The following is a 57,671-nucleotide window of genomic DNA, read 5'->3' as shown; positions in this document are numbered from 1 at the left end:
GGGATCACCGAGTCCACGTCCGTTCCCCCGCGCGGCAGCCGATGGCGCAGCTCAGCGGTAGTCGGGGCCTGTCCCCGCAGATCGATCCGGCTAAAGTCCAGCTGGGCGCTAGTCATCGTGTACGCAGCTTCCTTACTGAATGATTATGTGCGGTTATGTACTCGGCTAAAGTTTACGCCATGGCCCAGACACTCCTTTCACTGCTCCGGGACAGCCGCGTCGCCGCCCAATCGGGGGCTTCGGCGGCGACGAGTTGGCGCCTGGCCAGCGACTTCGCTCGGCAGTACTGGCTTGCCACTCCCGACGAGGTGCCGGACGAGCTGGTGGGCGAGTTCTACAGCATGCGGGCCAGCGCCGCGGATCACCTGGGTTTTGCCGACGAGGCCATCGCCGCCTTGCGAGATCTGCGGGTTTGGGCGCGCAGTAATGACAACCATGCGCTGGCGTTGGAGGCCTTAGCGCTGTTGGCGCACCAGTCGCTGACTCTTCAGGAGCGCCCCGGCACCTTGGCCGAGCTGCATTCACCGCGCGAAATGTTGGCACAGCTGGCGCAGGGCTTCGCGGACTTTCGTCCGGACCCGGATTCCCCCACCCTCGCCGAGGCCCCGCACCTCACCCACCGCGACCTGCCCAGGTCAATCGCCGCGCGGTTGACCTCGGCTGCCACGACTGGCTTTGCTGTGGCCACGAATCTTTCTGGTTCTTCCGATGACGCCGATGGGGGCGCTGATAATGACGCCACAGCCTTCGACTTCGCCGACGCCTTCGCCCAACTCGTGCGGAGATTCGGCTCGAAACCCCCGAGCACGGCCGACCGCCAACTCTGGTTCGCCCAGGAGGCATGGTTCCGCGGGCGGCGCGAGGAGGCCTACGACCGGGTGACGGCACTGATCGGCCGGCTGGAGGAAGATTCCCTGCTGGACGGCAGCACGGACGCGCAGACCGTGTCGCTTTATGAGGCACACGACATGCTGGCGCACTTCGAGATGTTCCGCGCAACCGAAAGCACCGGCGAGGATTCCTCCCTGGCCGCCGTGGCGGATCATTGGAAGGAGTGCGTGCGCCTGGCCGGGAAGCTGAATGCGGAGGTGATCGCCCTGCAGTGCGCGGGCCTGGCGGCGATGGCGCTACTCGGCGAGGGGCGCGAGGGCGAGGCCTGGGAGCTCGCCAGCGCGGAGCTGGCCGCCACGGAGGGTTGTCCCCTATCCCCCGCTATTTTGAACCTGCGCTACACCCTGGCGGAGGCGGCCCTGAACTGCGGGCTTTTTGAGGAAGCGCTGGCGAACGCGCGTCTGGTAGCGGAGTGGTCGGAGTTCAGCGCCGACGACGAGCGCACCATCGGCGGCTATTCCATGGCACTGGTCGCCGCCGCGGAGCTGGGCTATGCGGAAATAGCCGCAGAACTCGACGAGCGCCGACGCGCGGCGCTGGAACGCTGGGAATCCTAGTCCAGGCCGATATCCAGCGCCCGCACGCTGTGGGTCAGCCCGCCCACGGCCACGGACTCCACGCCCGCGGCGGCGTAATCCCCGGCGATGTCCAGGGTGAGCCCGCCGGAGGATTCCAGCAGCACCTGCGGAGCCAGCTGGTCGCGCAGCTCCACGGCCTTGCGCGTGTCCTCCACCGTGAAGTTATCCAACAGCACCTGCGGCGGCTGAGCCTTGCCCTCCGCCAGCAGGTCGGATAGCTGGTCCAGGGTATCCACCTCTACCTCTACCCACGTGGTGGCGTCCTCTCCCAAGAAATCCCGCACCCGCGAGTACGCCTCGGCGGCGCTCGAAAGCTCCACGTGGTTGTCCTTGACCATCACCTGGTCGCCCAGGTTGTAGCGGTGCGGGTAGCCACCGCCGTGGACGATCGCGCGCTTTTCCAGCATGCGCATGCCGGGCAGGGTCTTGCGGGAATCGCGGACCTTGCAGCCGCGCAGGCTGGTGGCCGTGGCCGCGACCGCATCGACCCATGCGCGGGTCTGCGTGGCGATGCCGGAGGCGTGGCTCAGGATGTTCAGCAGAGTGCGCTCGAGCAAGAGGATGTGCTGGATTTTGCCCTCCACCCGGGCAACCTCGGCCCCGGCCTCCACGCGGTCACCGTCGGCGACCAGCGGGACGAGCTCCACGTGCCGCTCGTCGGCGACCTCCGCGACGATGGCCAGCGCATCCAGCCCGCTGATAACACCCGCCTGTCGGGCGCGCATGACCTTCGTGCCAGTCGCTTCGGCGGGCACGGTCGCCAGGGTGCTGACGTCCGCACCATCGCCGAAGTCCTCCTCCAGCGCGACCTTCGCCATGCGCAGATACGCAGCACGGATGCGAGACGGGTCGGTGAGCTGTGCCGGGTAGGGAAGCTCCACTTCTTGCTGCTCCAGGTCTTGCTGTTCCATGGCTACTCCCCGCTTCCCGGGTTGCCGATGGCGATCATGCGCTCCACGGATCGGCGGGCCGCGGCGCCGGTCTCCTCGTCCACCGTCACCTCGTCCTCGCCCAGCGCCAGGCAGCGCAACAGAGCCGCCGGGGTGATCATCTTCATGTACGTGCAGGCCGCGCGGTCGTTCACGGCGCGGAAGTCCACCTCGGGGTTGGCCTGACGCAGCTGGTGCAGCATGCCGACCTCGGTGGCCACCAGCACGGTGGATTGGTTGGTGGACTTGGCCTGCGAGATCATGTCGCCGGTGGAGAGCATCTTCACCCGCTCCGGTTCCACGATTCCCTCGCCCGCCAGGTACATAGCGGAGTTGGCGCAGCCGCACTCCGGGTGGATAAACAGATCCGCAGTCGGGTTGTTGTGCGCCTGCTGGCTCAGCTCCTGGCCGGAGATGCCTGCGTGTACGTGGCACTCGCCCGCCCAGACGTGGATGTTGTCCCGTCCGGTCTCGCGGCGCACGTGTGCTCCGAGGAACTGGTCGGGTCCGAACAGCACCTCCTGGTCCTCCGGCAGGCTGGCCACCACGTCCACCGCGTTGGAGCTGGTGCAGCAGATATCCGTCAGGGCCTTCACGTCGGCGGTGGTGTTCACGTAGCTGACCACCACGGCCCCCGGGTGCTCGGCCTTCCACTCGCGCAGCTCGTCGGCGCTCAGGGAATCTGCCAGGGAGCACCCCGCGTTGGCGTCAGGAATAAGAACAGTCTTCTCCGGCGACAGGATCTTCGCCGTCTCAGCCATAAAGTGCACGCCGCAGAAGACAATCACGTCGGCGTCCGTCTCCGCCGCGATGCGCGACAGTGCGAGGGAATCGCCAGTGTGATCGGCAATGTCCTGGATCTCCGGCAGCTGGTAGTTGTGCGCCAGGATCAGCGCATTCTTTTCTTCCTTCAGCCGGCGGACTTCCGCGGCCCACTCGTCGGTGGAGATGCTATCCGACATGGTCCAGAGGCCATCCACGCGAGTGATACTCTCTATGGTTTTGTTTAGCATTCCCCCACTTTAGTCCCTCACAGCACGTTTCTACCTAATCCTTAAAATCCTCCGGATCTGCGAAGGTCGCCGCCATCCAGTAGGCAATCAGCGCCAGCGCCGGAGCCACGACCAGCCCCACCGAAGGGTTCACGACCTCCAAGATGTGGAAGACATCGCCCGCTTGAGGATCCTCCGGGATTGGGTCAGTGTGCAGTTTATCGGCCACACTCACGCCCACCGTCCAGGCCGCCACGGCGCCCCACAGTACAGCTAGGGCTGTCCACAGCATCATCAGCAGCCCCCGCATGCGCGTGCGAAACGCCCACAGCGCCACCGCGATGCCTGCCACCGCCGTCAGCCCCAGGTAGTAGGCAAATCCACGGAACGAGGCATCCTCGGTTCCCGGCGCGATGTCTGCCCCGCCGTCGGCGGCAACCACTAGCTCGGAGGTCGGGTGGATCACGCCCCACAACACTCCCAGCAGCAGGAAGCTCACCAAAGTAATGAAGAGGACCTGCGCTGCCTCCCCGATCGGGCGGGGGATCTTAAAAGTTCTGTTCACCGCGCCGGACCTACTCGCCGTCCTGGGTTTCCGCGGTGTCCGGTGCACCTACGGCGTGGCAGAACTTCCACTTCTCATCCTCGCGCTTGAAGTACATGCGGTTGGAGTCCTCGCGCTCGGCCTCGGAAATGGTGACCGTGGCGTGTGCGTTGTCGTCCTCGGCCATCACTTCCTGAATGTCGGTGATGTTCGGGGTGCGGCCTGGCTGCTCGTCAAAGTTGCCCTGCCCCGCGGAAGCGTCGGCCTGTTCGCGCGCGGCTTCCTCGCCGCCTTGCTGTTCGATGTCAGCTTGGCAGGTGTTGTCAATGGTCCAGTGCAGGTACTCGTCCATGGGGCGGGCACCGTTGCTCAGCCCGTGCAGCAGGTCGATAATCTGCTGCTTGTCTCCGTCGCTGGCCGGGGTTGAGTAGACCGGCCCCTCAGGCATCGCTCCTTCAGGCTGGTCAGCTTGATGTGCTTCGTTCGCTTGACTTGACTCGCCGCTGTTATCTCCGTCGTCGGATCCGCACGCCGTCAATGCGAGGGGCAGGGCGCACAGGACGGCTAGGCATGTCTTCCGAATCTTCATGTCGCTCACCCTACGGCAATGTAGTCCACTACCCTTGGACACCGTGCAGTTAAACCGCAAGAAAATCGTGAGCACCGCAGTCGACATCCTGCAGCAGTACGGCCTTGCCGACCTCACGATGCGGCGGCTCGCCCGCGCCCTCGACGTCGCTCCTGGCGCCCTGTACTGGCATTTCCCCAACAAGCAGGCGCTTTTGGGAGGTATTGCCGAGTCAATCCTCACTGCGGTACCTGCCCGCCCCGGAAGTGCGACGGATTATTGTTCTTTTCTTTTTGACGCCCTCACCTCCCTGCGCGATGGTGCCGACATCACGCTGGCAGCGGTGGCCAGTGGAACGCTTGACCGGGACTTAGCCGAAGAGCTCAGTGCAGAGCTGGATGCAGAGCTTAGCCACGAGGGTGCCTGCAGCGGGTTGGACGGCGCGAAGCTCCTCCTGCGCTTTGTTTTCGGTTCTGTGCTGGAACTCCAGGCACGCCAAAGCGTCGCCATGAGTTTGGGGGCACCAGCGGGCAAACAAGAGCAGGAACAAGAACAGGCACAAGGCGCGCCTTCCGAAGCTCGCGCACGCCAGGAAGTAGTGCTGGGAGTAGAAACAATACTGAGCGGTTTTAGCCGTTAGAATGGTGCCCATGACTTTCGGACTGTCAGATAAAAGTGGATTGCGTGCGCCCGGCGAACCTTTGATCGGGTGGCCCGGAAAGCCCTACCCCCTCGGCGCCACTTTCGATGGCAACGGCACCAACTTTGCCCTATTCACAGAGGTCGCGGAGTCTGTCGAACTCTGCCTTTTCGACAGCCAGGGTGCGGAGACCCGGGTGAAGATGGAGGAGGTCGACGCTGACATCTGGCACTGCTACCTCCCCGGCATCGTTCCCGGCCAGCGCTATGGCTACCGAGTCGACGGCCCGTGGGACCCCGCGCGTGGCCTGCGCTGCGATCCCTCGAAGCTGCTGATGGATCCCTACGGCAAGTCCTTCGACGGCGCCTATGACGGCGATGCCTCCCTGTTTAGCTACGACATCAACGACCCGGATAACCCGGAGGGGCGCAACCAGGAGGATTCCGCCCCGCACGCGATGCGTTCGGTCGTGATCAACCCATATTTCGACTGGCACCACGACCGCCGTCCGAACATTGAGATGCACAAGACCGTCATCTACGAGACCCACGTCAAGGGTCTGACGATGACCCACCCGGATGTTCCGGAGCACCTGCGCGGCACCTACGCCGGTTTGGGTCACCACTCGATCGTGGAGTACTTCAAGGATCTGGGTGTCACCGCCGTGGAGCTGATGCCGGTGCACCAGTTCGTCCACGACGACCGCCTGCGTGAGCTGGGCCTGCGCAACTACTGGGGTTACAACACCCTGGGCTTCTTCGCCCCGCACCGGGACTACGCCGCATCCCCCAGCGCCGAGGGCGCAATTGCGGAGTTCAAGCAGATGGTCCGCAGCTACCACGAAGCGGGCATCGAGGTGATCTTGGACGTGGTCTACAACCACACCAGCGAGGGCAACCACATGGGCCCCACCCAGAACTTCCGCGGCATCGACAATGCCGCCTACTACCGCCTGGTCGACGGCGACGAGGCGCACTACATGGACTACACGGGCACGGGTAACTCCCTGAATGTTCGCCACCCGCACACCCTGCAGCTGATCATGGATTCTCTGCGCTACTGGGTGACGGAGATGCACATCGACGGCTTCCGCTTCGACCTGGCCTCCACCCTGGCCCGCGAGTTTCACGACGTGGATCGCCTCTCCGCATTCTTCGACCTGGTGCAGCAGGATCCGGTGGTCAGCCAGGTCAAGCTCATCGCCGAGCCGTGGGATGTCGGCGAGGGCGGCTACCAGGTGGGTAACTTCCCGGCCCTGTGGAACGAGTGGAACGGTAAGTACCGCGACACTGTGCGCGACTTCTGGCGTGGCGAGCCCTCGACTCTGGGCGAGTTCGCCTCCCGCCTCACCGGCTCCTCCGACCTGTACACCGGCCGGCGGCCCACGGCCTCCATCAACTTCATTACCGCCCACGACGGCTTCACCCTCAACGACCTGGTCAGCTACAACGAGAAGCAGAACGAGGCCAACGGCGAGGACAACCGCGATGGCGAGAGCCACAACCGCTCCTGGAACTGTGGCGTGGAAGGTCCGACGGATGACGAAGAGGTCTTGCAGCTGCGCGACAAGCAGCGCCGCAACTTCCTGACCACCCTCATGCTCTCCCAGGGCACGCCGATGCTCTCCCACGGCGACGAGATCGGCCGTACCCAGGGCGGAAACAACAACGTCTACTGCCAGGACAACGAAATCGCCTGGATGGACTGGGAAAACATGGATAAGGATCTGCACGCCTTCACGCGCTACCTCATCCACCTGCGCCAGGCGCACCCGGTGTTCCGCCGCCGTCGTTTCCTAGCGGGAGGCCCGCTGGGTCAAGACGTGGCCAAGCGCGACATCGCGTGGCTCACCCCGGACGGCGACTTGATGTCCGATTCCGATTGGAACGCGGACTTCGGTAAGTCCCTGATGATCCACCTCAACGGCATGGCCATCGAGGAGCCGGATCCACAAGGCCGCTCGGTGGAGGACGATTCCTTCATCTTCTGCTTCAACGCCCACCACGAGCCAATCACGTTCACGCTGCCGCGCCGCCACAAGGTGATGCACGTAGAGCCGAGCGAAGAGGAAAGCTGGACCGTCGTCGTGGATACCGCAGAGCCGACGGGCGTACCGGAAGAAACCCGCCGCTTCGCCGGTGGCGACACCCTGGAAATCGACGCGCGCAGCACCGTGGTTCTGCAGCGCCCGATCACCACGGAGGTCAAGCTCTAGGCATGGCTGCCACTGCGTCCCCCTCCCCCGCAACCTTTCCCGCCCGTGGCGCGGAAGTCACCCTCTCTACCGAAGAGATCCGGGTGACTCGCTCGCCGCTGGCTTCCTCACTGCACCCGGATGTCGCTCGACCCGCCGACGAGCTCATCGGCTGGTACAAGCAGGCGCCCGAAGGCTGTTCGCCGGGGTACATCCAATTGCTTTTTGACGCCGAACGCCCCCGCGTGAACTTCTCTCCCTCACAGACCGAGGAGTTCGCCGTGCTGGATCTTCAGCTCACCAACCTGCAGGCGGGCTACCCCCTGGAGGCCGGTGCTGCTGGCACTGGAGAAACTGCAGGCTCTGGGGGCACTGAGAACACGGAGATCTCTGCCGCGGAATGGATCAGCTCCGCTGAATCCGCCGGCGGTGGGGACGAGGGGGCGTCACCAAAAAAGACACAGAAGCGCTCGCCGGCGCCGTGGGCGAAGGTAGCCACCCCGGACGAAGTCCCCGAGACGAACGAGGAGGCGGACATCGACGGGCCCATTTACGGGCACACGGTGTGCGTGACCGGCGATGTGGAGCCCTACGACAAGGGCGAGGTGTGGGACATGATCGCTTCCCGTGGCGGAGTGGTGGCCAAGAACGTGACGAAGAAGACGACGATGCTGATCGTCGGCGAATGGCACTCCATGACCTCGAAGGAAAAGCGCGCCCGCGAGCTGCAAGATAAGGGTCAGGAGCTGCAGATCATTGGGTTCCAGGAGTTCCTGCAGCTAATCAAGTAGGCAAGTAGCCTAGAGGGCATGTCAGCGACCTATCGCCTTCAGCTCCGCGGACCTGGATCCGACCCCACCCAAGCCTTCACCTTCGCAGATGCCGAAGAGCACTTGCCCTACTTCTCCCGCCTCGGGGTTTCGCACCTCTACCTCTCCCCGGTAATGCAAGCGCCGAAGGAATCCACCCACGGCTACGACGTCACCGACCCGTCTGTCATTAACCCCGAGCTCGGGGGCATCGACGGTCTGCGATCGCTGGCCGAGAAGGCCCACGCGGCAGGCATCAAGTTGCTGCTGGACATCGTGCCGAACCACGTTGGCGTGGACAATCCACAGCTGAACCCCTGGTGGTGGGACCTGCTGAAGAACGGCAAGGAGTCCGAGTACGCGGAGTACTTCGACGTGGACTGGTCCGAGGACAACGGCGCGGGCGGGCGACTGGGCCTGCCGGTGCTGGGCAGCGAAGACGACGTCGCTGAGCTGCGGATCGAAGAGGGTGCAGAGGACACAGAGCCGATGCTGTGCTACTACGACAACCGCTTCCCCATCGCCGAGGGCACGCTCGGTGGTACGCCCCAGGAGGTGCACGACCGTCAGCACTACCGCCTGATGTTCTGGCGCGACGGAGTGATTAACTACCGCCGTTTCTTCAGCATCAACGGCCTGGCGGGTCTCCGGCAGGAAGACCCAGTGGTATTCGAGCACTCCCACCGCATCCTGAACCAGCTGATCGCGGCGAACATCATCGACGGCGTGCGCGTGGACCACCCGGATGGCCTGGCGGATCCCTTCAACTACTTAAAGCAGCTGCGCAAGCTGATTGGCGACGAGCGCTGGCTGCTGGTGGAGAAGATCCTGGGGGTCACCGAACCGCTGGATCCCCGCCTGACGGTCGACGGCACCACCGGCTACGACGCGCTGCGCGAACTGGACGGTGTGTTCGTCCACCGTCCGGCGGTGGGAACCATGGCCAACTTGGCGCTGGACATGACCGGCTCCGAGTGGGACGCAGAGGCCTTCGAAAAGGCCGAATACGAGCTGAAATCCGAGGTCGCCGGGCAGGAGCTCGCCGCTGAGGTCCGCCGCCTAGCCCGCGCCGTGCGCAGCGATAACTGGTCCACCTCCGGCGAGGCCGTGTCCGACGAGGAGCTGCGCGAGACTCTGATCGAGCTGATCGCCTCCATGCCGGTCTACCGCGCGGACTACGAGTCCCTGTCACGCGTGACCAGCACCGCAATCGCCCAGATGATCATCCGCTACCCGGAACGCGCCGACGCGCTGGACCTGATCGCCACCGCCTTGATCTCCCGCGGCGAGGCAAACGTGCGATTCGCCCAGGTCTGCGGCGCGGTGATGGCCAAGGGCGTGGAAGATACCGCCTTCTACCGCGGTTCCCGCCTGGTAAGCCTGCAGGAGGTCGGCGGCGCACCCGGCCGCTTCGGCGTTTCCCCCGCCGAATTCCACCTGCTGCAGGCCGAGCGCGCCCGCCTGTGGCCAAAGGCGATGACCACGCTCACGACCCACGACACGAAGCGCGGCGAGGACGTGCGCAGCCGCATCAGCTGCATCACCGAATCCGCCGAGCGTTTCGCCGAGCTCTGTGACAGCATCGAATACGTCGACGGCGGCACCTGCCACTTCCTTCTGCAGAACATGATCGGCGTGTGGCCGGTGGACGGCAACGTCACCGACGAACTGCGGGAGCGCCTGCACGCCTACGCGGAAAAGGCCATGCGCGAGGCGGGTGTGCACACCACCTGGTTCGACGTGAACGAGGAATTCGAAGCCTCCATCCACCAGTGGATCGATTCCACCATTGAGGCTCAGGGCGAAGAGATCACCGCGTTCGTCGCGGAGATCGCCCCGGCGGCGGAGGTAGTCTCCATCTCCAAGAAACTGCTGCAGATCATGGGGCCGGGCATTCCCGACATCTACCAGGGCACGGAGTTCTTCACCGACTCCCTGGTGGATCCGGATAACCGCCGGAAGGTGGATTTCGCCGAGCGCATGGAAGCCCTAGATCGCGTTTCCCGCGGCGACGTGCGCAGCACCGACGACGAGCGCCTGTACGTCATCGCCACCGCTCTGCAGATCCGCAACCAGTTCGAGCTGGACGAGGCCAGCTACCTGCCCGTCATGGCCACCGGCACCATGGAACGCCACGTGCTGGGCACGCTGCGCGGCGAGGACGTCATCACACTCGTCACCCGCCGCCCGCTGGACATCCTGCGCGATGGCTGGGCCGACACGACGGTCGCCCTGCCCGAGGGCGTGTGGGAGGATCGCCTCTCCGGCAGCATGTGGGAGGGCGAGGTCCCGTTGGACAGCTTGTTTAGCGAGCGCGGGCAGGCGATCCTCACGCGCATGGGGGCTTAAACCTTGGTCAAGAAAGCCCGCCGGGCGCTGCAGGACTACGACACCTGGATCCAGGCGCACCCCACCGTCGCTGCCGATCTGGAGGCGCACATTATTGATGTTCTTGATGACGCCGGCCTCACGTTTGACCGCGTGAGCGTCCGCATCAAGGACCGGACGAGTTTCGCCCGCAAACTCGCCAACGAGGCATACCCGGACTACGACTCGTTTACGGACGCCCACGATGTGATCGGCGTGCGCGTGATCACCTTCCACTCCTCGGAGATCCCGCAGCTCAAGGACGCGCTATCCGGCCTGTTCACAGTGGTGCGCGTGGTCGACAAGGCCGCCGAAACCGCCCGCGAGGGGCGCTTCGGGTACGCCAGCCAACACCTGATCGTCTCCGCTAAGGACGAGCCGTGGGCGGCCGAAGACGGGGCGTCACCAAAGTACATAGAGATACAACTGCGCACGGTGCTGCAGCACGCATGGGCCGAGTTCGAACACGACGTGCGCTACAAAAACCAACAGCATCCAGAGACCAGCTCCCCCGAAGTGCAGCGCGCATTCACCCTGGCCGCGGGGCTGATCGAGCTGGCGGATGAGCAATTCGACAAGATCGCGGGCATCATCGGCACCTCCGGCGAGGAGGTCGAGGGGGCGCTCGACGAGGAGTCGCTGCCGCTCGTGCTGAGCCGCATCGTGGGTTCGAAGTACCCGACCTCGCGCGTGGACTACTACCATTACGCCATCGAGATGCTGGCCGCCCACGACATCACGACGGTCGCGCAACTCCGCGAGCTGCTGGCGCCGAAGCGGCTGAAGGCGCTGCGCAAGGCCATGAACTACCCCTACTGCCCCGGCCAGGTTCGCCTGGTGGACGACATGCTGCTGTTCGCCTACGGGCGCGAGCACATACGCAAGACGGTGCACATCGGCGACAACGCGCAGTCGCGCCCCGGCAGGCTGGGCAACAGATGGCAGCAGCTGGGGCAGAAAACTGGCTAGAGCTGGCTAAAACCGGCTAGAGTTCACCGCGCTTGAAGCGCTCCAGCTGGCGGCGCTCCCGCTTCGTTGGGCGGCCCGCTCCCCGATCCCGGCGTGGCATGGCGGGGATCACCGGCGGGGGTGGCGAATGGTCAATATAGGCCTTGCGGGCCAACTCCGCTCCCACACGCTTGGAGAGCAGTTGCGTGACCTCCACGATGTGTTCGCGGTGGTGGATCCACACGCGCACCGTATCGCCCACCACGACCGGCTGGGCGGGCTTGACCGAGACGTCGTTGATCTTCACGTGCCCGGCGCGGCAGGCCGCGGCGGCCTGGGCACGAGTCTTGCACAGGCGAACGGCCCACACCCAGGCATCGATGCGAACCTTGCTGGGAGCGCTGGGGGTGTTGGAAGCGCTGGAAACGCTAGAAATTGCAGGCTTGGCCAACGGGGTGCGTCACCACTGATCTTTGTGCTCGACGATGCCCTTGATCTGAAAACCGCTGTAGGCGATGAACGCCACCGCCAGGATCGGCACGATGATGGCGAAGAAGGTGGTGGGCAGGATCGTCACGCCACCGATCAGGCTGACCACGCCGATGCCACCGGCGATCTGGATGTTCCGGGTGTGCTTGCGGACCTCCGCCTTGCGCTGGGCGATGGGATCGTTGCCCGGGCGGTTGGCGGGCAGGTTGCCATAGTTGCTCATGCTTAGCCAGTGTAGTTAATCAGCGTGTATTTAATCAGCTACAGCGCGTCCTCGATCCAGCGCTGCCCCTTCAGGTGAGCCTCCACTGCCCCGCTGGTGATGCTGGCCAGGAAATCCGGCAGCGGCGCGCCGGGTTCGCAGGCGATCGCCAGCTCCGCCGCGGCCTTGTATTCCACTCCCACCACGGTGTATCCGGCGGCGCGGACTTCAGCTTCCACGCGCCCGGCGTCTGCGTGGGGCACCTCGCAGGTATACAGGTCCAGCTGACGGCGTAGCGCCAGCGGCACCTGCTGCAGTGCCTCGCGGGTGGCCTCCTGGTAGGCGCGCACCAGCCCGCCGGTGCCCAGCTTCACCCCACCGAAGTAGCGCACGACCACGACCGCCACGTCCTGCAGCGGCTCCGGGTCGTTCCAGCCCTTCAGCACCTCCAGCATGGGTTGGCCCGCGGTGCCGGCGGGTTCTCCGTCGTCGCTGGAGCGTTCGATCGGTTGTGCGGCATCCACCTGCACCACGAACGCGCTGCAGTGGTGGCGCGCATCCGGGTATTCGCGGCGGATAGCGCCTATGAAGTCGCGCGCCTCGTCCTCGGTGGCGCAGCGTGTGGCCAGGGCGATAAAGCGGGAGCGTTTGATCTCCACCTCCGCGGTATACCTACCCGGTTGCGGGCGGACGTAGGAAGGCTCTGGGTGGGAGGCGGTCTGCGGCACTGCATCGTCAGGCATTCTCCCATTATCGCAGTTAGGGTTGGACACATGTATTCCGTGTGGGCTCCACTGGCCGAAAACGTAGAACTAGTCCTGCAACCTGCGCAAACAAGCACCGGTACCGACTCCGGCGCCACCACAGGCGCCGAACAACGCATCCCCATGACCCGCGAGGCGGATAACTGGTTCCTCGCCGACATGCCCGCCAACCCCGGCGACCGCTATGGCTTCTCCGTCGACGGCTCCCCCGTCTTCCCCGATCCACGCTCCAAGCGCCAGCCCGACGGCATCCACGGTCTGTCCGAGGTGTGGCAAATCGACAAGCCCCGCAAGCAGCTGGGCCGCCCGCTACGTGGCGAGGTTCTCTACGAGCTGCACATCGGCACATTCACCCCGGAAGGTACCTTCGACGCAGCGATTGAGAAGCTCGACGAGCTCAAAGCTGTGGGCGTCACCGCCATCGAGCTCATGCCCGTGCAACCCTTCGGCGGCGAGCGTAACTGGGGTTACGACGGCGTGATGTGGCACGCGGTCACGGACGTTTACGGTGGCCCGGACGGGCTGTTGAGGCTTATTGACGCCGCCCACGACCGCGACCTGGCCGTGGTGTTGGACGTGGTGTACAACCACTTCGGCCCCGACGGTAATTACACCGGGGTGTTTGGCCCCTACACCGCCGGCGGCTCCACCGGCTGGGGTGACGTGGTGAACCTCCAGGGCCGGGATTCCGACGAGGTGCGCACCTACATCTTGGAGGCAGTGCGCCAGTGGACCCAGGAGTTCGGGGTGGACGGCCTACGCCTGGACGCGGTGCACGCGCTGGACGACACGGGCGCGGTGAGCCTGATCGAGCAGATCCGCGACGCGGCCGAGCCCGCCTGGATCATGGCCGAATCGGACCAGAACGATCCTGTGTACACCGAGGGGTACAAGGTCGCGCAGTGGAACGACGACATCCACCACGCGATCCACACTGTGGTCTCCGGCGAGGATCACGCCTACTACTCCGACTTCGGCACGGTGGAGGTGCTGGCCACCGCGTTCCAGCGGGTGTTCTGGCACGACGGGCGCTATAGCTCCTTTCGCGGGCGCACACACGGCAGGCCGGTGACGGATCCGGAGCTGTGGCGCTTCGTGGCGTACACGACCACCCACGACCAGACCGGCAACCGCGCGGCGGGCGATCGGCCGAGCATGAACCTGTCAGTGGACCAGCAGCTGGCGAAGGCCACGCTGGTGCTGACCAGCCCTTTTACCCCGATGCTGTTCATGGGCGAGGAGTGGGGTGCATCCACCCCGTTTGCCTTCTTCGTCGACCACGAGAACGAGGAGCTCAACCAGGCCACCCGCGAGGGCCGCATGCGCGAGTTCGCGCGCGCCGGGTGGGACCCGAAGGAAGTGCCGAACCCGGCGGCGGAGGAAACCTTCCGGAACAGCGTGCTGCAGTGGGCGGAACGCACGGAAACCCCGCATGCAGAGGTGCTGCGCGGGTACACGGATCTGCTGGACTTCCGCCGCACCCACCGCCTGGCCGAGGCGGAGCTGCTGGACGTCCGCTGGTGGGCCGACGGCGAGGAGCCGGTCAGCGAGGCCCTGGCGGGAGTGAACCCGACGGTGCCGCCGGTCGACGCGGACGACGAGCTGGCGCACGGCCGCTGGATCGAGCTGACCTACCAGGCCCCGGAATCGCTGGTGAAGGTCACTGTGAACCTGGCCGACGCGCCCCACGACCGCCTGGGGCTCGGCCCGTGGGAGGCGCGCTACAGCGCCGAGTAGCCGGCCATAGCTGGCCACGCAGGCCGCGTGGTTACTGCCAGCTGCGCACGTGGTGCAGCAGCATGCGGTTCTTGCGCTGCGAGCGGTCCATCTTCACGCCGATCTCCCGCAGGATTGCGATAGCCTCCGGAATGTGCGGCCCCTTGTTCAGCATGATGCATTCGGCGCGCAGCGCCCAGGCCACGTCGGTGATCTCCGCGCGGGTCGGCAGCCCGGACTTCGCCATCGATTCCAACACCTGGGTGGCGATGATCAGCGGCACGTGCGCGGCCTCCACCATCGCCATCACCTGGCCGGGGACCTCCGCCATGCGGGCAAAGCCCATCTCCACAGCCAGGTCACCGCGCGCCAGCATCACGCCGAACTTCGCGTGCCGCATGCCCTCCAGCAGGATGGTGGTCAGGTTCTCGAACGCCGGAATCGTCTCGATCTTCAACACCAGACCCAGATCGTCGGCGCCCAGCTCGTGGAACTTCTCCAGCACATAGGCCACATCCTCACGGGAGCGGATGAAGCTGACCGCGGCCATATCCGCGTGCTCGGCTACGAACGCCAGCGCGGCCTCGTCCTCCTCGGTCAGGCTCGGCAGAGGCAGCTCCGTGTCGGGCAGGTTGATGCCCTTGTATTCCGTCAGCTTCGCCCCGCCGCGGGTAACCAGCAGTTCTGCCTCGACCGTATCTTCTGTGCCTGCTGTGCCCCCTATGCTTTCTGTGTCCAAGGTTTCCCGTTTCCCTACGACCTTCGCCGCGATTGCGCCGTCGTCGAACAGCACCTGCTGGCCCACCTCGAGCGCTCGCACCGCCTCCGGCAAGGTACAGCTGATCTTCGGGATGCCGCCGGCCTGCGGGTCGCACACCACATCAGCGCTGGTCAGCACAATCCTGTCCCCGGTCTGCGGCCGCAGCTTCTGCAGCACCTGCGGCACCGCACCCACCGCCGTCTTTGTCTTATCCGTCCGTAGCTCCGCGCCGAGCTGCAGGTAGATGTTCTGCTGCCCTTCCGCCAGGGCTCCCTCGCTGTCTTTCTTTATGACGCCCAGCTTCCGCTTCTTGCCGCGTGCGTCCTCCACACGGATCGTCTCTCCAACCTCCAGGGCATCGAAGAACTCCCGGGATACGTGCACGCTCACGATTGGGCGACCCAGCGTGTTCTCCGCCATGGGGGCTTCCGACAGCTCGCGATCCTCCGGGACCATCCACAGGCGGCAGGGCTGGATCACCGTGCCCGCGTCGTCCCGCTGCACGCGCACGCGCACCACCGCCGGGCCCGGTGCGATGCGGCCGGTGCGGATCTTCGGCCCGGCCAGATCCATGCTGATGGGGATGTAACGCCCCGCGGCCTTCCCCGCCGCGCGGACGTTGTCGATCATCCGCTTCCACACCTCCGGGCCGTCGTGGGCGCAGTTGATGCGTGCCAGCTCCATGCCGGAATCCACCAGCTGGGCAACCAGCTCCTGGTCATAGGCGGCCTCGATCGGCAGAGTGACCATGATGTACGAGGGGTCCCCTGGCAGAGCCTCCGTCCCGAAGAGAGCCTCCGTGTGCTGTTCAAGCAGCTCATCGGCCCCCACGATGGCGTCCGCAACGTCTTCCTCAGCGAACTGCGGCGAGCGACCATCCAGAGCAGAGACCACGTTGTGCGCGGCTTGCAGGCGCGCCTTGACCGCCGGCTCCGCAGTGGACAGGCGCGTGGCTCCCAGGCTCTCCAGATTCCCCTGCAAGCCGCGGCGGTCGCTGGTGCGCAGCGTGGTGTAGTGCACCAGGTTTCGCGCGCCGACGAAGTGGGTCGGCGCCGTAGCGCGGATCGCCGGATACCAGTGCAGGGTTTGGCTATCGAGTTCGTCGAGGAGTTCCTCGATCGCTTCTAGGACGGCTTGCTTGTTGACCTGCATGGTGAAGGGACGTCTCCTTGGGAAGTGCGCGGCTGCTGCTGCGCAAGCGTTGTGTCCCTTCTATCGTGTCAGGTCGGCGGGGGTTGCGCTCGGCAAGCTGAGAGGCGCAGCAACTCTAGGGGAACCTCTAGGAGAAGATGCCCTCCCACGTGGAAGCCTTCAGCGCCCCCATCAGGGACGGAGATTTGTTCACGCGCATCTCTGGGCCCAGCAGGAACTGGACTTGCTCCTCGCCGTCGATGAGGGTGAGGTACACGTCCGAATCGCCCTTGTTCTGGCTGAGCACGCGGCGCAGGTTGGCCATATTGCCGGGAGTTGCCTGGTCCACGCGGATGTTCAGGCGCAGCGGCACGCCGGAGCCCGCGCCGACGGTAAGCTCTGCGGACTTGATGTCCTGGCAGAACAGGCGCATATCGTCTTCGCGGTAGTTGATCTTCGCCTTGGCCAGCACGATGTTGTCCTCGACGATCTGCGGTGCCACCATTTGGTAGGTCTTCGGGAACACCAGAAGCTCCACCTGCGCGCCGTGTTGGTCCTCCAGCGTGGCGATCGCCCAGGGGTTACCGTTGCGGTCGATGCGGCGCTCGACGGCCGAGATAATGCCGCCGATCTTCAGATCCTTGTTGTTCGGCAATTCGCCGGATAGCACGGTAGTCAGTGGCGTGTCGACCTGTGCATCCAACGCGTCCTCGAAGCCGTCCAACGGGTGACCGGAAACGTACAAGCCCAGCATGTCGCGCTCGAGTGCCAGCTGGTGCTTGCGCTCCCACTCCTGGTCGGGCACCTCCACGCGGAAGACGTCACCCGCGTCATCGTCGCCGCCCAGGCCGGCAAACAGGTCGAACTGGCCCTTCGCGGCGGCCTTCTTGGTGGCGGTGACGGCATCCACCGCGTCCTCGTGAACCAGCACCATGCCCTTGCGCGGGTGGCCCAGCGAGTCGAAGGCGCCGGCCTTAATAAGGGACTCGGTGACGCGCTTATTCGCCGCTACCAGGTCGATCTTGTCCAGGTAGTCGGAGAAGTCGGTGAACGCACCCTTTTCCTCGCGGGAGGCGATGATGGAGTTCACCACGTCCTCGCCCACGTTGCGCACTGCGCCCAGGCCGAAGCGAATGTCCTTGCCGACGGATTGGAAGGTGTAACGTGAGTCGTTCACGTCCGGCGACAGCACGCGAATGCCCAGGTGGCGGCAGTCGGCCAGGTAGATCGCGGACTTATCCTTCTTATCCGCCACGGAGGTCAGCAATGCGGCCATGTATTCCGGCGCGTAGTTGGCCTTCAGGTACGCGGTCCAGAAGGAAACCAGGCCGTAGCCTGCAGCATGGGACTTGTTAAAGGCGTAGCCGGCGAACGGCAGGATCGTATCCCACAGCGTCTTAATGGCATCGGCGGAGTAGCCATTGGCCTTCATGCCGGATTCGAAGGTGACGAACTCCTTTTCCAGCACCTCCGGCTTCTTCTTACCCATCGCCTTGCGGAAGCCATCAGCTTGGCCGGCGGTGTAGTTCGCGACCTTCTGGGAGATCTTCATGATCTGCTCCTGGTACACGATCAGGCCGTAGGTCTCCTCGAGAATCTCGTGCAGCGCCTCTTCCAACTCCGGGTGGATCGGTACGATCGGCTTGCGGCCGTTCTTGCGGTCGGCGTACTCCCAGTGCGCGTCCACACCCATCGGGCCCGGACGGTACAGCGCCAGCGCGGCCACGATGTCATTGAAGCCCGTGGGCTTCATGCGCTTTAGCAGCTTCTGCATTCCCGCGGAGTCCAGCTGGAACACGCCCAGCGTCTCGCCGCGCGCCAGTAGCTCGTAGGTGGGGTCATCCACCGTGTCGAGGTTTTCCAGGTCCAGTTCGAAGTCGCGGTTGGTCTTGATGTTTTCTAGGGCGTCACCAATAACCGTAAGATTTCGCAGCCCCAGGAAGTCCATCTTCAGCAACCCGATAGCCTCGCAGGCGGGGTACGGCCAGCCGGTGATCAGCGCACCGTCCTGCTTGCGCTTCCACATGGGAATGCAGTCCAGCAGCGGCACGCTGGACATAATCACGGCACAGGCGTGCACACCGGCCTGACGGATCACGCCCTCCAGGCCGAGCGCGTCCTTGTAGATCTTCGCCACGTCCGGATCGGTTTCGATCAGCTGGCGAACCTCGGCGGCTTCGGGGTAGCGCTCGTGCTCCGGGTCGGTGATGCCGTGCAGCGGAATGTCCTTGGCCATAATCGCCGGCGGCAGGGCCTTGGTGATGCGGTCGGCCATCTGGAAGCCCGCCTGGCCGTAGTGGGCGCGCGCGGAGTCCTTAATGGCCTGCTTCGTTTTCACCGTGCCGAAGGTGATCACCTGGGCAATCTTATCCTCGCCCCAGCGGTCGGCGGCGTAGCGGATCATCTCGCCGCGGCGGCGATCGTCGAAGTCGATATCGATATCGGGTGCGGATGGGCGCTCGGGGTTCAGGAAGCGCTCAAACAGCAGGCCGTGTTCCATCGGGTCGATGTTCGTGATCGTCAGGGCGTAGGCGACCAGCGCACCGGCAGCCGAACCACGGCCGGGGCCGACACGGATGCCCACGGAACGGGCGTACTTAATTAGCTCGGCGACGATAAGGAAGTAGGACGGGTAGCCCTTCATGTCGATCACGCTGATCTCGTATTTCGCGCGGTCGATGTACTCGGCGGGCACCTCCTTGCCCGGGAAGCGCTCCTCCAGACCCTTCATCACCTCATGGGTCAGCCAGGTCGTCGGCGTGTGGCCTTCCGGCACGTCGGCAATGGGCATGCGGTCGTGCGGGTGCTCCTCCCAGACCTCAGAGTAGTCCTGCACACGCTCGGCCACCCACAGGGTGTTGTCGCAGCCCTTCGGCACTTCCTTATCCCACTGCGCACGGATGTCCTCTGCGCTGCGCACGTAGTAACCGGAGCCGGAGAACGCAAAGCGCTTACCGCCCTGGTCCAGGGTCGGCTCGTCCAGCGTGGAACCGGTCTGCACGCACAGCATCACCTCGTGCGCCGGAGCCTGCTGCTCCAGCACGTAGTGGCAGTCATTGGTCACCAGCGGCGGCAGCTCCAGCCGGCGGCCGATCTCCAGCAGGTCGTCGCGGACCCGCTTTTCGATCTCCAGGCCGTGGTCCATCAGCTCCAGGAAGAAATTGTCCTTGCCGTAGATGTCCTGCCACATTCCAGCGGCCTCCAGGGCCTTGTCGAACTGCCCCAGGCGCAGGCGGGTCTGCACGTCGCCGGAGGGGCAGCCGGTGGTGGCGATGATGCCCTCGGAGTGCTGGGCGATCAGTTCGGCATCCATGCGGGGCCACTTTCCCAACTGGCCTTCGTAGCTGGCCATAGAGGACAGATAAAACAGGTTGCGCAGGCCCGTCGCGTTCTCCGCGATCATCGTCTGGTGCAGGTAGGCACCGGAGGCCGACACGTCGTCGGACTTCTGCTCCGGCTTGCCCCAGCGCACGCGCTGCTGGTTAAAGCGGGATTCCGGGGCGATGTAGGCCTCGATGCCGATGATGGGCTTCACGCCGGCGGCTGTCATCGCCCGGTAGAAGGCGTCCGCACCGTACATGTTTCCGTGGTCGGTCATTCCGACGGCGGGCATCCCCTGCCGCACCACCTCCTTAGCCAAGAGGTCGACCTTGGCCATGCCGTCGAGCATGGAGTACTCGGTGTGGTTATGCAGGTGGACAAAGGAGGAACCGCTCATGGTTGGCCATCTTAGCGCGTCGTAAAAATCGCATTTTCCGGCACATGCGGTTCCTTATCGCTATACAGTTATTTTTCATGAAGAAAGATACTCGCCTCGCAGTGGCGCACCTGGACGCACCCTTCGCGGTGTTGGATCTGGATGCCGCCAGAGCCAACGCTCAGGACATGGCTCACCGTTCACGCGGTACCCCGATCCGGGTGGCCAGCAAGTCGCTCCGCATCCGTTCGCTGATCTCGGAGGTCCTCACCCTCCCCGGCTATCGCGGAATCTTGGCCTATAACCTCAACGAAGCCCTGTGGCTGTGTGAAGAGCAGGTCAGCGATGACATCCTCGTCGCCTACCCTTCCGCTCACCGCGAGGGCCTACACCGCCTGATCCACGACGCGCGCGCGATGGAGTGTGTGACCCTCATGGTGGATTCGGTCGCTCACCTGGATTTTATTGACGCCGTGGTGCCGCCCCATGAGCGTGGAGAGATTCGGGTTTGTATTGATATTGACGCCGCACTGCGCGCCGGCCCCATTCACATCGGCGCTTTGCGCTCCCCTTTGCACACGGCTGACGAGGTGCGCGATATCGCCCGGCAGGTCCGTCAGCGCGAGGGCTTCCGCCTAGTCGGCCTGATGGCATATGAGGGCCAGGTGGCGGGCACTACCGATACCTCCCCGGCGATCGCGGCGATGAAGGCGTTGTCCGTCCGTGAGTTGGCCGGCCGCCGCGCGAAGATCGTCGCCGCTGTCGCCGAAGAACTGCGGGTGGCGGGCCTGCCTCCGCTGGAGTTCGTCAACGGCGGCGGCACCGGGTCCATCGAAACCACCAGTGCGGAGGCTGCGATCACCGAGATCGGCGCGGGCTCCGGCATCATCGGCCCAGCCCTATTCGATCACTATCGGCAGTTCCAGCCCACCCCAGCGGAGTGGTTTGTGGTGCCAGTCGTGCGCCGTCCTGCGGAGGACACGGTGACCGTGGCCGGTGGCGGCCGTATCGCCTCCGGTCCGGCCGGCAAGGACCGACTGCCCGTCGTCGACTGGCCACGCGACCTGAAGATGGCGCCCTTGGAAGGCCCCGGCGAGGTGCAGACTCCCCTGACTGGCCCCGCCGCCCGCAACCTCCGGCTCGGCGACCACGTCTGGATGCGCCACGCGAAGGCCGGCGAAGCAACTGAATACATCGATACCGTGCTGGTCGTCTCGGCCGGCGAAATCATCGCGGAGTGGCCCACCTACCGCGGCGAAGGAAAGAGTTTTGTCTGATGAGCACCCCCACTACAACCCGCAAGCCCGCTTATAACTCTCGTTGGGTCAACTGGTCCGGAGTTTCCGCCGCTCAGCCGCGCAAGCAGGTCGCCCCGCGCGACGAGGCCGAGCTGATCCAGATCATTCAGCGGGCAGCTGCCTCCGGCGAGAAGGTCAAGCCCATCGGCGCTGGCCACTCGTTCACCTCCGTGGCCGCCACGGAGGGCATCCAGGTGAGTCTGGACAATCTCGCCGGGTTGATCCGCTTCGACCCGGAGAAGATGACCGCCCGCCTGCGCGCCGGCACTCGACTGCGGGATGTGCCGGGCATCCTGGCTCCCCTGGGCGTAGCGCTGGCCAACCAGGGCGACGTAGACCCGCAGTCGCTAGCAGGCGCGATCGGCACCAGCACCCACGGCACGGGGCTGGGCTTTACCGGCTTCGCCGGCATGCTGCGCGCCTTCCGCATCATCACGCCGGACGGCCAGGCGCACGAGTGCTACCCGGACGCAGACGGCATCGCCGGCGAGCTGTACGACATCGCGCGCGTTTCCCTGGGTGCCTACGGCATCATCACCGAGGTGGAGTTGGACGTGGTGGATACCTTCGTCCTCCACGCGGTCGAGCGCGCAGAACCGAACGACGAAGTGGTGGAGAACTTCGCCGAGCGGGTGCGCGGCAAGGATCACCTGGAATTCTACTGGTTCCCGGGCACCGACGTGGCCCACGTGAAGACGAACACCCGCCTGCCGGGCACCACTCCCACCAAGCCCATCCCGCGGTGGAAGGAGGTGCTGGACGACGAGCTGCTGAACAACGGCGCCTACCGGGTGATGAACGACCTGGCGCACCACTTCCCCTCCTTAAGCCGGCCTTTCGCTAAGTTGAGCGCGAAGACGCTGGCGCAGCGGGAGTACTCCAACGTCGCCCACGACGTGTTCGTCAGCGCCCGCCGGGTGCGTTTCAACGAGATGGAGTATTCGGTGCCTTTGTCCGATGCCCGCGAGATCCTGCGAGACGTCCAGCACACCATGAACACCTGTGGCGAGCAGGTGCTTTTCCCCATCGAGGTCCGCGCCACCGCGGCGGACGAAGTGCCGCTATCCACGGCTAAAGGTCGCGAGTCTTGCTACATCGCCATCCACCGCTACAACAAGGACAGCCACCAGGCGCTATTCCGTCACATCGAGCCGATCTTTAAGGCCGCCTCCGGTGGCCGCCCGCACTGGGGCAAGCTGCACACCCTCACCCACGAGGATCTGCTGGAGCGGCACGAGGATCTGGCACGGGCCTGCGAGATCCGCGCGAAGGTGGATCCGCAGGGCATGATGCGCAATGCGATGATCGATCGCGTTTTCGGGCTGGCCTAACTCAGCTTCTTCACCCGCCGCACGCGCGGCGGGCGGTTGCGTACCAGGTCGACGATGAAGACGATCACCGCGATCCAGATCAGCACGAACCCGACCCAGCGGGCGGGCTCGATGTGCTCGTTGTTCACGAACACCGCCCACAGCATCTGGATCACGGGCGTGATGTACTGCACCATGCCCAGACTGGTCAGCGACATTTCCTGCGCGGCGCGGGCGAAGCACAGCAACGGCAGCGCGGTCACCACACCGGCCAGCATCAACAGTGCTGCGTGGCCCGCGCCCAGCTGCACAAAAGTGTTGGTGCCCTGGGCTTGCAGGAATCCCAGGTAGATCAGCCCTACCGGCGCCAGTACAAGAGTCTCGGCGGTGAGGGACTGAATGGGCGTCAAACGAACCTGCTTTTTCACCAGGCCGTAGAACCCGAAGCTAAAGGCCAGCCCCAAAGAGATGATCGGCGGCGAACCGAGTGCGACAGTCAGAACCACGACGGCGATGGTGGCGATGCCAACGGAGACCAGCTGTAGGCGACGCAGCTTCTCCCCCAGCACGATCACACCCAATAAAACGCTGACCAGCGGGTTTACAAAGTAACCGAGGGCGGCGTCCGCGACGTGGTTGTTGTTCACCGCGTAAATGTACAGCCCCCAGTTCACGCTGATCAGAAGCGCGGCTGCCGAGACGATCCACCATTGACGCGCCGTGATCGCCCGCAGCTGCTTGTAACCGCGCAGCGCCGCAAGCAGCAACAGCATAAACACCAGCGTCCACACGAAGCGGTGCGCCAGGATCTCCATCGGCGTTGCCGGCTGCAGGAGGGGAAAGAAGGCGGGGAAAAGCCCCCACATCAGGTAGGACAGCAGGCCCCAGATCACTTATCTAGCTCCCATCGGTCGAATTCCAATACGCCCGTAGACCGCTTCGGGATCCGCGGGCTCCACGGCGTATGCGCGCTGCGCGAGCTCGCGGAGTTGCTCGGGCGTGGCATGGACCAGCACACCGTCGATACGCAGTTTGTCCGGTTCGGTTTGTGCGCTGCGAGCCATCCGGTCTATTACCTGATTGATCACATCGGCACGGGTGCGGCCCACCGCCGGCTCGGGCAGTACAGCCTGCGCGGTCGCTCCGAAGTAAAGGGTACTCACGCGCGCATCCAAGCCCTGCACCAGCTCGATCACCGCCTTAGAGTCCCACGGGTGTTCCGGGGCGGGGGAAACTAGTGCCCAGCGGGGTTCGTCTCCGGTCATCTGGTCTAGCTGCTCGCGTGCGTGTTCCCGGTACTGCGCCGGGGTGCCGTCGAAGGGGCCGAGCTGGTCGCCGTTGATGTTCGGCGGCTTCGATGTGAGGTCCGAGGTGCTCATGGCGATGACGCCCAGTCCCATCGCAATGAGGCATAGTCCGGAAAGCCAGGCCACCCAGGCGGGACGGCGCGTATCCTCCCAGTCCAGTTGGCGCTGCCGCTTCTTGTTCGCCTTCAACTGCTGGGGATTACGCCCCCGATAGTGCTGCTCATGGCTCACGGGCGTGGCCTTTCACCGGAACCCGGCGCGGCAATGCCGTTGGCATCCCGCAGCCTGTCGAGGGCCAACTGCAGATCCTCCGGGTACGGCGAGCGGACGGTCTTCCAGGAGCCATCCGGGTGCGGAAAGCCCAATTCCACGGCGTGCAGCCACTGGCGGGTCAGTTCCAGCTTCTCCGCCAGCTTCGGATCGCTGCCGTACATCGGGTCGCCGCACAGCGGGTGGTGCAGTGCAGAGAAGTGCACACGGATCTGGTGGGTGCGTCCCGTCTCCAACTTCACCTCTAGCAGGCTGGCCTGGCGGTGCGCCTCCAGAGTGTCGTAGTGGGTGATGGCGTGCTTGCCGTCTTCGCGCACGCTGAAGCGCCAGCCTGCGGACGGGTGGCGGCCGATCGGCGCGTCGATCGTGCCGGAAGTCGGATCCGGGTGGCCCTGAACCAGTGCGTGATAGGTCTTGGAAACCTCCCGGTCGCGGAAGGCATTCTTCAGCACGGTGTAGGCGCGCTCGCTGGCGGCGACGATCATCACCCCGGAGGTGCCGACGTCCAGGCGCTGCACGATCCCCTTGCGCTCCGGTGGGCCGGAGGTGGAGATGCGGAAGCCTGCGGCGGCCAGGCCGGAAGTTACGGTGGGCCCCTCCCAGCCGACGGTGGGGTGTGCGGCCACGCCGACGGGCTTGTCCACCACAATCACATCCTCGTCGGAGTAAAGGATGTCCATGCCTTCCACGTGGCGGGCCGGCTCGGCGGCCAGGTCCCGCGGTGGAGCGGGCAGGGTCACGTCCAGCCATGCGCCCGCGACCAGCCGGTCGGACTTCCCCACCGGCGCCTGGTCCTGCAGAATGTCACCGTCGGCCGCCAGCTCTGCCACGGCGGTGCGGCTGAGCCCCAGCAGCTTGGATAAGCCCGAATCCACCCGCATGCCGGCCAGACCGTCCGGCACGGGCATCACTCGGTTCTCGCGGGTCATCGGCTCACCTCCTCGCTGGTGTCCTCCTGTTCCTCACCGGCTTCCTCCTGCTCCTTCCGCTCTTCCCGCACGTGATTCGCCGGCTCAATGAAGAACGCATAGATCAGGTAGCAGACAACACCGACGGTGATGGCGGCGTCCGCAACATTAAAGATCGCGAAGCTACCGAAAGAAAGAAAGTCCACAACATGCCCGTGCATACCCCCCGGCTCGCGAAAGATACGATCCACCAGGTTGCCTGCCGCACCGCCGCCGATCAGGCCGATCGGTAGCGCCCCGGCCATGTAGCGCGTGCGCAGGGCCAGCACAATGCAGGCCAGGAAGGCGACTAGCTGGAATATGGAGAAGATGATGGTGGCGTTCGTCCCCATGGAAAAAGCCGCGCCGGGGTTGCGCACCAGATAGAGCCGGAAGAACTCACCGATGACGGGGTAGGCCCGTTGCTCCTCTAGTTTTTCGACGACCGCCCATTTAGTGATCTGGTCGACGGCGATGATCCCGAACATCAGGGTCAAGGCGGCGAAAGATGCACGTTTTGAAGTCACGCTTATTCAGTCTAATGTCCGCCTGTTACGCTGTGAACTTGTGGGTATTTCTAGCAAGTCCGCGCTGGCTGTTTGCAGCGCCATAGGCCTGGCCTTCACGGCCGTCGCATGCTCTGATTCCGAGCAGCCACAAGCCAAGCCGGCAGACGTTGCCGTGCCGGGCGTCAAGGTGGAGCTTCTAAGCCGCGGAGCTTCTCCCCAGGAGCCGATCGCTTGGTTCTCGCAGGAGGGTAGCCAGGAGGTCACCTACCACGCCACCCAAGGGTTCGCGCAGCACACTGTTGGCGCTGCTGGTGATTCAAAGGCTGACTCAAAGACTAAGGATGACGCCACCACGTCGGCCACCGACGCCTCAGAGACGGCGAAGGAAGATGAGCAGCCGGATGTTGACGAGCTGGACTATGACGAGGTCACCATGAACCTGCCCTTGTCCGCCGAGGTCACTACCGACGGTAAGGGGCGCCAGACCAATGTGACCGTGGGCGAGCCAACCGGCACCAACGACGAGCGGAACGAGGATATCGCCACGGCCAAGGGCTTCAAAATGTCCACCGAGCAGGAGGTGGACGGGCGCGCGACCTCCCGCAGCTACACAGCCCCCGACGAAGCCAGCGCCACCGCCCGCGCCAGCGTGGAATCCGCGCTGAACCAGATGAACGACTTCCCCCTGATCTTCCCCACCGAGCCCGTGGGAGTGGGCGCGAAGTGGACCGTTTCCAACCGTGTGGATGGCGACATTTCGATGACCCAGAAGATCACCTATTCGCTTCTGGAACGCGAGGGGCAGACGGTCTCGCTCAAGGTGGAGGTTTCCCGTAGTCCTGCAGTGGCTACGTTGGCGCAAACTGATCTGAAAGTGATGGACGTCAAAACCGAATCCAGCGGACAGATCGCGCTGGATCTAAACAAGGTGCTACCCACCCGGGGGCATATTAACGTGGAGACGAAGGTTACCTACGGGCAGGATGATTCCCCAGTCCGCGTGGTGCAAACCTCCACCTCGAAGTCGAAGTGGATCCCTGAAAAGTAATTCCCCCCCCAAAGAACAGTGACCTAAGCGACCTAGAGGTCCTTGCACATCGGCGGTACCTGATCCGGCAGGACGTTTTCCACCAGGGTGCAGGCCCAGCCCTGATCCAGCTTCCACTTGCCGTCCTCGCTGACGAACTCCACGTCGCTGACCACGTGCGGCTCCTGGTCGGGCACGGCCAGGTTCACGGTTGCGTTGACGTTGCCGGGGGTCAGGCTGGGCAGTACGGGGTCGACAACTTCGAGGGTTGCTCCGGACTCGGTGCGGGACTTCGTCAGCGCGTCAAAAAGCTCCGGGGCCTGGTCGCCGTTCACGACCGTGTCCACCTTTTCTTCGGTCGGAACTTCCGGGTCTACGGCGCGGTTCAGCACACCCGAAAGCTCCTCCGCCGTCGGAGTCTGGTCTTCGGCTGCCTCGGAAGATTCAGCGGCGGTGGTAGCAGAGGAAGAGGAGGAATTGTCGGAAGAATCGTCGTCGTTGCCGCAGGCGGAAAGGGTCAGCCCGGCAGCCAGGACGGCGGAGACAGCCGTTGCGCGAGTAAAGATCTTGGTGCTGCGAGAGTGGCGCTGGGTAGAACGCACGAGAATGCTCCTTCGATGGTTGGACAATGTAATGCTAATGATCGTGTGCAATTAGCCGAGTAAGAAAACAGTGCTCGGTGGCACACTGCCGTAGACAGCTGTGCGCAGGGAGTACACATCCCAAAATTTTTGGGAAACCAGTTTCCGACTATACAAGCCATGCTGTTGCAGATGTTATTCGTGAGACTTGCGCCCTTGCGCACATGGTCCCGTCCGGGCCGTCACGTACATTGGTCACATGACTTCCAGCCCCTCGCAGAACTACCTGCAGATCCCCGTGCTCGGCACCGGCGGCACCATCAGTTGCACCCACTCCCCCGAAGGAGACCTTGTACCAACCCTGAACTGCGCGGACATCGTCGATCACGCTCGTTTCCCCCAGGGGCTAGAGCCCCTTCCGCACGACATCATGAGCATCGATTCCAGCTCCATCACCCTGCCCCAAATCGACGAGCTGGTCGCCCACATCGCTAACTTCTGCTCCCCTGTCCCGGCCGGCGTCGTGGTGCTGCACGGAACGGACACAATGGAAGAGTCCGCCCTGGCCGCCGCGTGCGCCCTGGAGCTGCCGTGCCCTGTTGTGTTTACGGGCGCCCAGCGCCCGGGTGATGACGCCGCACCGGACGGTCCGACCAACCTTTCCCGCGCGTTCGCCGCGCTTGCATCGGGGGAGCTTTCTGCGGGAGTTCACCTAGTCTTCGGCGATGCCATCCTGCCCGCCCGCGGGGCTTACAAGGCCCACACCACTGCCGAAACGGCCTTCCGCAATGCACTGATTGACTCCGGGAAACACGATGACGAATCCCCAAAAACGGATGGCACTGCCCTTCCTCCACTACAGGTAGCGGGGCTGTACGTGCCCATCGTCAGCACCTTTGCGGGGGATGACGGTCAGCTCATTCAGGCGCTGCGAGAGCAGGACAAGCGGGGGCAGGACACAAACGTGGGTGCCAAGGTAGGCGCCGTAGACGGCCTGGTGCTGGCTGCCATGGGCTCCGGCAACATTCCCACGGCTGTCGCCGAGGAACTGGAGGCCTGGCGCGCGGAGCGTACTGCCGAGCTGCCGGTCGTAGTGTGCAGCCGGGTACCAACCGGCGGGGTTTCCTTCGTCTACGGAGGTACGGGCGGCGGCGCCCAGCTGGCTCGCGCCGGTTTCCGTAGCGGCGGGGCACTGCGCCCCAGCCAGGCGCGCATCGAGTTGCTCTACGAACTCGCCCGCGCTCGCTAGTCCCCTCTCAGTTTCTAGTCCTCCGCCAGCCCGTCTAGATTCCACCCCAAGCTGTCCAGCGGGTCAGCAGGGCTAAGATCCGCATCATCAATGCGGAAGGTGCGGGTCTTCCCCGGGCCGGTCGCGGCGGTCTCGAAGCGCACGCTGACCACCCCGTTGCCGGCCCCTTGCACCCACCCGTGCCCGAACTCCACGTGCGATACATCCTGGGTGGCATGCCACGCGGGGCGGGTCTTAGTGGCGTCATCAACGAAAGAGCTAAACCCCGCATCGGTTTCGGGGGCGGCGATGGGCACCGGCGGGCCGTCGAGCTCGGGGAACAGCAGCTCCTGGCGGTCGGCCACTAGGCCGGAGACGCTCACCCCGACCAGGCGAAAGGCACCGGCCTGTTCGGGGCGTGGCATCAGTCGCTGGGCGAGGGCGAAGATCTTGTCGAAGTCCTCCGTCGGCGCGGGCAGCCCGGCGGACTTCGTGTGCAGCTGAAAGTCGGTGGTGCGCGTCTTGACGGTCACAGTGCGGGCGGCGCGGCCGTCCTTCAGCAGGCGACGGTGCATGGCCAGCGCGGTCTCGTGCAGCACGCGCATGGCCTCGACGGTGGTGCGCACATCCACCTGCAAAGTCCTTTCCGCGCTGACCTGCTTGGCGGGCGCACGAGGAGCGACGGGTCGCGGGTCGTCGCCGGCGGCCATGCGCTGCACCTCCACCCCAACCGAGCCCAGCGCGCCGCGCACATCCGTGGTGTCGGCGGCGACGAACTGACCGATCGTATCGATCCCCATGGTGTGCAGCTTGCCCTGAGCGACCTTGCCGATCCCCCACACGTCGCCTACGGGCCGGTCGGCGAAGACCTCCATGCGCACCTCGGGCTGCACGACGAACACCCCGTGGGGCTTTGCCAGGTCGCTGGCCATCTTCGCGTCCAGCTTCGTGGCGGCCATCCCCACGGAGGCGGGAAGCCCCGTCTCCTCTTCTACCCTGGCCTGCAGGTTCTCTGCCCAGTCGCGGGCTTCCTCGGCGCTGTCCAACCCCTGCGGTTCGGCGAAGCCCTCGTCCACGGATAGTTGCTCCACCACGCCAGCGTGAGCACGGATGACCTGGAAGATGCGACGGGAGGCGGCCGCGTAAACCTCCTTGCGCGGCCGGATCACCACGGCGCGGTTGTTGCACAGGCGCACGGCCTGCCCCATCGGCATCGCCGAACGGGCGCCGAAGGCCCGAGCCTCGTAGGAGGCGCCGGCGACCACCCCACGGCCGCCCAGGCCGCCAACCAGCACCGGCCGATCGCGTAGGGTCGGTCGGGTGAGCTGTTCGACGGAGGCGAAGAACGCATCCATGTCGATGTGAGCCACCCAGCGCATGTGCGTACCCTGCGGGTCTTTTTCTTTAGGACGCCACCGCGATGTCAGCCGAGCAGCCGTCGGCGACGTCGTGGCTGAGCTGCTCGCCGACGACAACCTTCACGTCCGTGGCCAGCACTTCCTTGGCGATCGCATCCGCGTGGGTACGTGCCCACTCTTCCTTGTCCGCAGGCACGGAAAGGGTCAGGTGGATCCGGTCGGTGATTTGCAGGTCGGCGGCCTTGCGGGCCTCCTGCAGGCCGCGCACGCGGTCGGCGGCCCAGCCCTCGGCCTCCAGCTCCGGGGTGGTCTGGGTATCCAGCACCACCAGGCCGTCCTGGCCCGAAACCTCAGCCGTGTGCTCCGGCTCCGCGGCCACGAGCTTGCGGGTAAACTCGCCGTCCTGCAGCTCGATACCGTCGGCGGTGACTACGCCCGCGTCGTCGACGGTGTAGTTTCCGGACTTCACTGCCTTGATGACGCGCTGGACGTCCTTGCCCAGGCGCGGGCCAGCCACACGAGCGTTCACCACAACCTCGAAGCCGCCGACCTGGGCGACGTCCGCGGTCAGCTCGACCTGCTTGACGTTCACCTCGTCGGCGATGATCTTCGTGAAGTCCTCCAGCGCGCTGGCGTTCGGCAGCGCGACGGTTAACTTCGGCAGCGGCAGGCGGTTGCGCAGCTTATGAGCCTTACGCAGGGAGCTCGTGGCGGAGCTTACGGCGCGCACGGCATCCATGGCGGCGACCAGCTCCGCGTCGGCGGGCAGGTTCTCGGCCTTCGGGAAGTCCGCCAGGTGCACGGAGCGCTCGCTGGTCAGGCCGCGCCAGATCACCTCGGTGGTCATCGGCAGCAACGGCGCTGCCGCACGGCACAGGGTCTCCAGCACGGTGTACAGGGTGTTGAAAGCCTCGGGGTGGACGGCGTCGCCCGCCCAGAAGCGGTCGCGGGAGCGGCGGACGTACCAGTTGGTCAGTGCGTCGCAGAACCAGCGGATCTCGTCGCAGGCGGTGGCGATGTCCGTGTTGTTCAGCGCATCGGTCACGCCCTGCACCGTGTCGCGCAGCTTAGCCAGGATGTAGCGGTCCAGCACGTTGGTGGAGGACGTATCGTACTGCGCCGGCTGGGAGGCGTAGAGGCGCAGGAAGGAGTACGCATTCCACATGGGCAGCATCGCCTGGCGCACACCCTCGCGGATGCCCTGCTCGGTGACGATCAGGTTGCCGCCGCGTAGGATCGGTGAGCTCATCAGGAACCACCGCATGGCGTCGGAACCGTCGCGGTCGAAGACCTCGTTGACGTTCGGGTAGTTGCCCTTGGACTTACTCATCTTCAGCCCGTCATCACCCAGCACGATGCCGTGAGCGACGACCTTCTTGAAGGCCGGGCGGTCGAACAGCGCGGTGGACAGAACGTGCATGGTGTAGAACCAGCCACGGGTCTGGCCGGAGTACTCCACGATGAAGTCCGCCGGGGAGTGGGTATCGAACCACTCCTTGTTCTCGAACGGGTAGTGCTTCTGCGCAAACGGCATGGAGCCGGATTCGAACCAGCAGTCCAGCACCTCCGGCACGCGGCGCATGGAGGACTTGCCCGTCGGATCATCCGGGTTCGGGCGGGTCAGCTCGTCAATGTCCGGGCGGTGCAGAGAGGCCGGCTTGCGGCCGAAGTCGCGCTCCAGCTCCTCCAGGGAGCCGTACACATCCATGCGCGGATACTCCTCAGAATCGGAGACCCACACCGGGATCGGCGCGCCCCAGTAGCGGTTGCGCGAGATATTCCAGTCGCGTGCGCCCTCCAGCCACTTGCCGAACTGCCCGTCGCGGATGTGGGAGGGCATCCACTCGATCTGCTCGTGGTTTAGCTCCACCATGCGATCACGGAACTTCGTTACAGCCACGAACCAGGACGGCAGAGCCATGTAGATCAGCGGCTCGCCGGAGCGCCAGGAGTGCGGGTAGGAGTGCTCGATCGTCTGGTGGCGCAGCACGCGGCCCGCGGCCTTCAGGTCCTTGATGATTGCCTTGTTCGCGTCGAAGACCAGCTGACCTTGGTAGTCGGGTGCCAGGGAGGTGAACTTGCCGTCCATGTCCACCGGGATCTCCAGGTCGATTCCCGCAGCCTCACAGGTGAACATATCGTCCTCACCGAAAGCCGGCGCCTGGTGAACCACGCCCGTACCGTCGGCGGTGGTGACGTAGTCGGCGCACAGCACGCGGAAGGCACCCGCCTTGAACTGGCTGCCTTCGCCGCCCTCGCTACCCTCGCCGGTCGCAGACTTCTCGCCCGCACGTTCGGCGAAGTAGCCGAACAGCGGCTCGTAGGTCATGCCCTCCAGCTCAGCACCTGTGAAGGTGCCCAGAACCTCGGCCTTCTCCCCCAGCTCCTTGGCGTATGCACCGCGCAGGTCGTCGGCCAGCACCACGGTATTTCCATGCATGCCCTCTGCGCCGTCGGCACCGATGGCGTCATCACCAATCCGCACCGCGGCGTAGGTCACCTCGGGGTGGACCGCCAGGGCGAGGTTCGCCGGCGTGGTCCACGGGGTGGTCGTCCAGCCGATAAACGCGGCATCGGCGAGCTCCGGGTGCTCAGCCAGGATCTTCACAGAGGCAGTGCCCTCGGTCGCGCCGGTGATCGGGAAGGTCACCGTGATGGTCGGATCCTGGCGCATCTTGTAGGAATCATCCAGGCGGGTTTCCTGGTTGGACAGCGGCGTGTGCTCCGCCCAGGAGTACGGCAGAACGCGGAAGCCCTGGTAGATCAGGCCCTTGTCGTAGAGGGTCTTGAAGGCCCACATGACGGACTCCATGAAGCCCGGATCCATCGTCTTGTAGCCGTTGTCGAAATCCACCCAGCGCGCTTGGCGGGTGACGTATTCCTTCCACTCGTCCGTGTAGCGCAGCACCGAGGTCGCGCAGTACTCGTTGAAGGAGCGCATGCCCATCTCTTCGATGCCAGCGCGGTCCTTGATGCCCAGCTGCTTCTCCGCCTCCAGTTCGGCGGGCAGGCCGTGGCAGTCCCAGCCGAAGACGCGAGCGACCTTCTTGCCCTGCATGGTCTGGTAGCGCGGGACGATGTCCTTGACGTAGCCCGTCAGCAGGTGACCGTAGTGCGGCAGGCCGTTGGCGAAGGGAGGGCCGTCATAAAAGACATATTCCTCGTTGCCCTCGCGGGAGTTAACGGATTCGTTGAAGGTGCCGTCCTTCTCCCAGTACTTCAGCACGTTCTCTTCGAGTACGGGGAAGGCGGTCGAACCGCCATTGGACATATCGACGCGCGGGTAGGCGCCGCCTGCTGGGGTTGCTTCGCTCATGGTGTGGTACCTGTTTCTTCGCTTTATTAGTGACGCCCACAGTTTCGCTGTCGGCGGTGTTCTCGCTAAAAAAACAGGGACGCATTGGCTAGGGAGCCTCGCGCGGTACCACCCTGATTGGCGTAATTCGTGATACGCCCTCTTCGTCTCTTACGGCGATAACGTGCCGCGACTCCGCCTGGGTCTAATAAGCGCCCGCCCCAGCTCTCGCTTGTGGGTGCGGACACCGTTCTTCCAGGAACGCTCCCCGGTGATGGCCGGATCGATACGTGTTTTTGAAGGATATTCAGTTACGGCTCCTACCCTACACTGCCGTGCGCAGGATTAGAGCCTTAGCCCTTCGCCAGCCCCCTAGCGTTTGCGGTGGCGGATCAGGTCGTAGACAAACAATGCCACGCCGATCAATGCCACGGTCACACAGATCCAGGCCCAGGTGGTGGACCCGACTGTGAGGCTAACGACAAGGGCTGCAAAACCGAGAACCGCCAGGAGGATCGCTGCAACGAGCATCGTTACTTCTTCCTCCTGACGGTCGGTAGTGGCCGGCCATAACCGGCCGTAGCCAATTTCTAAGGCGCTGAGGGGCTACTAGTTGTCTTCGCCCTCGACCTCGATGGAGCCGGCCGGTGCGGCGGTGCCGCGGCTGTTCAGCTCCTCCAGCTGAGACTCCAGGAAGGTCTTCAGGCGGGTGCGGTACTCGCGCTCGTAGGTGCGCAGCTCCTCGATGCGTGCCTCGAGGGTGGTCTGCTGCTTCTTCACCGTGTTCATGATCTCGGTGTGCTTGCGCTCTGCATCTTCCTGCAGGGCGTTTGCCTTCTCCTGTGCGGAGCGGATCTGTGCCTGGGACTGAGCAGTAGCGTCGGAGATCATGACCTCGGACTTCTGCTTTGCGTCTGCCAGCTGTGCGTTGGACTTCTCCTCCGCGTCTGCCAGCATCTTCTCGGAGCGGGTCTTCGCATCCGCCAGGGTGTTCTTGGAGCTGCTGTCGGCGTCGTCGATGGTCTTCTTCGCGGTGGCGCGAGCCTCTTCCAGCATGGTGTTGGACTCTGCCTTCGCGTCACCGGTCAGGCGGTCTGCCATCTCCTGCGCCAGAGACAGCACGCGGGCTGCCTGCATGTGGGTCTCGGCGGTGGCGACGCCGGACTTGCCGTCGCCGGACGCAGCCGGAGCGGCAGCGGCGGCGGAAGCCTGGGCCGGAGCCTGCTTCTTGGCATCCTCAGCAGCCTTCTCTGCCTTAGCGGCGCGATCCTCAGCGGCCTTCAGCTTGGCCTCGTAGTCAGCCTTGACCTTCTTCTCGATCTCGGCGACGTTTGCCTGGGAAGCGGCCTGCGGCTGCGCCTTGCCCTGCTCTGCCTGAACCTCGGCGCGAACGTCCTTGCGAGCCTGCTCCAGCTTCGCGGAGTACTCGGACTCGAACTGGCCACGCAGGTCGGACTCGATCTCGCGACGCAGTGCAGCCTCGTCAACCTGGGAAGCACCAGCAGCGCCAGCAGCGCCAGCGCCATTAGCGGAACCGGACTCCAGCTGCTCGACCTTCAGCTTGAGGTCGGAGTTTTCGTCCTGCAGTTCCGCAAGAGTGTCCTCCACGAGATCCAGGAACTGGTCGACCTCGTCCTCGTTGTAACCACGCTTGCCGATCGGCGGCTTGCTAAAAGCTACGTTGTGCACATCAGCCGGAGTGAGTGGCATAGGTTGTCCCTTTCCCTTTCGGATTGCCTCAAAGTGCTAGAAGGCGTTCGCAACAGTATTGAACTATTGATGGTTTATGAAACAGCTACAAAGCATACCAGCATAAGCTGGTTCAGTCTCAACTTTAGATCGAGATTAACCGCGTAGCGTAGCATAACACCGTATAGCTCAGCCTCAACAGTAATTTACTACAGCCACATACTCATCACAGACTGATTCTCACCCCCTGGTTTCACCCCCCATAAAATTTTTTCCGCTTATTCGGCCGGAACACGTAACGCTAGAAACGCGCCGACGATGTAACAGGTGAAGGAAATGAGAAAACCGCCACCGGCCAAGACCCACATTCTCGACCGGCAGCGGCTTCCGTCACTACACACGACATCTCCGCAGCCTCACTCACTTACCGCGAAGATGTCTCCAATTCTAGCCCCGTGAACGGATATTCACAACAGTTTGCTGAATATCCGTTTCATTCTTCTCCCCCCCCCGACATCCACCCCCCTTAGTTTTATGGACTTAAGGATGCGCTGATATCGGCCTCGCTAGTGAACTACTAGCGAGTTTTGCCCGCAGATTCCCCCAAAGTTTGTCGCTCAGTTAGCGAACAAATGCCCCCAAGAGCATGCTCAACAACTGCAGCCCGAAGAACAAAACCAGCACGGAGACATCCAGCCCCACGCCCCCGAGCTGAACCGGCGGAATCAACTTTCGCAGCGCCTTTACCGGTGGATCTGTAACCACAAACAGCGGCTCGGCCACAATGCTGAACCAGCGCTGCGGGCGCCAGTTACGGGAAAAGGACTGAATCATTTCGATAATGATGCGCAGGATCAGAATCAGAATGTAGAAGCGAATCAGCCACATCAACAGAAGCAGGATTTCGTTCACTTAAGAGCTCTCCTGGTTAATGACCTTATGTGTTAAAGACTTCTAAATCGGCTGGCGCGCAGACTAGATAGTCTCCGCGATAGCATCCAGCTGATCCTGCGCCAGAGTTACGCCCTTCGGTAGCAAGATGAAGTTACGTACGCCCTTAAGCTTCTTCAGCTGCGCATCCAAACCGCGGCTCAGACCAGCAGCGAAGTCCAGTACTCGCTTAGCCTCGCCCTTTTCCATCCCGCTTAAGGAGAAGACGACGATCTCGCGAGCCTTGAGGTTATCCACCAGCTCGCCGGCCTGAGTGTAGGAGCTTAGAGTGAAGGACACGAAGGCCGAGGGATCCTTCTCCTCCGCCGGAGCATCCGCGTAGGAGGAGGAATAGAGGCTTCCGCCGCGGGAAGAGTAACGATCCTCTCGGTCGCCCCGCTCTACCCGGTCAGCGAAATCGGAACGGCCATAACGGTCGCCACGATCGCGCTCAGAACGGGAACGGTAAGAAGGCTCGTGTGCATCACGCTCAACACGGTCTGTGCGATCCGCACGGTCGCGCTCGCGGGAGCCGTAGCCGTCGCTGTAGTAATCCGTGTTGTAGGATTCCACGGGATCAAAACCGAAGAAGCGCTTGGTCTTGTCCATGAAGTTTTCTGACATTGGTCTGTAGGAACCTTCCGTTGCTTGAATCTCTTAGCTTGTTAAGGGCGATATATAACTATGTGGTTTAAAGTACTGGTCGCGCGCCCATGATGTCCGTACCGACACGCACCAGCGTGGAGCCTTCCGCGATGGCTATCTCCAGGTCACCGCTCATTCCCGCGGAGTACACGGGAGCGCCCGTCACGCGGTCAGTAATGCGCTCGACGAGCTGCCGACCGCGGGCGAACACGGCCACGGGATCGGCGTCGAGCGGCGGTACCGTCATCAGCCCGCGCAGCTCCAGGTTTTCGGCAGCGGCCACGGCATCGGCCAGTTCGTCGATGTCCGCCTCCACTGCCCCACCACGCTGCGGGTCACCGTCGGAGCTGAATTGCAGAAGCACCGGCAGGCGCCCACTTCGGTCGCCGCGTTCCAAGGCCAGCCCCGCGCCCCGGTCCAGCGCATTCAGCAACTTCAGCGAGTCCACCGTGTGCACGGCAGCTGCCCACCGTGCAACGGAGTTCGCCTTCTTCGTCTGCACCTGCCCCACCATGTGAAACTGCAGACCTGTTTCTGCCAACTGCGCGTGTTTATCACGCGCTTCCTGTTCGCGGTTCTCGCCGACGGCGGTGACGCCCAGTTGCGTCAGCAGCTTCACGTCCTCAGCAGGGTGGAACTTGGTAATGGGCAGAAGATCTGCTCCCCCGGCCACCGCAATCCGGCGCCTGATGCGCGCCAGGTTCTCAGCAATCTCCTGCGCCCGTGGGCTAAGTTCCGCCGAGCCGCCGGGAAGGTCGTCCGGCACCTGGCCTTCGCTGTTCATGCTCTTCTGCTCAGTCATGGCATCCACACTACGCCCGCCTGGCGGCCTGTCGTCCCCTCTCGGCGGTAGGAGAAGAAACGGTCGGCGTGCTCCGGATCGATTGTGCAGCGCGGGTCCGCATCAATGCTGCGCACTCCGAGGGAGAGTAGCTGGCGGGTTAGACCAGCACGAATGTCCAACCCATGGGTGCCCTTCGTGGTGGTCGTCGCCGAGCCGGGCAGCTTGGACTCAACATCCGCGGCCATAGACTGCGGCACCTCGTAGTTCTCTCCACTGGCGGCCGCGCCGAGCAGAGCGTGAATGTTGCTGGGTACAGCGCCCAGGTCTTCCATGCGGGCAATGGTGCGACGGAGGATTCCGTTGCGGGCTCCTATTCGCCCAGCGTGAACCGCGGCAATCACGCCGGCATCCTCATCGGACAGCAAAACCGGAACGCAGTCAGCGGTGAGGACGATCAGCGCTGTACCTCGCAGGGTGGTAATGAGGGCGTCAGTAGCCTCAATCACGGGCGACGCAGGGGACGCGGGGGACGCGGGGGACGCAGAGTGCACAGTGGAAGCAGCATTCCCAGCGGGCGCAGCGGATACAAGGTGGTCGGTGGTGACCTCCGTGACGTTCGGCGAATGGATCTGCTCCATAAACACCAAACGCCCCACGTCCAGCCCCAGCACATCAGCCAGGCGCTGGCGGTTTTGAGCCACAGCCGACGGGTCATCACCCACGTGATCGCCCAGGTTAAACGAGGCGTAGGCACCCGTGGAAACCCCACCGTTGCGGTCGGTAAAGACCTTCCGCACCTTCGGGCTCTGATCGTGACTCAAAGCAAGCTCCTTAGTCTGGCATCTGGCTGCATCTGGCGAGGTGGTATCTGGCGGACTAGTTGAAGTCCGGCAGATCCAGGTCGTCCTCTTCCTCAGTCAGATCCACACTGGAGTTGGTGGTGTTCTGCGGCTGCTGCGGAGCGGAGGTGAACAGACCGCCGCCCTGGTTAGTCTGCGGCTGCTCCTGCGGCGCTTGCTGCGGCACGGTGCCCCGACGCTGCGCGAAGCTGGACTGGGTGCCAGCCTGCTGTGCGGTCGGATCGGCCTGCGCGGAGCCTGCCTGCGGGATCTCCTGGCCCTGCACTGCGTACTGGGAGTTCTGGCCAGCCTGCGGGGCCTCCTGGCCACCGAACAGGTTGGTGGGCTGTGCAGCGCCGGCGCCTGCGGCCGCGTCCGCGCTCTCCTGCGAATGGTGCGCACCGGAGCGCTGGTTGTTGGACGTTGCGGACGGGGAATCGTCGAAGCCGGTGGCGATGACGGTCACGCGGACCTCATCGCCCAGCTGGTCGTCGATGATGGTACCGAAGATCAGGTTGACGTCTTCGTCAGCCTTTTCCTCCACCAGGTCCGCGGCCTGGGAAACCTCCAGCAGCCCCAGGTCGGAGCCGCCGGCGAAGGACAGCAGCACGCCCTTGGCGCCTTCCATGGTGCTCTCCAGCAGCGGGGAGTTGATGGCTGCCTGGGTGGCCTTGACGGCACGCTGATCGCCGCGGGCGGTGCCGATGCCCATGAGGGCAGAGCCCGCGTCGGTCATGACGGAGCGCACGTCGGCGAAGTCCACGTTGATCACACCCGGGGTGGTGATCAGCTTGGTGATGCCCTCGACACCGCTGAGCAGCACCTCATCAGCCTTGCGGAAGGCTTCCATCATGGACAGCTGCTCCTCGGACATCTTCAGCAGCGAGTCGTTGGGGATAACGATCAGCGTGTCGCAGACCTCGCGCAGAGCCTCGATGCCCTCCATGGCCTGCTTGCTGCGGCGACGGCCCTCAAAGCCGAAGGGGCGGGTAACCACGCCGACGGTCAGAGCGTTCTGCTTCTTCGCGATGTTCGCCACAACCGGGGCTGCACCAGTACCGGTGCCGCCACCCTCACCTGCGGTGACGAACACCATGTCGGCACCGGCCAGGATCTCTTCGATCTGGTCCTTGTGGTCCTCGGCGGACTTGCGGCCGACGTCCGGGTTAGCGCCGGCGCCCAGGCCGCGGGTCTCCTCGCGGCCGATATCCAGCTTGATGTCCGCATCGGTCAGCATCAGAGCCTGTGCATCGGTGTTGATGGCGATGAACTCCACGCCCTGCAGCTGCTCGTCGATCATGCGGTTGACGGCGTTTACTCCGCCGCCGCCGACACCGACCACCTTGATCTCGGCGAGGTGGTTTCCTGGATTCGTCATGTGCGCTTTTCCGCCTTCCTAGAGAATTTTTCGTGCTTTGCGGTTTGCCGGTTTGCTGTTGCGTCCATCTTCCTAGCCGTCAAGCATTTAGCGGTGCACATTCTTGGTGGCGTGTCGTATCCTTAAAGTTCAACTTAAAGCTTAAGCTGGGGATTCACCCCTACTTCAGCCCTGCCTGACGGTGGGCATAGCGGGGTTCGAGACGTTCCAATTTCCCTCGCGCCCCAGCACAATTCGGGTCGCCTCGGCCTTCTCGTCCGCCCTATCGGCGGAACCCCAATACACAGCCTGATTAGGGAAAAAGAGGCGAATACTATCCGCCGACTCGGCCTCAATCCCCTCCAGCTTCCCGCGAAGGTCATCCGAGAGCGCAGTCAGCGCCTTCGTCGCCGCGTCGATAGCCCGAGCATCGTCCGCCTTGGTCTTCTTAAACTCGAAAGACCCTTCAGGCTTCACACCCGTCAAAAACACCTGCCCATTTTCGTCCACTACCTGTGGTGTGTCGCCGTCCATGACGTAGCCAATGGCCTTGTGCTCGGTCACATCGACCGTCACCGTTGTGGGCCAGGAGCGCTTTACGGTCACCTTCTCCACCCACGGCACGGAGGATACTCCCTGGGCAGCTTCTGCCATGTTCAGGCGCAGCATGTTGTCGCCCGCGTTAATGGCGCTGGCCTCCCGGATCGCCTGCGGATCCGCATTCGTCGTGCCCTGCACATCGATCTGCGACACCTTCACGATGGGCGCCGCATACACAAGCACACCCAGCAGCACAGCCAGCGCTACGAGCCCCGCGACCAGCCACTGCAGGCGCTTTCGCGGCGTGCTCTGGTGCTTCTGCCCCTTCTGGCTCTGTTGGTTCTTCTTGTTTCTTGTTCTTGACGCCTTACTCACCCGCGATCACCATGGTCCAGCTCCAGGAGAATCTCGTCCGCCAGCATCGTCACGGTACCCGCGCCGATCGTCAGCACCATGTCGCCACGCTGCACCAGCCCGGCGACCACGCCGGCTACACGCGAGAAGTCGGGCTCGAACACGCACTCCGTGGAGGCATCGATCTTGTCTCCAATGATGCGCGAATCCATACCCTCGACGGGCTCCTCGCGGGCGCCGAAGATATCCAGCAGCACCACCAGATCGGCCAGGGACAAAGCCTCGGCGAACTCGTCGGCAAAGTTGATCGTGCGGGAGTACAGGTGCGGCTGGAAGACGGCCACGATGCGCCCACCGCGAGCTTCCACCCGCTGCCGTGCGGCCGAGAGGACGGCCGCGACCTCGGTCGGGTGATGCGCGTAGTCGTCGTAGACTTCCACGTCCTGGCGGGTGCCGTGATACTCGAAGCGGCGGCGTACGCCGTCGAAACCACCGATGCCCGCGATGACCTTCTCCACATCCGCGCCCAGCAGCGCGCTGCCCAGCACGGCCGCGGTGGCGTTCAGCACCATGTGAATGCCCGGGATGGCCACGCGCAGCGAATAGGTGCCTGCGCCCTTTCCACCGCCCTGCTGCACGGCTCCGTTCACGGCCTCAGTCAGCCGCAAGGCGGAAACGGTTCCCTCGGCGGTAACCTCCGTGCTTTCGATGATCGCTGCTGGGGGCACGGAAAAGTGGGCGTCACAAGCCTCGGCAGTGCCATAACCAACAACGCTAAACGGCAAGGACTCGCCGGCCTCGGCACCGGCGATGAGCTTCTCGGCGAGTGCGGCCGAACCCGGATCATCCAGGCACGCGACCAGGAAGCCACCCGGCACAATGCGGTGGGCGAACTTCTCGAAGACCTCCCGGTAGGCCGCTTCGGTCTTGAAGTAATCCAGGTGGTCGGGCTCGATGTTTGTGATCACCGCGATTTCGGGCGAGTAGGACAGGAAGGAACCATCGGACTCGTCAGCCTCGGCCACGAAGATCTCGCCGGTTCCGTTGTGGGCATTCGTGCCCGCGCGGTTCAACTGTCCACCGATGGCAAAGGAAGGATCCTGCCCCGCCGCCTGCAGCGCCGACACAGCCATCGACGTCGTAGAGGTCTTACCGTGCGTACCCGCCAGCAAGAAAGCCCGGCGATCCTGCAGCAACAGCGCCAGAATGTCCGAGCGGCGGAGCACCGGAATCCCTGCCTCGCGGGCGCCGACGAGCTCCGGGTTATCCTGCGGAATCGCGGCGAAGGAGGTGACGACCACTGTCGGCAACTCCCCCAACAGGCGCAAGTTTTCCTCCGCGTGTCCGACCTGAATCTGTGCGCCGGCCGCGCGCAGCGCCATGATGCTGCGCGACTCCTTCATGTCCGACCCGCTGACCTGGTAGCCGCGGTCCAGCAGGATGCGGGCGATACCGGACATGCCGGCGCCGCCGATGCCCACCATGTGCACGCGGGAGAGGTCCGTGGTCTGAGGCTGCTCGCTCATCGTGGAAGAAGTTGCCTTTCTAAGAGGAGGGAGGACAAAAGGATTTGGTATGGGGGCTATGCCTCGGCTGCTGCGATGATCTTGTCGGCGATCTTCTCGGCAGCGTCCCTGTGGCCTGCGGCCAGCGTTGCCAGGCTAGCGGCGTGCCAGCGGGTTTCGTCGCGCAGCAACGGGATGACTTCCTGGGAAACGCGGTGACCAGTGAGCTCGGCATCCTTGATGATCACCCCGCCACCGGCGTGGGTGATCGGGCGGGCATTGAGCTCCTGCTCGCCGTTGCCGTGCGGCAGCGGCACGTAGATACCTGGCAGGCCGACGGCGGAGATCTCGGCAACGGTCATTGCGCCCGAGCGGCACAGGATCGCATCCGCGGCGGCGAGAGCCAGGTCCATGCGCTCGATGTACGGCACTGCTACGTACGGGGGCTTGCCTTCCTGTACTTCTGCGGGTAGCTCAATTTCGTTCTTCTTGCCGTATGCGTGTAACACCCCGATGCCGGCGTCCTGCAGTGTCTTCGCTGCATCCACCACGGCGTTGTTGATGCTGCGTGCGCCCTGGGAACCACCGGTCACCAGCAGCAGCGGGGCCTCCGGATCCACGCCGAAGAACTCGCGGGCCTCCGCGCGCAGGGCCTTGCGATCCATTTTCAGCACGGATTCGCGCACGGGGATGCCCACAATCTCGGCGTCCAGGCCGGAATCCTCGACTGCGGCCAGGCCGGTACCGCCCAGCTTCACGCCCAGCTTGTTGGCCACGCCCGCGCGGGCATTGGCCTCGTGGACGAAGAAGGGAATCTTGAGGGAGCGTGCGGCCAGGTAGGCCGGGGCGGAAACGTAGCCGCCGAAGCCGATAACCACGTCGGCTTCCACCTCGCGCAGTACCCGCTTCGTCTCCTTCAGAGCCTTGCGCAGGCGCAGCGGCAGCGTAGCTAGGTCCTTGTTCACTTTGCGCGGCACCGGCACCGGCGGGATCAACTCCAGGTCGAAACCGCGCGCCGGCACCAGGGTGGTCTCCAGGCCACGGGTAGTACCCAGCGCGGTGATGCGCGCGTCTGGGCGCTGCGCGCGAACTGCCTCTGCCACGGCCATGGCGGGTTCAATGTGCCCGGCCGTTCCGCCGCCGGCAACGACGACTGATAGCTTCCGGTCGGCTTCTGGCTTCGGGTTCACTTTGGCTAGCGCCTCCTGTGTCGGTTATCGATAGTTCTGCGAGTCTTGCGGGCCCGTGGCCGCTCCGCCTCGTCCGCCCGGTGGCGGCTACGCGGGATCGGCTTTGGTGTCGCGGTGGGCGGCAGGTCTTGTCTTCGCACTCCATCGTAGCCACGCAGGCGCGACTCGCCGCCGACGCGACGGATAGACTGCTCCACCCGGTCGCGTTCGCGGCGCACGTCCTGGCTCCCCCGGCCAGCGCTCGCCCGCTGCCGGGTAACCGGCTCGCCGTAGCTATAGGCCGTCTCGCGGCGCTCGTTCCGGCGCTGCTCACCCGCCTTGTAGCCCTGCGGTTCCGGCAGCAAGAGGATGCGGTCGATGAGCGGGCGCCCTTCGTGCTGCATGGAGGAAACCGTCTCCGGCTCGTTGCGGGCACAGTTGCACAGCAGCCCCATGGAAATGAGGGTGATGATCGCCGACGAACCACCAGCGGAGATCAGCGGCAGCTGGATACCCGTCACCGGCAGCAGGCCCACAACATAGCCCATGTTGAAGAACGCCTGCACGGTGATACCGATGGTCAGCGTTGCAGCCAGCAGCCTGAGGAAAGGATCCTTCTGCGCCAGGGCCGTGCGGATGCCAAACCAGGCGAGCACTCCAAACAGAATCACGACGATAGACGCGCCGAGCAGACCCAGCTCCTCGCCCACGATGGCAAAGATGAAGTCGTTCTTCGCTTCCGGCAAATAGAACCACTTCGCACGAGACTGCCCCAGCCCGGCACCGAAAACCCCACCATCGGATAGGGACAAGATGCCCTGGTGGGACTGGTAGGCCGCACCCCGAGTCGTCGACTCTCCGAAATTCAGCGTCAGGGCGTCCTTCCACGTCGTAATACGCGCACCGCGGAAGCTCTGACGGGTAATCGCGAACACGCCCAGCACCGCGACTATGCCCAGCACCGTGGCGATGACCTGGCGACCAACGCCGGCAAAGAAGAATAGGCCGGCGACCACGATGCCCACAGAGAACATCATGCCGAGGTCCTTTTGCAGAAGCACCAACAGCAAGATCGCAAAACTCACGGCCATGAAGGCGCCGAGGGTGGTGTTGAGGCGCTGTGTGGCACGCGCCCTGTAGGAGACAGTGGCTGCTCCCCACACCGCCAGCGCCAGCTTCGCCACCTCGGAGGGCTGCACGCCGATGGGGCCAATGCGGATCCACGAGTTCGAACCGACCTCTTCGCCACCGGTACCAACACCAGGGATCAAAACTGCTATCAGCATCGCAATCGCAATTACCAGCAGCCACGGGGAATACTTGCGGATCGTCTCCGGGCGCATCCGCAGCGCCACCCACATCGTCACCAGACCGATGAACACAACCACGGCCTGCTTGATGAACTCGCCGAACACATTCGCGCCGCTGGCGTAGGAGGTCACCATCGACGACGACAGCACCATGACTAGCCCCAATACAGTCAGGCACGCCGTGACGACCAGCAACACCTTGTAGTTCAGCTGCGGGGTAGCCAGCTGTGCGGTGAACTTGCTGTGTAGGGATGCTAGGCCGCGCTCGGCGCCAGACTCCTGGTTCGCGGGCTTGCGCTCCGGCTCGAGCCGCTCACTGTGCGGGCGGCTCTCCCCTGTGCCGGGGATGCGCCGACGCTTCGAATTGGACGTCGGAGTGGACATCGCGCGCCTATCCCCTTTCCTGTGTTTCTTGAGTTTCTTGGGTCCCTTGGTTCCCTTGACCCGTTTGTTCGACCGTATCGGCCCCAGCATATGCCACCGCATACTGGGCGAACAGGTCGCCACGCTGGCTCATGCCGGTGTACATATCCAGCGATGCTGCCGCCGGGGCCAGCACCACGCTGTCGCCGGGTTGCGCCAACCCGTGGGCGGCGCGGGCGACGGCACGCATCGCTTCTTCTGGATCGGTGGCGTCAACAACGGTGACCGGCAGGTCGGGCAGCTGCCGCGACACCTCCGCGACGAGCTCCGCGCGATCCACGCCAAGGGCCACCACTGCCTTGAGGGCACCGCCGATCGCCCGGATTAGCCCGTCGACCGCCGCCCCCTTCAGCTGTCCGCCGGCGACCCAGATCACGTTGCGCTGGCCACGCAGCGCGGCTTCGGCGGCGTGTGGGTTGGTGGCCTTCGAGTTATCGATCCAGGTAACGCCTCCGTGTTCCAGCACAACCTGCCCACGGTGCGCCTGCACCTTGAATCCGGACAGCGCGGTTTCGATAGCCGCCGGTGCCACGCCCACCGCACGCGCCATTGCAGCACTCGCCGCGGCATCGGCAAGGCCTGCGGGCCCGGGAGGGCTAATCCCCTGCGCCGTGGCGAGGTCCGTGGTTTGGCTCGGGTCGCCAATGACGACCTCGATCAGCCGCCCGTCGCGCACCCCGACTACTCGTTGCGTGTTTCGTGACGCCACCTTCTCAGGGTCGTAAATCGTGTACCCACGGCGCGCCATAACCTGGCGGGCGCGTGCAGTGGCGACAACGTCTGAGTCATCCAGAGCCAGGACGGACTCCTCAGCGGTCAAGACTTGCGCCTTGTCTGCACAATAGTTTTCGTAGTTGCCGTGCCAATCCAGGTGGTCTTCGGCGAGGTTCAGAATGCAGCCGACGGCGGGCTCGAACATGGGCGCCCAGTGCAGCTGAAAGCTGGACACCTCGGCGACGAAGACATCAGAGCGGGGTTCGCCACGGTGCTGGGCGGCCAGAGCGGCGGATGGGGCGATGCCAATGTTGCCCACGGCCAAGGCAGCGCGCCCGTCGGCGATCAGCATGGAGGTCAGCATCGCCGTGGTGGTGGTCTTACCGTTCGTTCCCGTCACCGCCAGCCACGTGCGGGGCTCACCAAAGGCCCCGGCCTGGTCGGCCAGCCAGGCAGCGGCAATATCCCCGATCACGGGTATGCCCAGCTCGGCAGCGCGGGCCAGCAATGGGGACTCGGGCTTCCAGCCCGGCGAGGTCACGACGAGTCGCGGAGCCAGGTCGTCGAGGGTCTCGATCGCCTCGGACACGCTGAGTAGCCGCAGCTCTGTATCCCCATCATCAGCAATGTCGCCAAATGCCTGCGCATTGTCGTCTGCGACCAGAACCGACCGGGCGCCGAGGGCGCAGAGCATGGAGATCACGCCCCGCCCGGCCACGCCCGCGCCCGCGACCAGAACGGTCTGGGTGCGCATGGTCTCTAGGGCGTCTGCGGGTTGAAGTGCGTGTGTCGATTCCACGGCTTGGTTGTCCTTACATTGCTAGCGAATTGTGGGTGTGTGGGCCTGCGGGTAGAGATCCTAGAAGCTGGCGCCGTTGAGCCACTCCGCGTAGAAGATGGCGAAGCCGGACATCGCCGCCAGCGCGGCGAGCAGCCAGAAGCGGATGACGACGGTGGTCTCCGCCCATCCCTTGTTCTCGAAGTGGTGGTGGATCGGTGCCATGCGGAACACGCGCTTGCCGGTGGCCTTGAAGGAGATCACTTGGATAACCACGGAGGCGGCCTCGATGACGAAGATGATGCCGACCAAGATCATCAGCAGCTCGGTCTGCGTCGTGATGGACAGGCCGGCCACTAGGCCACCCAGAGCCAGCGAGCCGGTATCGCCCATGAAGATCTTCGCCGGGGCAGCGTTCCACCACAGGAAGCCCAGGCAGGCGCCCAGTCCAGCGGAGGCGAGCATCGACAGGTCCAACGGATCGCGCACCGCATAGCAGGCCGTCTGCGCGCTAACGGCACAGGAGTTACGGAACTGCCAGAAGGTAATCAGCACGTAGGTGCCCATCACGATCGCGGTCACGCCACTTGCCAGGCCATCCAGGCCGTCGGTCAGGTTCACTGCGTTAGACCAGGCGGAAATGACCACGTAGATGAAGATCAAAAACAGAACCATGCCCACGATGGTCGGCCCGAGGGCGATGTCGAACGTCGCAATATCGCGGACGAACGACAGGTGCGTGGAGCCCGGGGTCAGCCCGTGGGAGTTCGGGAACTGCAGAATCAGCAGACCAAAGACAATCGCGGTAACCAGCTGCCCGACGAGCTTTGCCTTCGCGTTTAGGCCTAGGTTCCGACCCTTAACCAGTTTGATGTAGTCATCGGCGAAGCCCAGTCCACCCAGGGCCAAGGTCAGTCCCAGCACCAGCCAGCCGCTAACACCCGGCCCGGCGCCGGTAGTTACGAGCCCCACCAGCACGGCCACCAGGTATCCGAACACGATGCCCGCCAACACGGCGAGGCCGCCCATAGTGGGGGTGCCGCGCTTCTTGAAGTGCGACTTCGGCCCTTCCTCGCGGATCTCCTGGCCCAGTCCTTCGGCGGAGAACCAACGAATCAGTACCGGGGTCAGCAGTACGGACACAAGGAAAGCAACCGCACCTGCGATAAAAATTTGCAACATGGGGTTTTAAGCTCCTTGGTCCTCGCCGATGAGCAGTCCTTCTGCTACCGCCCATAGTCCGTCCGAATACGATGCCTTGATCAGCACCACATCCTGCGGGTTCAAACTCATGTCTAAGTAATTCACCGCACCGTCGATGTTCTCGACAACCTGCGTTTCCACTCCGCTCTCCCGGGCAGCCTCGGCCAGTGCGCGCTGGTTCACCCCGTTGCCCACGATGACCGCGTGGTCGATACGCCGTTGCGCCAGCACGTGGCCGAGTTCGGCGTGCTCTTCGCTCGCGTCCTCGCCCAGCTCGCCCATCTGCCCCAGCACAGCCCAGCTATCTGCGTCGCGGCGCCCCTTGGCTGTGTAGGCCAGCGCGTCGATTCCCGCGCGCATTGATTCGGGGTTGGCGTTGTAGGAGTCGTTGATGATGGTCACCCCGTCGGATTCGCGGGTGCGCACGTCCATGCGGTTCACGCTGGCGGCGACGTGAGAGCTCAGCAGGGATGCAACCTTGGCGGCGTCAATACCCAACTCGATACCAACCGCCGCGGCGGCGAGCGCGTTCGAGACCTGGTGGGCGCCGAAGACCGAAAGCTCCACGCGCACCGGCTGCCCTGCCGGGTGGTGCAGCATAAAGCTGGCGCGGGCCACGGCATCGAGTTCGATGTCGGTGGCGTAGTAATCCGCCGGAACACCTGCGGCTCCCGTCGCGCCCTCCGTGGAGAAGCGCACGACGCGCGCCGCGGTGCGCTTATCCATCGCCGCGACCTTGTCGTCGTCTGCGTTTAGCACGGCCAGGCCCCCATCGGCGGCAGCCGGCAGAGCCTCCACCAGCTCGCCCTTCGCCTGCGCGATGGCCTGGCGGGAACCGAACTCGCCCAAGTGTGCGCTGCCGACATTCAGTACCACGCCCACGCGCGGTGGGGTGACGGTCGTCAGGTGCTGGATGTGGCCCACGCCGCGGGCGGACATCTCACTGACGAGGAAGCGGGTGTCGCGGCCGGCGCGCAGGGCGGTGTACGGCAGGCCGATCTCGTTGTTGAAGCTGCCGGGCGGGGCCACGGTCTCCCCCGCCTCGCGCAGCACCGCGCCGATCAGATCCTTCGTGGAGGTCTTGCCCGCGGAGCCGGTCACGCCGACGACGACCATGCCCTCCTCGGCGGCCAACACGTCGGTGTTGTGGCGCGCGAGCTTATCCACGGCGGCCAGCACCGCGGCGCCGTGGCCTTCCACGTCGAATTCGAAGGCGGTGGCGTTGGAGGTCTGCTCGTTGACCTCCACCGGAGCGGCCAGTAGCGCGGGCTGCTCCACCGGGCGGCCGACGATCAGCAGGGCGGCGCCGTTCTGCAGTGCGGCGTCGGCGAAGTCGTGCCCGTCGGCGCGGGCTCCGGGCAGAGCCATGAAGATCGCGCCCGGGGTGATTTTGCGCGAGTCGAACTCCGCCGGGCCGGTTACTACGGCCTGCGGGTCCACTTCGTTAATCAGCGTGCTGCCCGTTACCTCGGCGATCTTCTGGGTCGTTAATTCAATCATCGCTTCTGCCTACCTTCACCATTATCTGCCTCACGCTCTTGCCGCACCCGGTTCTTCAGGGCCGCTGTAAGCTCCTCCACATCGTCGAAGGGGTGCATCGTACCGGCCACCAGCTGGCCCTTTTCGTGTCCCTTGCCGGCCACAACCACCGCGTCTCCGGGGCGTGCCCAAGCCACAGCTGCGCCGATTGCCTCTGCACGGTCGGGCACGATCTCGCACACGGTCTGGCTGCTTGCTCGTTGTTCTTGTTCCTTCTTTTGGACGCCCTCTCGCGCCCCCGCGTAAATAGCCTCCCTGATCGCGGAAGGTTCCTCATCCCGGGGGTTGTCGTCCGTAACGAACACCGCATCCGCCAGCTCCGCGGCGATGCGTCCCATGATCGCGCGCTTGTCGTGGTCGCGGTTTCCGCCGGCCCCGAGGACAATTCCGATGCGGGCTTCCGGGTCCGGCAGGTAGTCGTGCAAGCTGCCCAACACGGCCTGGACCGCGCCCGGCTTGTGCGCGTAATCAACCATCGCCAGGAAGTCCTGGCCTTCCTCAACCAGCTGCATGCGGCCGGGCACCTGCACGTCCGTCAGAGCCTTCACCGCTGCGTTGTCGCTAGTCAGCGAGTCTCCCGTGGCGGCCTCGATACAGGCAAGGGCCACCAAGCTGTTGGCCTGGTTAAAGGAGCCCGCCATGCCGATGCTGTAATCCAGCTCGCGTGGATCGGCGCCGCCCGCGATAGAAAGGTGAATGTGCTGACGGCCGCTGGGAGCCACTTCAGCAGAGGTAATGGACCAAACCGGACCAGTGGTTTCGGCCGCATGGTCGCCTCCCTGCGGGTACAGAGTCACGGTCGGCGAGTGCTTCGCGGCGATCGCACGCATGCGCTCGCCCCACTCGTCCTCGCAGCAGATCACAGCGGTGCCCGGAACGGCCCCATCCTCTACGCTCTCGAACAGCAGTGCCTTTGCCTGGAAGTAGTCCTCCATCGTCGGGTGGAAATCCAGGTGATCCTGGCTCAGGTTCGTAAACGCCACCACGTCGAAGTGCACGCCGCGCACGCGACCCAGCTGCAGGGCGTGGCTGGATACTTCCATCACCAGATGTGTGGTGCCTTCGGCCACCATGCGTGCCAGCAGGGCCTGCAGGGTGGGAGCCTCCGGAGTGGTCAGCGAGGTCGGAATCGGCTGGCCATTGATACGAGTGCCGGTGGTACCGATCAGCCCCACCTGCAGTCCGGAGTCCAGCAGAGCCTTCTCCACCAAGTAGCTGGTGGTGGTCTTGCCGGATGTGCCGGTGATGCCAATGGTCTTCAGCTGGCGGGCCGGGTGGCCGTACGCCTCCGCAGACACCGGCCCCATCCACTCGCGAACGTCGTCGACGACGATGCACGGTAGCGGCGTAGGGGCGTCATCAATAATGCGCTGACCTGCGGCGTCGGTAAGAACGGCGGCGGCCTTGCTATCCGCGGCGAAGGTTGCGCCGTGAACCTTCTGTCCCGGTACGGCGCAGAACAGGCCACCCGGTTGCACATCTTGGGAGCCGATCGCGGCCGAGGTGACCTCCACTCCCTCCCAGGAGCCGGTGAGGGTTCCTCCGCAGATTTCGGCGAGCTGTTTCAGCGATGTCATTGTTTTGCCTCCAGCATCAGCTTTGGTCCTGCTTCCTTGGACAGCGGCACGTTGTAGTGGTCGAGCATCCACGCCATGATGTCGTGGAAAAGGGGCGCCGCACTGCCACCCGCGCCCCCGTCGGTGCCACGCTCGGGGTCGTCCAGCATGATGCCCACCACGAAACGGGGCTTATCCGCGGGTGCGATACCGGCGAAGTTGATCCAGTACTTGGAGTTCGAATAGGCACCAGTATCCGGATCGACTTGCTGGGCCGTGCCCGTCTTGCCGGAAACCTGGTAGCCGTCGATGGCGGCCGGCGCACCAGAGCCCTGCTGCACACCGGTTTCGTCCTTCTGCGTCACCGCACGGAACATGTCTACGGTCGTGCGGGCGGTCTCCGGGGAGACCACGCGAGTCTCCTTCGCCGGGTCGGAAGCCAGCTCTGCACCGTCGGAAGATTTGATCTTATTGATAAGCCGGGGCTCCACACGCACGCCATCGTTGGCCAGTGCCTGGTAGATACTGGTCATCTGCAGCAGGCTCATGGACATACCCTGGCCGATAGGCAGGTTGGCGAAGGTACCGCCGGACCACTGGTTCAGCTCCGGCATGTAGCCGGCAACTTCGTACGGCAACCCCACGCCCGCAGTCTGGCCCACACCGAACTTGCGGAAGTAGTCGTACATCTTGTCCTCGCCCACACGCTCGGCGAGCATCAGGGTGCCGACGTTCGAGGACTTACCGAAGATGCCGGTGGTGGTGTACGGGACCTCGCCGTGATCCCACGCGTCCTTCACGGTCACGCCGGACATGTCGATGCTGCCGGGAACCTTGAGCACCTCATCCGGGGTGGTCTTGCCCTCTTGAATGGCTGCGGCGGCGGTCATGATCTTGGCCACAGAGCCCGGCTCGAAGGAATCGGCAGTGGCGCGGTCGCCGAAGACCTTCTTGCGCTTCAGCTGCTTTTCAATGTCCCCATTCGGGTCGATGGAATCGCTAGAGCCCATGGCGATGATCTCGCCGGTCTTCGAATCCAGTACGACGGCCGAGGTGGACTTGGCGCCCGACTTCTCCCGCGCCTGTTGCAATGCCTGCTGCACATAAGTCTGCGCATCTAGGTCGATGGTCAGTTCGTAGGAGTCACCGTCGACGGCTGGGTGCACGTCGCGGGTGGAGCCAGGGATCAGGTAGCCATCGCCGGCAATGTCCACGGTGCGGGAACCGTTAATGCCCTGCAGGCGGGCATCCTGCGACAGCTCCAGGCCGAACTGCCCCTGGTTGTCGGTACTGATCTTTCCGATCATGTTCTGCGCCACCGCACCGTTGGGGTATTGGCGCAGATCTTGGCGCTCGGCAGTGATCTCGGGGAACTCCTCGGCAACCTTCTCGGCAACGTCCGGGTCGACGTTGCGCACCAGCACCTCGTAATCCCTATCGCTGGTCAGCTTGTCGCGGATATCATCTTCGTCGATATCGTCGCCTTCTTTATTGATCATCTCGGGAAGGCGCTTGGCGATGTCTTCGAGGCGCTGTTTGGGCTCGGGTACGCCTTCGGGGTCTAGTTCATGACGCTCCTGCATGAACCCCTCGAGCTTTTTCGGATGTACAGAGAGGCTGCGTGCGTCCATGGTGTAGGCCAAAATCTGGCCATTGCGATCCGTAATGCCGCCGCGCAGAGCCGGTTCGGTAATCACTGAGGCACGCTGCAGCTGCGCTTGGGTAGAAAGCGACGGGCTGGCGACCAGCTGCACCCAAACCAGGCGCAGCATCAGGGCGAGAACCGTCAGGAAGATGACTAGGAATACTAGACGAACTCGCTTGCTAAAACGCGCGAAGGAGGTATCCAGGATCAACCACGAGTTAGAGTCAACCGTCCGCGGGGGGCGGCGGTCGTTGGGTGTGGACACGTGGTTGCCCTCCTTTCTATTCACTCTTGGTTATTGTCCCCGCAAATACGAAAACAAGCCGGGGTTGGACCCGGCGTGTCTGAAGTTTTCGGTTCGCTGTCCGGTGATCTAGCGGGGCGCCGGAGCCGGAACCTCCGCCGCGGGTGCTGGAGCGGGGGCAGGTGCCGGAGCTGGAGCCGGGGCGGGCGCAGGGGCCTGGCCTGCCGGGCCGCCGGAGTACGGCAGACCCCCGTTGCCCTGCGGGTTGTTGTCGGGGCCACTGGCGTTTACATCCGGAGCGCGATCACCCGCGACGATCGGGTTGTTCGGGTGCAATCCTTCGACTCGGTCGGTCTTGTCCGGATCACTGGTAGCACCGCGACGCTTGGCATTGCCGTTCACGTCGACGACTTCCTTGCCATCTTCAGCGTTAGCCGGGCGGGTTTCCTTAATCTTGCCGTCGCGATCCTCCAAAATGCCAGGCTGCTTCGGGGTAACCATTCCCATCTCGCTGGCTTCCTTAGCAATGTTGGCGGAGGACTTCGCGTTGGCGACGTCGCGGTTCAGGCTTTCGATCTCGTTTTCCAAAGTGATGCTGCGCGACCGCGCATCGGCGATCTGGAAGGACTGCTTGGTTGTCGCGGCGGACAGCGCCATGACAGACACCACACCGAGGATAAAGACAGTAACCGCCAGCACGATGCGGCGGGTGAGCTTCGGGTTACCGCGCTCCAGGGCAATGATGCGCCGCCCGCGAACCGAGACCTGCTGGCGCGACCCCGTCCGACTGCCACCGAAGCGGCGAGTGCTACGCCCCAGGTTGCTGGTGCGGCGGACATCCCAGTCACTTCCGCGGCGGGTCGGCTCGGCGGTGCGCTGACTAGAGCGCGCCGGGCGGGCTTTGACGCGTGAGCGGTCGGCAACACCGCGACCGGCTACGGTGGTGCGGTCGCGGTCGGTGCGCTGGCCTCGGGTGCGGATGGTGCCTGGTGCTGTCATGTGATTCCTTCCGAAGTTTCGGAGGTTCGGGTTTGTTTCTATCAGTAGTGCTTGGGTGTTTTGTCTAGCTAACTGGGCGTGTCCAGCGGAAATGTTGTTTTCCCTCTGTCGCTGACCCTGCTGTAGGCCCTCACCCTCACGGGGGCGGCTCGGGAGTTCTGTTCGATCTCCGCCTCGCTGGCCTTCTCTGCCCCACGGGTTTTGAGCTCGAACTCGGCTTCCATTCCAGGCAGCTCCATCGGCAGCCTCGGCGGGGTCTTCGAGGTGCTGAGCCGCACCAATGCCTTCTTGACGATCTTGTCTTCCAGCGACTGGTAGCTCATGAACACACCCACTGCACCGACATGCAGCCAGCGGGAGATCTCCGGGATCAGGTTCTCCAACGCCTCGAGCTCCGCGTTCACTTCGACACGCAGCGCCTGGAATGTTCGCTTCGCCGGGTGTCCGCCGGTGCGGCGCGATGCCGCCGGGATGGTTGCGTACAGCAGTTCCACCAGCCGTGCGGAGTTCTCGAAGGGCTGCTTCTCGCGCTCGCGGACGACAGCGGAGGCGATCTTGCCGGCGAAACGCTCGTCGCCATAGGTCTTCAGAATCCGCGCGATCTCGCCGTGGCTGTAGGTATTGAGAATGTCGGCGGCGGTCAGCGGGCTGCTGGGATCCATGCGCATATCCAGCGGCGCATCTACCGCGTAGGCGAAGCCGCGTTCCGGTTGGTCCAGCTGCATGGAGGACACCCCGAGGTCAAACAGGAACCCGGAAATGCCAAGTTCTCGCACGCTGGTCGGGAGCTTGCCCTCCTCCATCAGATCTTCCAGCGCTTCGGTTATTCCGTCGAAGCGAGTCTGGTAGGAAACAAAGCGGTCCCCGAAACGCGCCAGGCGCTCATTGGCCTCCGCCAGCGCGTTGGGGTCACGATCTAGGCCGACGACGGTTGCGTGGGGAAAGGCATCCAAAAAGGCCTCGCTGTGGCCACCTGCGCCGAGGGTGCCATCGACGATAACAGGGTTAGCCGGCGCATTTTCGCTGTCCACGCCCAGCCCCACGAGTTCGACCATGCGGTCGCGCATGACTGGGGTGTGGCCGTGCTCTTCACGCTGCTCGGCACCGCGCTCTTCGTTCATCGATGTTCCCTCCTTTCCTCACTGCGTTTCCTGGGTTTCTTCGAACCTGCTTTAGATCCCTTATCTGGGACTCCATTTAGTTCATGTGCCACATAGATACTTATGTGACTCAAAAGCTAAAGGAGTGCGTACAGGGCCTCACCTGCGTGGGTGTGGGCTTGACATTGGGGAAGTACGTCAAGATTCCGCGTCGTCCACGCAGGTAAGGGCCTGCGCACACTCCGTTTTCACTATGAATTTGTCCTATCTGGTGAATTTGTCTTACCTGGTCAGGTGCTAAGGCCTACGGGACCTACAGGAAGGTCGCCAACACTTCATCGTCACCATCCGAGAAATCCTCTTCGTGCTCCGCGCTGTACTCGGCCCAGCTTTCGGCGTCCCAGATCTCAATGAAGTCGACGTTGCCGATAACCACGCATTCCTTCGACAGTCCCGCGTAGTCCCGGTGCATCGCCGAGACCGAGATGCGCCCCTGCGAATCGAGACTTTGCTCGTCGGCGCTGGCCGCCAGGTTGCGCACAAAGGCGCGAGCTTTCGGGTTTGTGCGCGAGGCTTCAGCCACCTTCTTCGCCCGCACCAGAAAATCTGCCTTGGGGTAGACAGCCAGACTGCGATCCTGTCCCTTCACGACCATCAGGCCTTCACCGAGCCCTTCCCGAAACTTTGCCGGCAGGGTCAGCCGACCCTTGTCGTCCAGCTTCGGCGTAAAGGTGCCGAAAAACATGCATCGGCCCCTTTCCGTTGGAAGATCTCTTGTTTTCTATCGCCGTATGTGTCGTAGGTGGTGGGCGCTTTGTCGCCCTGACCAGTAGTTTCGCTATGAAGTTTGGAGTTGTTGGCACAGCTTTGTTCCAACGAGCCCCACTTTACCCCACTCTCCCCCACAAACTCCACAACACGAGGTGTTTTTATGTACCTTTTCTCAATATTTTTCACATCAACAACGCTCAAGCTGCACTTTACCCCCTTGCCCCCTCGCCGTTTCGCGTACCCCTGGTCGCCCTTCTTTCTTTATGACGCCACCGTTCCCCCACCCCTTACTCTCAGCTAGCTGAGATGTTTGCGCAGGTAGACACCCGATATCCACCCCGCCACCGACGCTTTGGTACAACCTTCCGCAGCACCAGAGGAGGAAAATGGGGTTGGGGTGGGGCGAAGTGGGGAACCCATACCTCGCCGCTAGCTTCGGCTAGAGACGACAAAACCACCGTCCTCCATGCATGGAGGACGGTGGTTTCTAAAGCTCGATCTAGCTTGTGTGTTTTTGATCTAGCGCTCGAAGCGGCGACGGAAGCTATCTTCCATCTTGTCACCGATACCACCGGAGTGACCCGAACCGGCTCCCTTCGTAGCGCGGAGCTTGCCGCCCTTGGAAGACTTGGAGCGCTTGATTGCTGCGGTCTCCGGATCATCATTGGACTGGAACGCCAGAAGGCCACCGCCGAACATGATCAGGAATCCGAACACACTCAGCGCCACGAACCACAGCGATAGCTGGGCTGCAGCTATGCCGCCAACCATTACGGCAAGCCCCAGGACAATGAGCGCAATTGAGCGGATATTGAAGTTAACCGTCTGCTCGCCGCTATTGGAAGCCCGCTTGGCCAAGCGTGGATCCTCGGCGATCAACGCCCGTTCGATCTCCGCGAGCATCCTCTGCTCTTGCTCCGATAGAGCCATCGCGACCTCCCAATTATTTGCGGCTACCTTTCCTAACGCTTAAGGCGCGAAGAAAGTTTCCAGCCCGGGCGAGCTCCGCCCACTTCTCACTCACCCACCCTACATCAACCTGCGATTTTCAAACAACGCCCGCATTCTTTCCTAAGCAACCTCCGGCAGGTAATTCACCGCCCCGCGGGCAAGATCCACTAGTTCGCAGGCATCGCGATAGATCGTGCCGCGCGCATTCTCAGGCAGCCCCCGGTTGAGCCCCAGCCCCGCCCTGCTTGCTGCCCGTGCGTGTACTTCAAAAGTCTCTGCCCACTCTTCCAAGTCGGGGCGCAAAACTCGCAGCTTGGCCCACGCGCTCCCGGAGGGGCGGCGCTTTCGGGTTGCCATCTCCCATTCAATCAACGCACCCGCCGCCCGCAGGGCAGCTCGGTAGGCAAAGACGATTGCCTCGGGCTCACGCAGCTCGGACCGAGACAATTCCAACTGGCGCTCTGCCTCGTCCAGGAACCCCCGCGCCCCGCGGCTACGACTGTAACGGGTATGCGCCCTCAGTTGCTGTGGTTGTGCCGACATAATCTCGTCCCCTCTTCCTTTGAGACCTATCGCCTGAGACTTATTGCCTTGACTATTAGTCCTCACTCTAGGAAGCACCTCAGACATCTCATCAAGACCACGATACTAAATAGAACCCTTGTTCGATATATTATTTTTTGTGGCATTCCTTCTCCATCACATCCCCTGGCGGTGGCACTATTGAACCCATGCCCCAGGACACGCCCCATACAGTTCCCGCCACCAATTCCCCTCTCCGCGTGTCCGTGGTTCCCGCCACTAATCGCCACTTCATCACCCGGCTCGACGAGCTCATCGATATTCACCTGGCAGCCATGGACTATCCGAACGAGACGCACTCGCAGCGCAAGTCCCTATGGTTCTACAACGGTTCCCAGCCCGACTTCACGTGCAGCATAGCTCTGCTCCACCGCGCGGAGGAACAGCCGGATCCGGGCAACCCCCGCCAACGTTGCGTAGGCATCGGCTTTACCTTCCGCGGCTCCCCCAACACCTGGTGGTATCGCCAAGTAGCCCGCGGCCTTGTACTTAACGGACACTGCCGCGCGGAAGCCAGCCGGATACTGCATGCCTACGCCGAACTCTCCGAAATACATGTGCTCCCACCGGCGCAGGGTGAGGGCGTCGGCACCACAATCCTGAACGACCTGCTAGAGCGAACACCTCAGAACACAGTGATGCTTTCCACGCCCGAGGTGGAAGGCGAGGCTAACGCGGCCTGGCAGCTGTACCGC

The 57,671-nt window shown here is 63.9% G+C and carries 50 protein-coding genes (2 of these 50 running past the window's edge); 12 read left to right on the top strand and 38 right to left on the bottom strand.

The genetic code is table 11. The features are described from left to right. On the bottom strand, window positions 1-116 hold the 5' end (the start) of the coding sequence (gene hisD, locus MHX63_RS06455) for a histidinol dehydrogenase (RefSeq protein WP_239387761.1). The gene continues 1,252 nt to the left of window position 1, outside the view; the window shows 116 of its 1,368 coding nt (coding positions 1-116); the start codon lies at window positions 114-116; its stop codon lies beyond the left edge, outside the window. Between the two features lie 63 nt (window positions 117-179). On the opposite strand from hisD, the gene MHX63_RS06450 reads away from it, so the two are divergent. After that, complete coding sequence (locus MHX63_RS06450; protein ID WP_239387760.1) at window positions 180-1,448, top strand: hypothetical protein; 1,269 nt, start codon at window positions 180-182, stop codon at window positions 1,446-1,448. Here MHX63_RS06450 and nadC read toward each other — a convergent pair. From nadC to MHX63_RS06430, 4 genes are read right to left on the bottom strand one after another with little or no spacing between them, the layout of a single operon-like run. Continuing rightward, complete coding sequence (gene nadC / locus MHX63_RS06445) at window positions 1,445-2,380, bottom strand: carboxylating nicotinate-nucleotide diphosphorylase (RefSeq protein ID WP_239387759.1); 936 nt, start codon at window positions 2,378-2,380, stop codon at window positions 1,445-1,447. The two genes, MHX63_RS06450 and nadC, sit on opposite strands and share 4 nt — an antisense overlap. Before the next feature lie 2 nt (window positions 2,381-2,382). Beyond that, window positions 2,383-3,411: a quinolinate synthase NadA gene (gene nadA, locus MHX63_RS06440; RefSeq protein ID WP_255710527.1), complete on the bottom strand. Its 1,029-nt coding sequence runs from the start codon at window positions 3,409-3,411 to the stop codon at window positions 2,383-2,385. 34 nt (window positions 3,412-3,445) lie between these two features. Beyond that, window positions 3,446-3,955, bottom strand: coding sequence for a hypothetical protein (locus tag MHX63_RS06435; RefSeq protein ID WP_239387758.1), 510 nt, complete (start codon window positions 3,953-3,955; stop codon window positions 3,446-3,448). Between the two features lie 10 nt (window positions 3,956-3,965). Beyond that, window positions 3,966-4,523 (bottom strand): hypothetical protein, encoded by a 558-nt coding sequence (locus MHX63_RS06430; RefSeq protein WP_239387757.1) that lies wholly within the window; start codon window positions 4,521-4,523, stop codon window positions 3,966-3,968. 67 nt (window positions 4,524-4,590) lie between these two features. On the opposite strand from MHX63_RS06430, the gene MHX63_RS06425 reads away from it, so the two are divergent. The 5 genes from MHX63_RS06425 to MHX63_RS06405 are packed head-to-tail and all read left to right on the top strand — an operon-like array spanning window position 4,591 to window position 11,481. Beyond that, a complete protein-coding gene (locus tag MHX63_RS06425) occupies window positions 4,591-5,142 on the top strand; it encodes a TetR family transcriptional regulator (protein WP_239387756.1) in 552 nt (183 codons plus the stop codon). Window positions 5,143-5,152: 10 nt separating this feature from the next. Next, a complete protein-coding gene (gene glgX, locus MHX63_RS06420) occupies window positions 5,153-7,357 on the top strand; it encodes a glycogen debranching protein GlgX (protein WP_239387755.1) in 2,205 nt (734 codons plus the stop codon). A gap of 2 nt (window positions 7,358-7,359) precedes the next feature. Continuing rightward, a complete protein-coding gene (locus MHX63_RS06415; RefSeq protein ID WP_239387754.1) occupies window positions 7,360-8,127 on the top strand; it encodes a BRCT domain-containing protein in 768 nt (255 codons plus the stop codon). A gap of 18 nt (window positions 8,128-8,145) precedes the next feature. Further along, window positions 8,146-10,494, top strand: a complete 2,349-nt coding sequence (treY, locus tag MHX63_RS06410) for a malto-oligosyltrehalose synthase (RefSeq protein ID WP_239387753.1) — start codon at window positions 8,146-8,148, stop codon at window positions 10,492-10,494. Between the two features lie 3 nt (window positions 10,495-10,497). Next, window positions 10,498-11,481 carry a GTP pyrophosphokinase family protein gene (locus MHX63_RS06405; RefSeq protein ID WP_239387752.1) on the top strand — a complete coding sequence of 328 codons (984 nt, stop codon included), beginning with the start codon at window positions 10,498-10,500 and terminating at the stop codon, window positions 11,479-11,481. Window positions 11,482-11,497: 16 nt separating this feature from the next. On the opposite strand, the gene MHX63_RS06400 is transcribed toward MHX63_RS06405, so the two are convergent. The 3 genes from MHX63_RS06400 to MHX63_RS06390 are packed head-to-tail and all read right to left on the bottom strand — an operon-like array spanning window position 11,498 to window position 12,894. Further along, window positions 11,498-11,896: an RNA-binding S4 domain-containing protein gene (locus tag MHX63_RS06400; RefSeq protein WP_370644031.1), complete on the bottom strand. Its 399-nt coding sequence runs from the start codon at window positions 11,894-11,896 to the stop codon at window positions 11,498-11,500. A 24-nt stretch (window positions 11,897-11,920) separates the two neighbouring features. Next, a complete protein-coding gene (locus MHX63_RS06395; RefSeq protein WP_239387751.1) occupies window positions 11,921-12,172 on the bottom strand; it encodes a hypothetical protein in 252 nt (83 codons plus the stop codon). Window positions 12,173-12,210: 38 nt separating this feature from the next. After that, on the bottom strand, window positions 12,211-12,894 hold the full coding sequence (locus MHX63_RS06390) for a YigZ family protein (protein ID WP_239387750.1): 684 nt from the start codon (window positions 12,892-12,894) through the stop codon (window positions 12,211-12,213). Window positions 12,895-12,924: 30 nt separating this feature from the next. Here MHX63_RS06390 and treZ point away from each other — a divergent pair, with 30 nt between their 5' ends. After that, complete coding sequence (gene treZ / locus MHX63_RS06385; RefSeq protein ID WP_239387749.1) at window positions 12,925-14,652, top strand: malto-oligosyltrehalose trehalohydrolase; 1,728 nt, start codon at window positions 12,925-12,927, stop codon at window positions 14,650-14,652. A gap of 31 nt (window positions 14,653-14,683) precedes the next feature. On the opposite strand, the gene MHX63_RS06380 is transcribed toward treZ, so the two are convergent. Together MHX63_RS06380 and dnaE are read right to left on the bottom strand one after the other, a co-directional pair. Next, entirely contained in the window at window positions 14,684-16,543 is a 1,860-nt protein-coding gene (locus MHX63_RS06380; RefSeq protein ID WP_239387748.1) for a pyruvate kinase, read from the bottom strand. 127 nt (window positions 16,544-16,670) lie between these two features. Continuing rightward, window positions 16,671-20,240: a DNA polymerase III subunit alpha gene (gene dnaE / locus MHX63_RS06375; RefSeq protein ID WP_239387747.1), complete on the bottom strand. Its 3,570-nt coding sequence runs from the start codon at window positions 20,238-20,240 to the stop codon at window positions 16,671-16,673. Between the two features lie 77 nt (window positions 20,241-20,317). Between dnaE and MHX63_RS06370 the strand changes: the two genes are divergently transcribed. Next, complete coding sequence (locus tag MHX63_RS06370; RefSeq protein ID WP_239387746.1) at window positions 20,318-21,496, top strand: amino acid deaminase/aldolase; 1,179 nt, start codon at window positions 20,318-20,320, stop codon at window positions 21,494-21,496. Beyond that, window positions 21,496-22,848, top strand: coding sequence for a D-arabinono-1,4-lactone oxidase (locus MHX63_RS06365; RefSeq protein WP_239387745.1), 1,353 nt, complete (start codon window positions 21,496-21,498; stop codon window positions 22,846-22,848). The genes MHX63_RS06370 and MHX63_RS06365 overlap by 1 nt, the downstream gene beginning before the upstream one ends. Here MHX63_RS06365 and rarD read toward each other — a convergent pair. The 4 genes from rarD to lspA are packed head-to-tail and all read right to left on the bottom strand — an operon-like array spanning window position 22,845 to window position 25,878. After that, window positions 22,845-23,720, bottom strand: coding sequence for an EamA family transporter RarD (gene rarD, locus MHX63_RS06360; RefSeq protein ID WP_239387744.1), 876 nt, complete (start codon window positions 23,718-23,720; stop codon window positions 22,845-22,847). The genes MHX63_RS06365 and rarD overlap by 4 nt on opposite strands. Continuing rightward, window positions 23,721-24,365, bottom strand: coding sequence for a hypothetical protein (locus MHX63_RS06355; RefSeq protein WP_239387743.1), 645 nt, complete (start codon window positions 24,363-24,365; stop codon window positions 23,721-23,723). Beyond that, entirely contained in the window at window positions 24,362-25,333 is a 972-nt protein-coding gene (locus MHX63_RS06350; protein ID WP_239387742.1) for an RluA family pseudouridine synthase, read from the bottom strand. The genes MHX63_RS06355 and MHX63_RS06350 overlap by 4 nt, the downstream gene beginning before the upstream one ends. After that, window positions 25,330-25,878 (bottom strand): signal peptidase II, encoded by a 549-nt coding sequence (gene lspA / locus MHX63_RS06345; RefSeq protein WP_239387741.1) that lies wholly within the window; start codon window positions 25,876-25,878, stop codon window positions 25,330-25,332. Before lspA ends, MHX63_RS06350 begins: the two co-directional genes overlap by 4 nt. A gap of 40 nt (window positions 25,879-25,918) precedes the next feature. Here lspA and MHX63_RS06340 point away from each other — a divergent pair, with 40 nt between their 5' ends. Then, complete coding sequence (locus MHX63_RS06340; protein WP_239387740.1) at window positions 25,919-26,908, top strand: DUF6263 family protein; 990 nt, start codon at window positions 25,919-25,921, stop codon at window positions 26,906-26,908. Window positions 26,909-26,940: 32 nt separating this feature from the next. Here MHX63_RS06340 and MHX63_RS06335 read toward each other — a convergent pair whose 3' ends face one another. After that, entirely contained in the window at window positions 26,941-27,489 is a 549-nt protein-coding gene (locus MHX63_RS06335) for a hypothetical protein (protein ID WP_034986546.1), read from the bottom strand. A 238-nt stretch (window positions 27,490-27,727) separates the two neighbouring features. On the opposite strand from MHX63_RS06335, the gene MHX63_RS06330 reads away from it, so the two are divergent. Continuing rightward, on the top strand, window positions 27,728-28,717 hold the full coding sequence (locus tag MHX63_RS06330) for an asparaginase (RefSeq protein WP_239387739.1): 990 nt from the start codon (window positions 27,728-27,730) through the stop codon (window positions 28,715-28,717). 14 nt (window positions 28,718-28,731) lie between these two features. Here MHX63_RS06330 and MHX63_RS06325 read toward each other — a convergent pair whose 3' ends face one another. From MHX63_RS06325 to MHX63_RS06215, 23 genes are all read right to left on the bottom strand, one after another. After that, a complete protein-coding gene (locus MHX63_RS06325) occupies window positions 28,732-30,075 on the bottom strand; it encodes a DNA polymerase IV (RefSeq protein WP_239387738.1) in 1,344 nt (447 codons plus the stop codon). Window positions 30,076-30,100: 25 nt separating this feature from the next. After that, complete coding sequence (gene ileS, locus MHX63_RS06320) at window positions 30,101-33,370, bottom strand: isoleucine--tRNA ligase (protein ID WP_239387737.1); 3,270 nt, start codon at window positions 33,368-33,370, stop codon at window positions 30,101-30,103. Between the two features lie 351 nt (window positions 33,371-33,721). Further along, window positions 33,722-33,880, bottom strand: a complete 159-nt coding sequence (locus MHX63_RS06315) for a hypothetical protein (RefSeq protein WP_239387736.1) — start codon at window positions 33,878-33,880, stop codon at window positions 33,722-33,724. Window positions 33,881-33,958: 78 nt separating this feature from the next. Further along, window positions 33,959-35,059 (bottom strand): DivIVA domain-containing protein, encoded by a 1,101-nt coding sequence (locus tag MHX63_RS06310; RefSeq protein ID WP_239387735.1) that lies wholly within the window; start codon window positions 35,057-35,059, stop codon window positions 33,959-33,961. Between the two features lie 600 nt (window positions 35,060-35,659). After that, window positions 35,660-35,950: a YggT family protein gene (locus tag MHX63_RS06305; RefSeq protein ID WP_239387734.1), complete on the bottom strand. Its 291-nt coding sequence runs from the start codon at window positions 35,948-35,950 to the stop codon at window positions 35,660-35,662. Window positions 35,951-36,013: 63 nt separating this feature from the next. Then, window positions 36,014-36,592, bottom strand: coding sequence for a cell division protein SepF (gene sepF / locus MHX63_RS06300; protein WP_239387733.1), 579 nt, complete (start codon window positions 36,590-36,592; stop codon window positions 36,014-36,016). A 67-nt stretch (window positions 36,593-36,659) separates the two neighbouring features. Beyond that, the gene (locus MHX63_RS06295; RefSeq protein ID WP_239387732.1) at window positions 36,660-37,415 is read right to left on the bottom strand and encodes a YggS family pyridoxal phosphate-dependent enzyme; all 756 of its coding nucleotides are present in this window, start codon (window positions 37,413-37,415) and stop codon (window positions 36,660-36,662) included. Then, window positions 37,412-38,218, bottom strand: a complete 807-nt coding sequence (pgeF, locus tag MHX63_RS06290) for a peptidoglycan editing factor PgeF (protein WP_239387731.1) — start codon at window positions 38,216-38,218, stop codon at window positions 37,412-37,414. The genes MHX63_RS06295 and pgeF overlap by 4 nt, the downstream gene beginning before the upstream one ends. Window positions 38,219-38,273: 55 nt before the next feature. Next, window positions 38,274-39,614, bottom strand: a complete 1,341-nt coding sequence (gene ftsZ / locus MHX63_RS06285; RefSeq protein ID WP_239387730.1) for a cell division protein FtsZ — start codon at window positions 39,612-39,614, stop codon at window positions 38,274-38,276. Window positions 39,615-39,779: 165 nt separating this feature from the next. Further along, window positions 39,780-40,508: an FtsQ-type POTRA domain-containing protein gene (locus MHX63_RS06280; RefSeq protein ID WP_239387729.1), complete on the bottom strand. Its 729-nt coding sequence runs from the start codon at window positions 40,506-40,508 to the stop codon at window positions 39,780-39,782. After that, window positions 40,505-42,013: a UDP-N-acetylmuramate--L-alanine ligase gene (gene murC, locus MHX63_RS06275; RefSeq protein ID WP_239387728.1), complete on the bottom strand. Its 1,509-nt coding sequence runs from the start codon at window positions 42,011-42,013 to the stop codon at window positions 40,505-40,507. The genes MHX63_RS06280 and murC overlap by 4 nt, the downstream gene beginning before the upstream one ends. A 56-nt stretch (window positions 42,014-42,069) precedes the next feature. Then, the gene (gene murG / locus MHX63_RS06270) at window positions 42,070-43,182 is read right to left on the bottom strand and encodes an undecaprenyldiphospho-muramoylpentapeptide beta-N-acetylglucosaminyltransferase (RefSeq protein WP_239387727.1); all 1,113 of its coding nucleotides are present in this window, start codon (window positions 43,180-43,182) and stop codon (window positions 42,070-42,072) included. A gap of 5 nt (window positions 43,183-43,187) precedes the next feature. Beyond that, window positions 43,188-44,855, bottom strand: coding sequence for a putative lipid II flippase FtsW (ftsW, locus tag MHX63_RS06265; protein WP_239387726.1), 1,668 nt, complete (start codon window positions 44,853-44,855; stop codon window positions 43,188-43,190). A 7-nt stretch (window positions 44,856-44,862) separates the two neighbouring features. Beyond that, a complete protein-coding gene (gene murD, locus MHX63_RS06260) occupies window positions 44,863-46,407 on the bottom strand; it encodes a UDP-N-acetylmuramoyl-L-alanine--D-glutamate ligase (protein ID WP_370644017.1) in 1,545 nt (514 codons plus the stop codon). Between the two features lie 60 nt (window positions 46,408-46,467). Then, a complete protein-coding gene (gene mraY / locus MHX63_RS06255; protein ID WP_239387725.1) occupies window positions 46,468-47,568 on the bottom strand; it encodes a phospho-N-acetylmuramoyl-pentapeptide-transferase in 1,101 nt (366 codons plus the stop codon). Between the two features lie 6 nt (window positions 47,569-47,574). Then, window positions 47,575-49,089, bottom strand: a complete 1,515-nt coding sequence (gene murF / locus MHX63_RS06250) for a UDP-N-acetylmuramoyl-tripeptide--D-alanyl-D-alanine ligase (RefSeq protein ID WP_239387724.1) — start codon at window positions 49,087-49,089, stop codon at window positions 47,575-47,577. Continuing rightward, window positions 49,086-50,705, bottom strand: coding sequence for a UDP-N-acetylmuramoyl-L-alanyl-D-glutamate--2,6-diaminopimelate ligase (locus tag MHX63_RS06245; protein WP_239387723.1), 1,620 nt, complete (start codon window positions 50,703-50,705; stop codon window positions 49,086-49,088). The genes murF and MHX63_RS06245 overlap by 4 nt, the downstream gene beginning before the upstream one ends. Then, a complete protein-coding gene (locus tag MHX63_RS06240; RefSeq protein WP_239387722.1) occupies window positions 50,702-52,594 on the bottom strand; it encodes a penicillin-binding protein 2 in 1,893 nt (630 codons plus the stop codon). Before MHX63_RS06240 ends, MHX63_RS06245 begins: the two co-directional genes overlap by 4 nt. Window positions 52,595-52,702: 108 nt before the next feature. Continuing rightward, the gene (locus MHX63_RS06235; RefSeq protein ID WP_239387721.1) at window positions 52,703-53,572 is read right to left on the bottom strand and encodes a hypothetical protein; all 870 of its coding nucleotides are present in this window, start codon (window positions 53,570-53,572) and stop codon (window positions 52,703-52,705) included. A gap of 68 nt (window positions 53,573-53,640) precedes the next feature. Beyond that, complete coding sequence (gene rsmH, locus MHX63_RS06230; protein WP_239387720.1) at window positions 53,641-54,693, bottom strand: 16S rRNA (cytosine(1402)-N(4))-methyltransferase RsmH; 1,053 nt, start codon at window positions 54,691-54,693, stop codon at window positions 53,641-53,643. Window positions 54,694-54,985: 292 nt separating this feature from the next. Continuing rightward, complete coding sequence (mraZ, locus tag MHX63_RS06225; RefSeq protein ID WP_239387719.1) at window positions 54,986-55,417, bottom strand: division/cell wall cluster transcriptional repressor MraZ; 432 nt, start codon at window positions 55,415-55,417, stop codon at window positions 54,986-54,988. A gap of 545 nt (window positions 55,418-55,962) precedes the next feature. Beyond that, window positions 55,963-56,373 (bottom strand): DUF3040 domain-containing protein, encoded by a 411-nt coding sequence (locus MHX63_RS06220; RefSeq protein ID WP_239387718.1) that lies wholly within the window; start codon window positions 56,371-56,373, stop codon window positions 55,963-55,965. 141 nt (window positions 56,374-56,514) lie between these two features. Next, window positions 56,515-56,937 carry an SAV_6107 family HEPN domain-containing protein gene (locus tag MHX63_RS06215; protein ID WP_239387717.1) on the bottom strand — a complete coding sequence of 141 codons (423 nt, stop codon included), beginning with the start codon at window positions 56,935-56,937 and terminating at the stop codon, window positions 56,515-56,517. Between the two features lie 188 nt (window positions 56,938-57,125). On the opposite strand from MHX63_RS06215, the gene MHX63_RS06210 reads away from it, so the two are divergent. Further along, a protein-coding gene (locus tag MHX63_RS06210; protein WP_239387716.1) for an N-acetyltransferase crosses the window boundary here: on the top strand, window positions 57,126-57,671 show its 5' portion. It continues 87 nt past the right edge of the window; the window shows 546 of its 633 coding nt (coding positions 1-546); its start codon is at window positions 57,126-57,128; its stop codon lies off the right edge, out of view.

This window comes from Corynebacterium sp. ACRQK (assembly GCF_022345965.1).
GTDB lineage: Bacteria > Actinomycetota > Actinomycetes > Mycobacteriales > Mycobacteriaceae > Corynebacterium.
The sequence above is the reverse complement of the archived record's forward strand: the minus strand, read 5'-3'. Positions and strand labels throughout refer to the sequence as shown.

Bases quoted from the DNA above. Each gene is read 5' to 3' on its own strand.
- treY (WP_239387753.1), top strand. From the start codon at position 8,146: ATGTCAGCGACCTATCGCCTTCAGCTCCGCGGACCTGGATCCGACCCC.
- MHX63_RS06380 (WP_239387748.1), bottom strand. From the start codon at position 16,543: ATGCAGGTCAACAAGCAAGCCGTCCTAGAAGCGATCGAGGAACTCCTC.
- ftsW (WP_239387726.1), bottom strand. From the start codon at position 44,855: ATGTCCACTCCGACGTCCAATTCGAAGCGTCGGCGCATCCCCGGCACA.
- rsmH (WP_239387720.1), bottom strand. From the start codon at position 54,693: ATGAACGAAGAGCGCGGTGCCGAGCAGCGTGAAGAGCACGGCCACACC.
- MHX63_RS06370 (WP_239387746.1), top strand. From the start codon at position 20,318: ATGAAGAAAGATACTCGCCTCGCAGTGGCGCACCTGGACGCACCCTTC.
- sepF (WP_239387733.1), bottom strand. From the start codon at position 36,592: ATGTCAGAAAACTTCATGGACAAGACCAAGCGCTTCTTCGGTTTTGAT.
- ileS (WP_239387737.1), bottom strand. From the start codon at position 33,370: ATGAGCGAAGCAACCCCAGCAGGCGGCGCCTACCCGCGCGTCGATATG.
- MHX63_RS06315 (WP_239387736.1), bottom strand. From the start codon at position 33,880: ATGCTCGTTGCAGCGATCCTCCTGGCGGTTCTCGGTTTTGCAGCCCTT.
- mraY (WP_239387725.1), bottom strand. From the start codon at position 47,568: ATGTTGCAAATTTTTATCGCAGGTGCGGTTGCTTTCCTTGTGTCCGTA.
- MHX63_RS06390 (WP_239387750.1), bottom strand. From the start codon at position 12,894: ATGCCTGACGATGCAGTGCCGCAGACCGCCTCCCACCCAGAGCCTTCC.
- glgX (WP_239387755.1), top strand. From the start codon at position 5,153: ATGACTTTCGGACTGTCAGATAAAAGTGGATTGCGTGCGCCCGGCGAA.
- nadC (WP_239387759.1), bottom strand. From the start codon at position 2,380: ATGGAACAGCAAGACCTGGAGCAGCAAGAAGTGGAGCTTCCCTACCCG.
- nadA (WP_255710527.1), bottom strand. From the start codon at position 3,411: ATGCTAAACAAAACCATAGAGAGTATCACTCGCGTGGATGGCCTCTGG.
- dnaE (WP_239387747.1), bottom strand. From the start codon at position 20,240: ATGAGCGGTTCCTCCTTTGTCCACCTGCATAACCACACCGAGTACTCC.
- treZ (WP_239387749.1), top strand. From the start codon at position 12,925: ATGTATTCCGTGTGGGCTCCACTGGCCGAAAACGTAGAACTAGTCCTG.
- MHX63_RS06235 (WP_239387721.1), bottom strand. From the start codon at position 53,572: ATGACAGCACCAGGCACCATCCGCACCCGAGGCCAGCGCACCGACCGC.
- MHX63_RS06215 (WP_239387717.1), bottom strand. From the start codon at position 56,937: ATGTCGGCACAACCACAGCAACTGAGGGCGCATACCCGTTACAGTCGT.
- MHX63_RS06220 (WP_239387718.1), bottom strand. From the start codon at position 56,373: ATGGCTCTATCGGAGCAAGAGCAGAGGATGCTCGCGGAGATCGAACGG.
- murC (WP_239387728.1), bottom strand. From the start codon at position 42,013: ATGAGCGAGCAGCCTCAGACCACGGACCTCTCCCGCGTGCACATGGTG.
- MHX63_RS06295 (WP_239387732.1), bottom strand. From the start codon at position 37,415: ATGACTGAGCAGAAGAGCATGAACAGCGAAGGCCAGGTGCCGGACGAC.
- MHX63_RS06310 (WP_239387735.1), bottom strand. From the start codon at position 35,059: ATGCCACTCACTCCGGCTGATGTGCACAACGTAGCTTTTAGCAAGCCG.
- MHX63_RS06365 (WP_239387745.1), top strand. From the start codon at position 21,496: ATGAGCACCCCCACTACAACCCGCAAGCCCGCTTATAACTCTCGTTGG.
- MHX63_RS06245 (WP_239387723.1), bottom strand. From the start codon at position 50,705: ATGACATCGCTGAAACAGCTCGCCGAAATCTGCGGAGGAACCCTCACC.
- MHX63_RS06415 (WP_239387754.1), top strand. From the start codon at position 7,360: ATGGCTGCCACTGCGTCCCCCTCCCCCGCAACCTTTCCCGCCCGTGGC.
- MHX63_RS06450 (WP_239387760.1), top strand. From the start codon at position 180: ATGGCCCAGACACTCCTTTCACTGCTCCGGGACAGCCGCGTCGCCGCC.
- MHX63_RS06325 (WP_239387738.1), bottom strand. From the start codon at position 30,075: ATGCGCTGGGTGGCTCACATCGACATGGATGCGTTCTTCGCCTCCGTC.
- MHX63_RS06330 (WP_239387739.1), top strand. From the start codon at position 27,728: ATGACTTCCAGCCCCTCGCAGAACTACCTGCAGATCCCCGTGCTCGGC.
- ftsZ (WP_239387730.1), bottom strand. From the start codon at position 39,614: ATGACGAATCCAGGAAACCACCTCGCCGAGATCAAGGTGGTCGGTGTC.
- MHX63_RS06350 (WP_239387742.1), bottom strand. From the start codon at position 25,333: ATGACCCGCGAGAACCGAGTGATGCCCGTGCCGGACGGTCTGGCCGGC.
- MHX63_RS06430 (WP_239387757.1), bottom strand. From the start codon at position 4,523: ATGAAGATTCGGAAGACATGCCTAGCCGTCCTGTGCGCCCTGCCCCTC.
- mraZ (WP_239387719.1), bottom strand. From the start codon at position 55,417: ATGTTTTTCGGCACCTTTACGCCGAAGCTGGACGACAAGGGTCGGCTG.
- murF (WP_239387724.1), bottom strand. From the start codon at position 49,089: ATGATTGAATTAACGACCCAGAAGATCGCCGAGGTAACGGGCAGCACG.
- MHX63_RS06395 (WP_239387751.1), bottom strand. From the start codon at position 12,172: ATGAGCAACTATGGCAACCTGCCCGCCAACCGCCCGGGCAACGATCCC.